Raw genomic sequence first — 57,671 nt, forward strand, 5'->3', positions numbered from 1 at the left:
CTGTCGAAGCTCGTGATTATGAAATCGATGGGTCTTCAACCGTTCTGGGAAATGCTAGCCCTAAACAAACAGTCACTAACGACAACGGAGAATACCTTATATACTACTCCGCTAGCCAACTAGTAGGCAATAAAAATCTAGCTGACCTTAAAATACATGCTTACAATATCAACCCGCCTGCTACTCCCCTAGATCCCGTTCCAGATGATACACTAGACTCTAACCTCGGTACTCCAGTCGTTAGCTCAGAATTGATAGTAGATGCTGAAGAACATGAAGTAGTTAACCTAATAATATCCACTGGATCTTATATTGGTGAAACAGACTATACATCAACAGAAAAACGGATTCGTGCATTTTTAGATCTTGATGATATTTCGAAAATTCTAACAGCAACTGGTAATAGCGATAGTTTAAAAGCTATTTCTCAGAAATCAGGTTTAGAAGCTTTTAAAATTAGGAGCTTTTTGAACTCACGTGTCTTTCACCATTTCTTGACAAGAGCTGATCGTCCCAACTCGAAACCTCCTCTTGTATCACCTAGTGGAAGCTATGACTTGAAAAAAGTTCTTTATGGAATTATTCAAGGTAGTGATCCGAAAGATGTAAAGAGTATCCTTGGCATGAAAAAAGGGCAACGAGCTGTATTGTTAAGGGAGGCTATAGAATCTAATTTGATTGATATAGACGATTCAGAGGACACTGACACCATTATTGAAGCTATTAATTCGGATTTTGATAATGCTGTGCCCAAAATGGGTTTAGTAGACATTTTCACTGATGAAAACGGCAACATAATTGAAGAGAAGACGCCTATTGCAGAACTCATTTCCCAAACAGGAATAGATGATGATACTCAAGAGAATTTCTATACTTTCTATTCAGCTAACATTGAAAATATCACTGAGAGTTTTTGGGATAAGGCTGAAACGGATGGAGTAATCGACGCGGCCCAAAAAGAAGACCTTAAAAGGATATTTCTATATTATACCATCTCTAGAAATCACGTGCCAATGGCTCGTATTCTATACTTGCATCCCGATAATCCAGATTTGGACGATATAGGAGATCTCGCAGACCTGACAGAAACGGATATCATAAGCTTAATTGATTCTGATCAAAACTCGTACCTTGGAGGTGAAACGACTGGTCGAATGGTTGGGGTACCGGGGGTAAATGATCCTACTGAAGTAGATAAACTCAAATACGCTCAATCCATTGAAAGCACGATAGACAACCTACTTTCCAGCCGTCGAATTAAAGCACAATTGGAAGCTCAATCAACTCCTACACAAATGGAGGAGTTAATCAATAGGTTTTTGGATGCCAATACAGGAGGAGACCCCTCTGATGATTTCAGTTTTGAATTAAGCGTCAGAACCTATCTCAAAAACACTCCATCTGCACTTGATAGCTTTACAGCTGTAGAAAAACAATCAGTTCTAGAAGCGTTATACATCTACAAGAGTTTATTTGGACTTCTTGATCACAGAGAAAAAACTTCTCAGATCAAATTCTTACTTGACAATAACTTTAGGTCTGCCACAGATATTAAAGAGATAGGAGAAGAAGCGTTTGTAGCAAGAATAAACTCAGAACTCAAACAGTATATTCCTATGCCGGAATATGCTAAGAAATTCGGTGAAGGGTTAATAAAACTGAGTTCATCAGAAAAATATGATTCTGATTTGATTAGTAGAGTCAATGAGGCACTAAAGGAAAAAACCTTCCAGCAGCTATATGCTGAATTTCAGTCAGATGGAACCCATTTAGCTATATTGGATGAACTAGAATACAAAGTAGTAAGCTCATATTCAAAAGCAATCTATAGACGTGCAAAAGCTATCTCTGGAAAAGCACTGGCTATTCAGCCCCTACTTTCACCACAACTTAACTCTGATAGTCTTGGCATCATCTCCAATGGTGCTCCAACTTCTAAAAATGATCAGGAAATCCAAGACAATCCTGAATTAGAAGTTTTGTTTGGTTCACAAGATTTTTGTGAATGTAAGCACTGTCAATCATCGACAAGTCCCTTTGCCTACTTAGTAGATATATTCAAATTCATCAAAAATGCACAAGACGATGAATCCTTAAATCTTTGGGACACTCTTAATCAAAGAAGGCCTGATCTAATAAAACTATCCTCTTCATGTGAGAATACGAATACTGTATTCCCATATATTGATTTAGTCAATGAAGTTCTAGAAGCCGCTATTACAAAAACTGGGTTTGAAAGACAGACCACTTTGTCTTCAGATGCTTTGAGGGTTTATCCTGAACATATTCAGGAGCCTGTTTATGACACTACTTTAAACTCTACAACGTATCCGTGGTCATTACCTTATAACCTAGCCAATCGTGAGGCAGATGTATACCTAAACGAAGTCAAGGTCGATCGACAAAAAATCTTACGCGTCATAAGCGGCAAAGAAGATCAATTTTTAGGCTTCGATATAGAAACAGCCAAGGCAGAACTTGGAATGTCCTCATTGCTTCATAGTGTTTTTTCAGATACAGCTTATACAAAGTTTTACGGAGGTATCAGTTCTTACTTGGACCTACAGTCCGTTCAAGAGTTACTAGACAAATCTGGAATTACTTATGAGCATCTTTCAAAGCTCATTAAATCCAAATACATTAATCCACTTAACAAGACTATAGAATTTGCAATAGTTGATGGTGTTGAATCTTGTAAGGTCGCAGATGCGTCTTTGCTTTTTGATGTAGAAGAATACAGAAAGCTTCATTGGTTTGAAAGACTAAGAAACCATCTAGGTTGGACTGTAGAAGAACTAGACATAGTCATCTCAGCCTTAGGGTCGAATTCTATAAATGACTTATTCTTTGAAAGACTAGCTGGAGTTAAATCTATTCTCAGTCGTTTTCCTAAACTTGGGCTTAAAGAGCTACTTACATGGTATGGGTTCATGAGTGATGATACTTATGAAAATAGTAAATCCTATTTTGAAGAGGTATTTCTCAACCCTAAGTCTATTCAAAGACAGACTGTTCTAGACGCAATATCCAATGCTGATACAACACCAATTCAACTAGTTAATAGTGGCGACCTAAATGACAACCTAGACTCAGTATCAGCAATACTGGCCGTATTACGAATAAATGCTAAAGAACTCACTGAGCTAGCCTTGGAAGAAGGAATCACAGGAGATGTTTGGAAGAGCCAACTAATACATCTGTACGGTGTAGTTTCATATTGTAATCATCTGGATATTTCAATATCAGAATATCTAGATTGGAAAAGGTTATTACCCAATACAGGAGGACCTGTAGGATCTAAACCTAATGACACAATAGAGTTTCTTGAAAAAATTAAGGAGATTCAAAGTGCGTCTATCTCTCTCCAAGATCTTAAGTATTGGTTGGAAAACGAATATTCTGGAGAATATGGAGGATACGGTTCCAAGCCAAATGAAATTCTAACCTCTGTACGTATAATGCTTCAGGAAATATTAGTTGGTAAAGGGCTATCAACTGATAAAACCGCCGAAGGGCTAGAAGCATTGTTTGGATTATTTTTCCCACAAGATTTAGCATCTTCTTTTATCGAATTGGTAAAAACTGGTGAAGCGTCCATTCCTACTCGCGACCCAAATAAATACGATAGTTCTGCTTATCCTGACTCAAAGGATGCTAAAATTGTTGATACTGACTTAATAGGGCGGTATTGGAAAGAATTCATTGGCGCTACCGCAACTTCTCAGTTAGAGAGTGACTTAAATAAAGACACGGGGCTGGCTAAATCAACGAATGAGGAATTACAAATCAGATACAACAAGGTTTTCAAAGCTTTTTACCCCGCTGTAGCCTCTATTTTAGATTTTAAAGGCAAGTGCTCTGCACTAATTGCTGACCTTCTAGATACAAGTCAGGATGTTACTGATATTCTGGCAGGAGAATACCTAGTAAGAAGTGACAAAAATCTATTACTGAGATTGACCAGTGATGCGCTTGTCTATTCTGGAGATGATGAAAATAGTCTTTTTCCTAACGAATTAGAAGACCTCGATTTTTTACTCAAGCAAGTATCTTTTATAACCAAACTTGGTATTCAAACCGATGAATTTGAACTCTTATTCACTAGGTCAGCTATTACTCACTTATTTGATTTAAAAAATTCATTCCCAGTTCGAAGTATATCTGTTCCTGTATCTGATGACTTTCTAAGTCTTATTCAAATACTTAGATACAACAAAATCTACAGCAATGGCGATTTTTCACTTTTAAATCTAGTTAAAAGGGCATCGGATAGCTCTCCGATTTCTTTAAGTGAATTTCATACCGACCTTGTTACAAACTTAAATTGGTCTCAGCAAGACATAGATTATCTCATAGCGAGTACAAGATTCGGTTTGACCGAGATATCGGATTATCAAGGTGTTCGATGGTTGAGTTTATTAGCTCCAGTATTTGAATTAATCCAGAAAACAGGTGTTACTGCCGCAAAGCTAGAAAGCTGGTCTGCTCAAGACTTAATTCTTGATACTTCTAAGGAGATAATGGGATCAGTCAAATCCAAATTCAGCAATAAAGTATGGGATGACAAAGGCGCTGAGATTAGAGATATCCTGAGAAGAGAACAACGAGATGCATTATCAGATTACTTAATTAGTACAAATCCGAAATTTAAAAACACCAATGACCTCTATGCCAACTACTTGTTGGATACAGAAATGGAGCCTTGTTTTATGATTTCAAGGTCAAAATTGGCGATTTCCACCATACAACTTTGGGTACAACGTATAAGGATGAACCTGGAGCCTGGTTTATCCTTTTCAGCAAAAGATATTCCTGAATGGGAATGGCGAAAAAACTACAGAGTATGGGAAGCTGCCAGAAAAGTATTCTATTACCCTGAAAACTTCCTTGAGCCAGAACTAAGGGATAACAGATCCAACTTCTTCAATGAAATGCTCGATGAGCTACTTCAAAACGAAGTAACTAAGGAGGCAGTTGAAAGTGCCTATAAGACGTATCTTGAAAAATTACACAAAGTATCTCATCTAGAGATAATGGCGACTTATGTAGATGAGGATACAAAAACTCAACACTTCTTCGGCAGGACAAAAAATTTACCTCATAAATACTATCATCAGCAGTGGGTAAAGCAAATCGACTGGACGTCTTGGGAGCCTATAGATGTGGAAATCGAAGGAAATCATATCATACCTGTCTTGAAGAATGGAAGACTACTTTTATTCTGGGCTATTCTGGAAACCAAGGCTGACCCAAGTCAATCTGTAAACTCTGTTTCCAGAACTGGATCTGAAGGTATAAAAGGTCAAACACCAGAATGGATTACAGAAGTAAGCCTTGGGTATACAGAAAAACTGGATGGGAAGTGGTCTGCCAAATCAATAGTAAGAGAAGCAAGTGGAGAAAAGATGTTCTATAAGTCAGGTGGACATAGTAATCACAGCCGCTATTTCTTAAACTACGATGATTCCAGAGGAGGTATTGAAATCAAAGTTCAATATTTACACGATGATCATTCTACAGAAATAGGATCAATTTATGCAAATCATGGCCTTACCGAATTTGATTTTCGCCCCGTAGGAAAACAAGAAAGAAAGGATATTACTAGTGTGGATGACGTCTATATGTCAAATCAAAGATTGGCGTCAGGGCCAATCTCTATTCTAGAAGAAGATGGAACTAAAACATCCCAACTTCTTAACGCCGATGGCACATACTCAATTACTCATAACATTATTGATTCATCTGAATTAACCAACTCAAATCAGCCTTTTGTAGTAGCAGACTCTGATAGAACCTTTCTTGTACAGAAAGCCAAAAAGCCTGTCAAGATTAGAAATGTTGTAGGACAAGTAAAATTTACTTCCTTCACTTTTGATAGTCATGATATCAGTGCAAAGCCTGCACGTGATAAAATTGATGAAATCATGGAGGAGCTCATTATGAAGAATATCAAGGAAGATTTAAGGGTCAACGCCATGTTTAATGACTATACATTAAACCCTACAGACTTCCTCGATAGAAGACTGTTTGTTAGAGCTATGATCGCGCGTAACATAGAATCTATTAACTCTGAATCATCAAAACTATCAAGACAGGAACAAAATAGTATTCTAAGCTACAGGAATACTACAAATAACACGAAAACTGTAACCCACACTACCACTAAACGTGTTCCTAAATTCAAACCGATCTGGGGATGGAGAAATAAGATTACAATTAAAACTCTTAGTATCGATGCTGTTGAGCTACCAAGTAACAGAGGTGAAAGAGAACGGGTAGTATTAAGATATGAACCAGACGGCTATACAATCACAACAAAAACCTCTACAAAAACGGTAGAGACAGAGGAATACGAAGACAAAGAACGCGAAAAGCTACAGGAGTTAATCAATAGTAAGAATAGTATTCTATCTAAATTAAATTCACTCCCTCTGGATAGCAGTCAATTAGACTTTAAACAATTGGTGAAAGCTGCTTTTTATGATTCTTTTAGAATAGAAAGTTCTCAAACTGGTGGAGAAAAAAACACATATGATGTATATGGTTCTATTGAATACAGCCAGTACAGAATTTTACCTTATTATCATTTTTACACAGGAGAGATGATCTCTCAGATTAACCAAAATGGGCTTGATGGTATATTAAAACCTGAGAAATTCGACTCGAGCAAATTTCTTGTAAAGCAACAAGGAAGAGATGTAAGCTATAATTTTAAGTCTCTATATGAGCCAAATGATCAGCTGGTATATTCTAGAAACAATGTACCTGTCTATCCTGACGAAGGGTTTGACTTTGCCAGTCAGGCTCCTTACAATATATATAACTGGGAGCTATTTTATCATGGACCTATGCTGCTCGCAGAAAAGTTGTCCCAAGATCAGAAATTTGAAGAAGCTCAAAAATGGTATCATGTCATCTTCGACCCTACCGAGGTAGAAGGGAATGCACCTAAGCGCTACTGGAAGTTCAAACCATTTCATGAATACATGAGGGAATTTGACATTGCAGGGATCATTAGAAAAATGGGAGAGGATGATGAATTTGAAAACCAAATAGAACAGTGGACAGACAATCCATTCATGCCTCATAGAATTGCCAGACTCCGTACGGCAGCGTATATGAAAAGTACAGTGATGAAGTATCTGGATAACTTGATCGCTTGGGGTGACTATTTATTTACAAGAGATACTATAGAGTCTTTGAATGAAGCTACCCAGATATACATTCTTGCCTCAGATATCTTAGGAGAAAAACCAATAAGAGTTACGAAGAAGGACACATCATCACCTCAGTTATTGGAAGATTTTCTAACCGACAATGTGACCTATGGAAGTAACCCTCTAGTCCGAATCGAAGCGGAAATAGAACTATTGGAAACTAGAAGTGAAGACAAGCTGAAAGAATCAAAAGACAACTTCAATGCATTGAACTCGTCATTGGCCTTTTGTATAGCCCCTAATGATAAGTTACTGGGTTATTGGGATATTTTGGCAGACCGTCTTTTCAAAATCAGAAATTGTCTAAATATAGAAGGAGTGTTTAGAACATTACCGTTGTTCCAGCCTCCAATTGATCCTGCACTACTAGTAAAGGCTGATGCAGCTGGTATCAGCATAGGAGCTGTATTGGATGGACTTTCGGGAGTGGCTTCTCCACACTATCGATTCAGAGTTCTCATACAAAAAGCCATAGAACTGTGTAACGATGTGAAAGGTCTAGGTCAGGGTCTGCTATCTGTACTAGAGAAAAAAGATTCAGAAGAAATGTCTCTGCTAAGAGCTTCGCAGGAAGTCAATTTGCTCAATGCCACTAAGGAAATCAAGAAGCAGGCGATCAAAGAAAGTGAAGAAAGTCTAGCCTCTCTTAAGGATTCTAAATCACTAGCAGAAAAACGAAAAGAATACTATTCTTCTAGAGAATACATGAACCATCAAGAAAAGCAACAGCTGAAAAAGATGGATAATGCAATGAAGTTACAATTGGCTAGTCAAGTAACCAGTTTAATTGGGGCAGCATTGGCTTCCATTCCTGATTTTGAAGCGGGAATTGCGGGCGCATTTGGATCTCCGTTCGTCACCGTTAAGGCAGGAGGTAGTAGTGCATTTAATTCGATGACTGCTGCTAGTCAAGTTTTACAAGCATTAAGTAGTATTCAATCTCACAAAGCTTCAGTAGCGGGAATAAAGGGGGGTTATGACCGCCGAAGGGATGACTGGGAATTTCAAGCAGAGCAAGCTTCTATGGAGATTCCACAGATCGAAAAGCAAATCACTGCTGCTGAGATCAGGTTGGCTATGACCGAGCGAGAACTGGAAAATCATGATATTCAGATCAAGCAATCTGAAGAAGCGGAGTCTTTTATGAAGTCTAAGTTTACTAATCGGGAATTGTATAACTGGATGATCACACAGACATCGAAGTTATATTTCCAGAGTTATCAGTTAGCTGTAGACGTAGCTCGTATGGCAGAGCGAGCGTATGCTAGAGAGCTTGGCGTCAATAACCCTGCGTTTGTTCAATATGGACACTGGGATAGTATGAGAAAAGGCTTACTAGCAGGCGAAAGATTACAAGCCGATCTCCGTAGAATGGAGATTGCCTACCTAGAGCAAAATAAGAGAGAGTATGAAATCACTAAGAACATACCACTCAGTATGCTATCACCTATTCAGTTAGAACAACTAAGAACAACAGGTACAGCTGATTTCCACATTCCTGAGGTAATGTTTGACCTTGACTTTCCTGGACAGTATAAGCGTCGTATCAAGTCCGTAAGGGTAACAATTCCTGGAGTGACTGGAAACTACACTAATGTATCTGCGAAGCTTACACTATTGTCAAGTGGAATTAGAATTAACACTGATTTGGAAGACAGTGCTTATGCCACCGATAACCTGTATAATGACGATAGATTCCGAATGGACGTCGGCGGTATTCAATCCATCGCAACGAGTACCGGGCAAAATGACTCTGGTTTATTCGAGCTCAATTTTAATGATGAACGCTATTTACCGTTTGAAGGCTCTGGTGCTATCAGTAACTGGCGTCTTGAATTGCCTAATAAATACAAAGCATTTGATTATAATAGCATAGCTGATGTTATTATTCAAGTGAGCTATACTGCCAAGGATGGTGGGCAAACATTCAAAAATACGGTCGAACAAGAAATAGCGGATACACTTAATAAATATGCAGATTGGTTGTCAGCAAATGATGAGAATCTGTCACAGGGGTATAGCCTGAAAACGCATTTCCCAAATGCTCTACACGATTTATTAAATCAAGAAATAGGTACAGACAGATCAACTCAGGTAATTCTGTCGGATGAACATATACCATACTTTCTTGTAGATAAAGATCTGGAGCTTACGTATGCGGTAGCGATGATAAAAACCAAAGGAGATGCCGTCTATACAGATATGAAACTTGATATTCTTAATGAGAGCAGTAATTCCATTACCTCAGCCACAAATGATAATAGTATTCAATCTGCCGTCTCTTCACCATATCCACTTGATTATATGGAAGGTGATTTTCCAAATGGTTCAGATTTGAAGCAGACATGGACTCTATCATTACAGGATCCTCAAGGCTTGTTTACTTCTGATAAAATAGAAGATGTAATACTATTAACTACGTTCAGTGTGTCCTAAGTGCGCTGATAAGACTGTAAATAGTTCATATGAACTCATATAGATGTGATAAAGTATGTTTTCAACTGCTTTTAGCTATAAATTCTGACCCAATCAAAATAGATACTTCTAAGTCAGTACACCATGAGTTATATTAAAAAAGGGATTGGTTTAAAACCAATCCCTTTTTTATCTCAGATGGTTGCTTTTTGAATAAATTTTTCAACCCTTAGGATAAAGATTAATTGAATTTATCATCCACCAATAATGTAATAAACTACTCTTAGGTTCATGTAATTGATATCATTCAAAACTTGATAACCTAGGTTGACATCTATTTTTCCTAAACTAGCACCAACTTCTGGAAGTAAAATCAACTCACTGTCAGATTGATCGTCATCAGTAAATAAATAGCCCAATCTAGCACCTACATAAACTGGTCCTGGAAGACCAAACCTAGCACCGGCTGTCATACTCCATAACGATGTTGATTTAGATTTAAATCCAGAAGCAATTTCCTTTCCACTAAATCGAGTGTACGCAAGTTCTCCGGTGACTGAAAGCATTGCTAATTTTATAACTCCATTTGCTCCTATAGCAAAGCCAGGGTCATATACATCACCAAGGTCTCCAGTTGGTTGAATATATGCAGCCGAAGGACCTAGTTTAATTTGGCTAAACCCAACAGTTGATAGCGCCATTAATACAGCAACAGGTAATAATTTTTTCATTTTTGTAAAAGTTTCGTTTGATCGAAGCTCTTAAGAAATATCGACATTATCAAGAATCCGATTTTTAAATAAGATTTGACAATAGAATAAGAAGTAAATTTTGAATAAGATATGTGGTTATTGTCTTCGCTTCGTTTTCTAAATAAAGCAATAGAACAAATATCTAATAGGTTGTTTTTGAAACACTTGATGCACATAAATTGAGCTTGTAAGTTCAGGGTTTGAGTTGTCATTCTCAATATTCTGATTCGTAATTTGAAAGATAAAAGTAAATCTCTCATCTTTTTATGGTCTATTAGGGTTATTGAATCAACCTTTTATTTTCGAATAATACCATAATTGATAATTTCAAAGTTTGATAGTCATTCACCAAGAATAGAATTTGTGAATAAAGTTCTACAGTTATTTCTTTTACTACTTACATTTTTAGGATGGCAGAAGGTTTGTGCTCAAAAGCAAACCTCTACACCAGAAGCAAAAATCAATAAGGTTTCTGTAAAGGGAGATAGATTCTTGTTGTTAGATGATGATGTCTATTACATACCTCATGATACGATTATTTATGTGGCGGACACTGTAGATGTATTAATCCGAAAAAACAGTTTGCAGAAGACTCAAGCGTTTTATGATAGCGTTGAGCATAAAATGTCTAAATCTAAGATTTCAAGTATGGTTTATGACGCTCTTTTTGTTCATTCGGATAAGAAACCTCACAATGAAAAAGCAAGTGAGCAGCGTTTTTCACATTTCGAAAATGAAAAAATTCAATCAATCAAATATAAACATCTACCAATTTTTGGGTCTAGAATAAGTGATACGACTCATTATAAGCCTAATAAATATACCAAACCACTAAATGATATTCATGTACATACTCGAAATTGGATTATAAGAAAGAATATTCTTTTTGAAGAAGGAAGTAATATATCGTCAGAAGATATGGTCGAATCAGAGCGTCTATTGCGTCGTCTGGACTTTGTAAGAGATGCTAGAATTATGATAAATGAGATTGATGGGAAAGCAGAGGTAGCAGTAGTTACTAGAGATGTATTTCCATATAATGTAGAGGTAAATCCTTCCAATGATAATGGAGCACTTTTGGGAATATCTCATATCAATATTGGAGGTATGGGGCATCAGCTCGAATTTGACTACGTAGATTGGACAGAATATGAGCTCTTTTATACAGTTCCTAATATTTTAGGTACATTCATTGATGGACAAGTAGATTTTTCGCAGCATTTCAACAAGAGAGGCTTGGGTGTGAATTTTGATAAAGACTTCGTCACGCGAAAAACAGAATATGGAGGAGGGATAGAATTCAGTCAGTTTAAGTTTGGGGAATTTAATTATGACCCAATTTTAGATGAGTCAGAAGAATTTTATTACAAACGAAGAAGACAGGATCTTTGGATAGGTCGATCTTTTTTGACCAATATCAGGATGCCATATTTAGGTTTTGAAGATAAAACGTATGCGGTAGTATCGGCTAGGAGAGACAACCAGGATTTCTTTGACAAACCGGAAGTTAGAATTGACACCAATTATTTCTATCATGATAGAATTATATCCTTGATAGGGATTGGTCTGACCTCAAGAGAGTATTACAAAGATAAATTCATTTTGAACTTTGGTAGAACAGAGGATATTCCTACTGGAGCTGCACTTAGTTTAACTATGGGCATAGAACGAAGAGAGTTTGAAGACAGATTATATTTAGGAGCAGTCTATGCTAGAGGTGGATATATAAGTGGTTTTGGGTATTTGAATTCTATTTATTCTTTAGGTGGCTATCGCGGAGAGTCTGGTTTCTCAGATGGGATTTTGTCTATGCAGTTTGATTATTTCAGTAGATTAAGTCAATTAGGTCAATATAAATTCAGACAATTCGCTAGTTTATCCTTCGCGCAAGCCATTAAGCCTACAGAAGATATCTTTATATCAGGTCAGAGTGATATTGGAATTAGAGGGTTAAACGGATTTTATTTAAAATCTACTAGTAAGCTGAATCTAAAAGTAGAGTCTTTGGTTTTTACTCCTATTAACTTTTTAAGTTTTCGAGTAGCAACATTTGCATTTTTTGATGTGACAGGAGTTAGCAATTATATCAATCCTTTTTTTAGTCCAGATGTATTTTATGCAACAGGTTTAGGTTTGAGGTTTAGAAATGATAATATAGCAATTTCAACCATTCAAATAAGGTTTGGAATATACCCTAGGCAGCCTCTTAATGGAAATCCCAGTTTTTTTGAATTTTCTACTTCACCACGATTAGGTATTAGAGATTTTGATTTCAAAGCACCTGAGATAATTCCTTTCAATTAATATTTCTCTGATTAGTGTCTGATCATTAAACCTTTCAGTCGTTTTATTTAATACCATATTCGAATTACTGTATTTTAGAGTTACTTGATTGATAATTCTAAAAACCAATTTGATATGCTGACCAAAATTGAAAATCTAAGTGAATACTTTCTGTCATACGAAAAGAGTATTGCTAATCCAGAGACTTTCTGGGAGCGTATAGCAAATCAGTTCTTCTGGAGAAAAAAATGGACAAAAGTAGTTGACTTTGACTTTTCTAGAGCTCATGTAAGATGGTTTGAAGGTGCCCAACTAAATATAACAGAAAATGCTCTTGATAGGCACTTGTATACACTTGGAGACAAACCCGCGATCATTTGGGAACCCAATGACCCTAATGAATTAGGCATTACCTTAACGTATAAACAGCTGCACGAAAAAGTTTGTGAGTTTGCTAATGTTCTAATAAACAATGGTATCGAAAAAGGCGATAGAGTTATTATTTATATGCCTATGATTCCAGAAGCTGCTATAGCGATGCTTGGTTGTGCAAGAGTAGGGGCAGTTCACTCTGTAGTATTTGCAGGTTTTTCTTCTTCAGCACTAGCAGATAGGATCAATGATTGTGAGGCTAAGATGGTATTAACTTCTGATGGAAATTTTAGAGGGGCAAAAGTTATTCCAGTTAAGGAAGTGGTAGATGAAGCTTTGGAAAGCTGTAAATCTGTAGATACAGTATTAGTCGTTGAAAGGACTAAAACGGAGGTAATCATGGAAAAAGGTAGGGATCTGTGGTGGCACGAAGAAGTTGGCAAAGTTGATTTTGTCAACAAAGCTGAAGTGATGGAATCGGAAGATATGCTTTTCATTCTCTACACTTCTGGTTCTACCGGAAAGCCTAAAGGAGTAGTTCATACTACTGCGGGCTATATGATTTATACACAGTATTCATTTCAGAATGTGTTTCAGTACAATAGCGATGATATCTATTGGTGTACTGCTGACGTGGGATGGATTACTGGACACTCATATATTGTTTATGGACCATTATTGGCAGGAGCAACTACGATGATGTTTGAGGGAGTTCCTACTTATCCACATGCAGGGCGCTTTTGGGAAATAGTGGATAAATATCAGGTCAATCAATTTTACACAGCTCCAACGGCGATTAGAGCTTTAGAAGCTTTTGGTCAAGAGCCAATCGAACCATATAAATTGGATTCGCTCAAAGTATTAGGTTCGGTAGGAGAACCAATAAATGAAGAAGCTTGGCACTGGTATCATACACATATAGGTAAAGGGAAATGCCCTATTGTAGATACTTGGTGGCAAACTGAAACTGGAGGAATCATGATTTCTCCACTTGCAGGTCTTACTCCAACTAAGCCAGCACATGCTACACTTCCACTACCGGGTATTCGACCTATCATAGTAGATGGAGAAGGTAATGAACTTAAGGGAAAGGGGGTCGAAGGTAATCTTTGCATCAATTTTCCTTGGCCATCCATGATTAGAACGACTTATGGTGATCACGATCGGTGCATTAACACCTATTTTTCAACTTATCCTGGAATGTATTTTACTGGTGATGGAGTCAAAAGAGATGAAGATGGTTATTATAGAATTTTAGGAAGAGTAGATGATGTAATCAACGTATCAGGCCATAGAATGGGAACTGCGGAAGTTGAAAATGCTATTAATGAACATCCTAAAGTGATAGAATCTGCAGTAGTGGGTTATCCCCATGAAATCAAAGGTCAGGGAATTTATGCCTATGTAATATGTGACATGGAAGATAGATCCGAAGCAAATTTGAAAAAAGAGATTGTATCAACAGTGAGTAAAATTATTGGACCTATAGCAAAACCCGATAAAGTTCAGATTGTTCCAGGACTTCCGAAAACTCGATCTGGAAAAATCATGAGGAGAATTCTTCGGAAAGTGGCTGAAAAAGACACAAGTAATCTTGGAGATACTTCAACCTTGTTGAATCCTGAAGTAGTTGAAAAAATCATCCAAGGCGCACAGTAAAACCTGCGAAATGTTAGGTTTTTAAAAATTGGCGTATTATCTTTTTGTTAAGATTCTGGCTAGACCAGATGGTGTTTTGAAATATGAATGATAGTGAAGCCGTCGGGGGTAGTGTCCCGGCGGCTTTTTTAATAAGAGCCGTGACCGGAAAAGTAAGATATGTGAAACTATAAATGATGGATATATGCCTAAATACTTACTTGTAGAAGGTGAAGAAAAAGCTAAAAGTATTTTCCCTCTCAATAAACTTACCAAGTTAAAGGCTGACGATTTTATATTTTGCCTAGTCAGGACTAATCGTGGTTATTATGCTTTTGAAAAGTCATGTCCCCACCAAGGTCATACGCTATCCCTAGCTCGAATCAATAATACAAATCAACTGGTCTGTCCACTGCATGGCTATGCATTTGATCTAGACTACGGGGATGAGGATAGTTATAGATGTCGTGAATTGAAACGATACAAGACCTATTGGGAAAAGGATCACCTTTATATTGAGTTTTAAATGAGTGTCTTTTTACGACTTGTAGATCTAAGTTTAAATATGCTCTTTTGCAATCTAAAATCAGTCTAAATAAAATTTTGGCAAAAAAAGACAAATCTAAAAAAAAGAAGAAGTGCTGTAAGAAGTACGAGAAAAGCATGAAAAAACAGTGCAAGAAATGTCCTTTGAAAGACTGTATACATCTATTATCTGCTGCCGCATAATTTACCTTTCTTCCCATATTTTCTATTGACTTTGGGATGACCATCGAGTCATTCTTAATCTTTACTCACCATATTTTTTATCGATTTTAAAAGTTGGCACGCTGATTGCTTAATTCTGTATTGAGTATAGTTTTTAATCACATCATGTATTTCGGCCCAGACGGGGCTTTTAGATTTACAATTGTTTTAGTTAGTAGAAGTCTTGGGAGTGGTTCCCCAAGACTTTTTTTATATTGCGCCCGTTTTTGGCACCTCCCTAGCACTATTAAATTGTAAAGTCATGGGCAAAGCAACCAGTTCAGTATTTTCTAGATATTCCAACTTCGAATTATTAGTTAAGCTATTGTTTTTACTAAGCACTCGAAGTAAGTTTTTTATACGAATCATAGAAAAGGCTTTAACGCCTAAATTCCTTGACAGGAGATGGGTCAGCAAACTGATTCAAAACACGGTCTACAGGATATTTTTAGTAGGGGAAACAATTCCTGAGGTAAGAGACTATACCAATGCTAGAAACGCTCCTAATAAAAAGTTTATGGTGGACTATTGCGTGGAAGGAGCCCAAACAGAATCCGATATACGGGCTAACTTCGATACTTACTCTGACCTAATCAATCAGCAATGGAGTGATAATGTAGCTGTGGTAATAAAGCCAAGTAGTCTAAGTTTTGATGAGGAGCTCTTATCTGGAGAAGTAAGTACTCAGCATATGGACCTTATGGATAAGCTTTGTGCTTTGGCTGCATCTAAAGGTATTTTATTGTTCATTGATGCAGAGCAATCTTGGTATCAAGGAACCATTCATAAAATTGAAATGGAGATGATTAGGAAATATAACCGTCAATCCGCAATCATCTTTGCTACTTATCAAATGTATTTGAAGGACACGCTTAATATTTTGAAGCGAGATTTAGAAGAAAGCAAGAAAGAAGGTTTTCATCTAGGGGTTAAGATGGTCAGAGGAGCCTATTTAGAATCCGAAAATGACCGTGCTCTTCAAAATGGATATGAATCTCCTGTATGTGAGTCTAAGGAACATACTGATACAAGTTTCAATGAAGGCGCGCAGTTGGCTTTGGATGACTCAATTTCTGTTTGCTTTGCCACACACAACCAGTATAGCTGTTCTTTGGTATCTGATCATTTACTTAAATCGGCTTCCCAAGACTATAAAGTTTCATTTGCGCATCTACATGGAATGGCAGAAGACCTATATTCTACACTGTCTCAGGAGGACTTTGTTATTTACACTTATGTTCCCTTTGGACCGATTCGTCAAAGTATTCCTTATCTACTTCGTCGAATTCAAGAAAATAGCGGAGTTCAAAATCAAGGTAAACAAGAAACTAGGTTAATATTGAAAGAGCTAAAGCAAAGACTTTTTTAACCTCTTATCGATTGATTAATTCATAACTAATTTGAGGGTTATCAATACTTCTAAACGGATCTGTAAATAGAGCGTACCTAATTGACCGAATAGTATTTTGGGTTTGTTGGAATCATAGGCTTTAGATTAGAGTTTTTTGATTTAGGTTATTCCTCTCTTCTGTATTTTCACTTTTCTTGTATTTCGTTGGTAGTTAGTACATTTGATGATACAATATCCATCGAATCAACTACCATGAGGTCTATTCCTGTATTCATCATCACTGTCATATTTTGTATTTCAGCATTAGCTCAAGAAAAGAGGTTGGCTCTAGTGATAGGTAATTCTGATTATGAATTCGGTGGTAAACTCAAAAATCCCGTCAATGATGCTACACTGATGAAAACCACACTTGAAAAGCTTGATTTTAAGGTGATATCAGAGATTAATGCCGATAAGAATAAAATCGAACGTGCTATCTACGAGTTTAGCAAAGAACTTGCCAATACAGATATTGCGTTGTTCTATTTTGCTGGACACGGCATCCAAGTGGATGGCAACAATTATCTATTACCAGTAGATGCAGAGCTAGAGGATAAACTTTCTGCTAAGTTTGAAGCAATAGACTTATCCGAAGTTATTGAGCAATTTGAAGAATATCCAGACAATATCAATTTGGTTATTTTGGATGCCTGTAGAAATGACCCTTTCAAGACTTGGTCAAGAGGAAGTAGTCGTGGTTTCAAAGCTATACCAGCACCAAGTGGTACTCTTATAGCCTATGCCACTGCTCCGGGTTCTACGGCAGCAGATGGTGATGGTACCAACGGACTATATACCAGTATTCTCGCAAAACAAATGATGGTTCCTCAAAGAGTTGAGGATGTTTTCATCCAAACCAGAAACCTTGTTCGCCAACAAAGCAATAATGAGCAAAATCCTCAGGAATGGTCACAGTTGACAGGTAAGTTTTTCTTTGCAGGAGGGGCTACTGTGATGCCTACTTCAAGCAATTCAACTTCTCGAGCATATAGCGGTGGAGGTTCTAGTTCTACAGTATCCAAGTATAAAGGCGGTCAAACGCTCGAGGAAAACTTAATGAATGGCGTCACTATAGAAGAAGTTCTTAAAGCAGGTCATACACCTTTACAAATTATTCAAGTAGGCTTACCAGCCAGTGATTTATATGGTACACCCTACAAAGGAGGGCTTATATTCCATGTAGATGAAGAAACGGGCAAGTGTCTCATAGTGGCAGAAGAAGACTTAAATAGAGGCAATACCTACACATGGGAATCTGCAAAAAAGGTTTGCAAGTTTGCCAATATCAATGGGCATAGAGATTGGAAACTGCCAAGTCGAAATCAGCTCTTCATGATATATTCAAATATTAAGAAAATGGGGCTGGGAGGTTTTGGTTCTGACTCCTATTGGACTAGTACAGAAAGTAGCGTAAGCAATGCTTGGGGGATTAGTTTTGGTAGTGGCAAAAAGTATGACTTTAATAAGACTTCAAAGAAGAAGATTAGACTAGTTAGGTCCTTTTGATAATGACTGAAACTCTTTCAGGGTATTCATTTCATCCGCAAAATCAATATATACTTCCTATTCAGTTATACGCAGTCAAAAATGAATTATTCGGCACAAAATTCAGTTCTACCAGTTTAGGAATGGATTCTACCGCTTGACTAATGATCTATTCCAAGTTATGAATAATTTATTCCACTCCATGTACGAGCTATTCCATGAAAACATGAATTCTACCGCTAAAGGAATGAGTTCTTCCACAATATGAACGGTTTATTCTAGGAATATATGATGTGCGATTTTTCTAGATTAGAACTTTGATGAGTGTCTCTTAACTTATACACCTTAGAAAAAGAAAACCCCCAACTAACAGTTTAATCGGGGGTATAATTATTTTATTGCTAAGATTTATCTTAATATAACTGCATCATCTTCATCCAATTCCTCAAGGAAATTATCAATGATGTTATTTGGAAGAGCCAATATAGTATAGTGTCTATCTCCACTATTAGTTTGCCATCTTTCGATGTATTCTACCTCTCCATTATCAAAATCTAACTCTACGAAGAATGTATCATATGTACCGTTATTGTCATATATAATACCATAAGCTTTACCTTCATGATACATTAAGCTAGTTAGCTGTTTTCTCGAGCCATTAATAGTATGGTCAAAATTGTTAAACGTATCGAATGTAATGTAATCTGTTAAAGCACCTGTTGTAGTATTTATTTTACGTAATATGATATCAGAGCTTTCTGCTTTAGTTACGATCGTTTCTCCCTTATCATTGTAAAACATAGCTACACCAGAAGAAAAATCATCTATTACAACTCTTTGAGTTGTTAGTTCATTTCCATTAGTATCAAAGCCAGTAAGTCGTCGTTTTTCATCACCAAAACCAACTAAAGCCAGTAACTCTTTTCCGGAGACTAATAGACTATTTATGGAGTTCCAACCACCATCTTCATTTTCATTTAAAGTAGTTGCTAACACAGCATCTATATTTAAATCAATAGAGAACAGATGTCCCGATTCGTCGTTTGATTCAGATACAAAGAACTTATTTTCCCCTGGGTGATAGACGAACGCTCTTATATCGTTTAGATCATCATCATCGTCAGTTTCAACAGTGAAATAGTCAGTATCTAGTCCATCTTCCAGATCAAATTCAAAGAATCTTCCTCTTCTATTGACAGTCAAAAATCGCATTCTATTTTCGTTGTCAATGGACACTTTAATTTCTATATCTCCCTCGACCTTGAAAACAGCTTGATTTCCAGAAGAACTTATAGGTTCTGGAGAACTTTTACTCCAATCTGCCGTCAATCCTTCAATTCCTGATTCTGCTCCATCTACCTTTACAGTCAGTTCTAGTCCGTCTTCTAGAAGAGGTAGATAATCAACAAAGTTGTCTCCGCCATCTTTAGAATAGAACAATTGATAACCTTGATCCAGAGGATAAGTAGAATCATCTATGCTAGTAGACCCAATCTTAAATGGAAGTTGAGATCTATTAGTACTTCCGCCATTGTCTGCGAACTGCTCACTGTCCCCACATGAGACAAGAGCTAATCCGAAACACATCAATATTAATAATTGGCTTAGTTTCATAAGATTTTTATTTGTTAATCAGAACAATATATTAATGTACAATAGTCTTATTTATCGGGACTCGTAATTTGTTTGACATTGAAAACATAGCTATCATTTAGATTGCCTTCGCCATCATTGATCCCCACAAATTGAATTACACCTAGAGCATCTTCCTCGTTTCTACCAAAGAGATAAATATCATTGGGTTGTATATCAACCATTTTGACACTTTTCTCACCACTACTATAAGCTTGAGTAATTGAAGAAGAAGTTGCCTTACTGAAATTGAAGCCAGGGAAATGAACAAACTCCAGATCTGAAAGAGAAATCAAAGTTCGTGAGAGTTCATTGACATCTACATCTACTGTCACGGTATCATCTGCGATATCTATAGACACATCCTTTGCAGAGTCTAAGATGCTCACGATTTCACTTTTCTCCAGATTGAAAGCTGATTCTTTGTCCGAATGATGAGAATACATAGTCAGACCAGAATAAGTTTCCAAAATAGTTCCTCCATTGACTCTCACCCTTTTGGCGATATCATAGACCTCGCCAGTGGTATGAATCACTTCAAAAATCAATATTATATCCGTAGAATCTTCAATAGTCTTAGGTACAGTATAGTTATGTATATATCTGATACTGTTTCTAGCTATCGTTGAATCCAACAGAATTTTCAACGCTCCATAGTTGACTTGCTCGTATACGGCTAGCTTGGTCAAAGACCCTTCGCTAGCAGTGGCATTGAACGTCAAAGGCACAACTGATCCTGCCTCTGTCTCTACCAATATTTGACTATTGGGACTAGGGTGCGTCAAAGACAATAGAACCGGTGTCGATTCGTCCTCTGTACATTGATAAAAGAGAAGAGATAAAATACCACTCAAGAATAATAATAAACCTTTGTTTTTCATGTTCTTCATAACACTCTATCGCTTCTCTTATTGTTCCTATTATTTGTTAAAATCAATCCTTGTATTTCCAAGCTTGGATATCTACATATCTCCAAACTTTTTTACCCAAGAATAGACGTTGTTCTTTTCTATAATCACGACTTACTACATAGTAATCGGCATCAGGATATTCATCTACGACTTTATAAGCCGCTTTCTGAACACCCTGCTTCAGTTTCAAATCCGAAAACCCTGTCAACTCTACGATCTTCACATCTCTGCGATTGAAGAATTGATTATTTACAGAGTCAATACGTTTGATACCAAAGTAGCTACGAGAAATGACCGAGACTTCTGTACTACCAAGGTTTTCGAAATTGTCAATATCTAAATCCAAACGTACGATATCTGGACTCATCTTTACTGTTCTACGTTCAGACTTCGTATAGAAGCCCGAAGTAGCGCATGACGATGCCATCACCGCCATAACTACAAAGGCAATTAAACTCTTCAAATTCATATCCTTATGGTTTATCGTCTGAAGAAGTATGTAAGTCCAAATCTAAGGTTGGCACCAATTTCCCATTCACTTTGTTCCAATTCGGAGAAAACACCTTCTGAATCGGCTTCTCTGGTGTAAAACTCCTGAGAAGTAACTACCCCTCCGATTGAAGATTCTGTTTTATACTCGTATTGGGTATTAGAATCTTTTTCTCCTAGGATACCTGCTTCTACAGAAATAGCTAATGGAAGGTCCGCAATGAATTTTCTGATACCGAAGTGTAAGTCAAATCCCCAAACGAAGCTTGACATCTTCATGGATTCAGCTGAATAGTCACCAGATTCGTTCAAACGATCTCTGATTTCATGCTTTTCAGACTTGTTACCCAGAATAATGTTAGCTCCACCATAGGTGTCCCAAAAATTAGACTGATCTAGGTGATAGTTAGCCCCAGGCATGAATCTCAAAAAGTTTTCTGATTCATTGTAAACCTCGTTACCAGTTCCTTCTAACAATTTACCTTCAGACTTCTTTTTAAGATTGTAAATCTGCGTACCTAAAGTGAATTCGATATTGTCAGTGAAGTAGTAGTTGAAGTTCATCAATGGAAGACCTCTAAGGTCAACATCGTCATCGATCATTTCTTGAATTTCTATTAGACCAGCTCCTACTGTAAAACCAAAGTTTCCAGCTACAGGTCTAGTTCCTTGAATCAATCTAGCATCTACATTTTCTCTTGTCAAAAGCTGAGCATATGTAGAGGTAGAAGCGAATAATCCTAAAATCGCTACTACGAATATTTTTATTTTATTCATTATTTCTAACTATTAAGTTTTGGTTAGTATGATTTATGGTGCAGGGTCTGGAGCTGCGGTTAATACGGTATTTACTTTATCTACGCTAGACAGTCCTTCAGAATCAGTTGCTTTTGCTGTGATTTCTACCACATCGTCTGCATTACCAGATGGAGTCCAGAATATAGCATAGTAATCATTTAATCCACTTCCGATATCTTGATTAGTAGGGTTAGAATCTGAACCTATTGATGAACCATCGATTAAGAATTCGACAGATGAGATTTCATTGGTTCCTTCTGCTACTGTTACATAAATAGAATCTCCAACTGTAATTTGAGATGGGTAAGACTCAATACTAGGAATAGGTGCTGAATCAATTTCATCTGAATCTTTATCAATAGTACCATGAAGGTCTTTACCTCTATATCCAACAGTGTTGAATGCAAAAGCTTCAAGCAAATATCTACCAGCATCAGCATCTTTCAATTGAATAAAGGCAGTATATGGCTTAGTTGTGAATGTTTCAACGGTATCTCCGTCTAACACAAGTACTACCCTTTCTATTGTTTCTACATTATCCATTGCGTTGCTAGCCGTTACCGTAACTTCATGCAGATCATTGCCTTTTGAGTTCACAGTAATACCAACATCAACAGATCTTTCTATATCTCCATAATCATCTAAATCATTGATAAGATCAGTAGCAGAAGATGTCTCCATGTCTTCAACATAAAAGTCGATGTCCCTATATTCTTCATCCATTATAGCAGCGTATTTACCATCAGCCAATCCATCTGTAGCCAGATCCCATTCAGGATCATCTGGAACAAAAGAGAGGATGTGGTATGGTTTGGTACCGGCTGGAGGAATGATATCTACTACAGTCGTGTCGGTCAAAGTAGATTCTACATAAGAGAACATGATATCAGATTCTGCTAAAGTTCTAGTAGTAGAAGAACCAGTACTTTCGCCTAATTCGGAATAAGTAGCTACGATTACTCTTTTTCCTTCATCATCTGGTAAATAACTATCTGAAGTGAACCGCACCTTAATGGTGTTGGCTTTCTCGTCCTCGCTGAAGCTAGGACCATCTCCGAGTGACTCATCGCCACTACAGCTTGAAAAATAGATTAGAGTCACAAATAGTGACCATAGTGTTAGCTTTCTCATTGTTTAGTTATGGTTTTGTTAAAGTAATGAGTTTAACCAACCTAACTATATCTATGTCATAAGAGGACATAAAAACCCTAGGCTGGTTGCCGCAAATATAGAAATTTTAACCACTCCCAAAAGAAAATTTAAGCTAATTCTAGAGCCAACATGTTACTAATCAGTATGATAAAAAACTAAGATGATTTTGTATTATTTATACAAAAAACGCATTTAGATGCCCATGAGCGTCAATATCAGCTTTCGATGGCCTCCATAATTCCTGTGTTCGCAGAGATAAATTCCTTGCCATGTTCCTACATTAGGCTGCCCGTTTGTGATTGGAATAGTAATTGAACTACCGAGCAATGAAGCTTTGATGTGGGCAGGCATATCATCAGATCCCTCGTAAGTATGTCTATAGTATGGGGCGTTTTCAGGAACGTATTTATTGAAGTGACTTTCGAAGTCGGTACGTACTGTTGGATCGGCATTTTCATTGATGGTTAGACTCGCTGAAGTATGTTTGATAAAAACATTAAGCGTTCCGATTTTGACTTGTCTAAGTTCTGGGATTTCGGAAAACACTTCCTCTTCTATTAAATGAAAACCTCTAGAATAAGCTGGAAGGGTGATTTCTCGTTGTACTGCGATCATGTACTTTTCTCTAGCAAATAATGAATATCATCAATTAATCGACTAATATCCAATGGAATAGTTCCATTGTATACTCCACGTATATGTCGATTTTGATCAATCAAAATTATGCTTTCCGTATGTAAAAAGTCTTCATTGGAAGTGATGCTTTTGCCAAAGCCTTCATCAGCAAAATAAGAGGTTCTAGCGATACTATATATGTCTTCTTTTTTTCCTGTCAAGAGATGCCATCTTGAAGAATTGATATCGTTGAGTTTTGCATATTCATTTAAACGTCCGACAGAGTCTACCCAAGGCATTACCGTATGAGATAATATCATTACTCGATCATTTGTGATAAACTCATTTTGAACCCTATGTAGGTTTTTAGTCATTTTAGGGCAGACATTAGGACAGATTGAAAAGAAGAAATTGGTAACGTAAATTTTTCCTTCTACCGTTTCGTTAGTTACTATTTTCCCGTCTTGGTTATAGAAAGAAAAATCAGTGATCCGGTGAAGTTTATCTAATAGAGGGTCATTGTCATCATACCATACGGCATTGAGTTGAGCATCCGAATAATAGGGTAGATCTATTACAGTAGTGATGGTTTCTCTTTTTTCTTGCTTAGTACAAGACCATAAAAAAACGAGGATAGAAAAAAATAATAATTGTTTCATTTCTCCTTCGCCGTATAGGGATCAATGTTTCCTGATTGACCGTCAATCTTGGTGCAGCGCTTGATTCCAAGCATTCCATATTGACGACCATTTTCTCTAGTAATGTAATTAGACCTTAATTTTCCATCAGGTCTCCATACTCTTTGCCGACCACGTTCTCTTCCATCTATATAGTTCATTTCTGCTTTAGGGTTACCATCTTTATACCATTCATAGTGCGTTCCTTGACTAAGCCCATCCTCAAAATAATATTTGAATTTCAACTTACCGTTTGGGTAATATCCTAGATGTTCACCATCTTTTTCCCCGTTAGCATATGGACGTACCTGCATCAATTTTCCATCTGAATAATATTTTGCCGTAGTTCCATGTAGTCTACCGTCATAATAACCCTCTTTGGAATATAATTTTTCATTCCTGTAGGAAAGCAAGTACCCTGAATATGGTATACTATCAAGGTAAACAACTCCATTATCTAAATAGAAGTTCTCATTCCATGTTAGTTCAATTTCTGGTACTGAAATATCTTGAGAAGTATTAGGGCGACATGAAAACAAAAGACCTATTGTCAAGAGACAAATAGGTCTTATATACACTATTACTAATTTCATTATTGCGTTTTCGTACCAGGAGTACCAAAGTATCCATCGCCATTGATCCAAGGAAGATCATCTGTGATATGATAATGATATATTCCATCAGGAAACTCATCAGTTGCATGACTATGGCCGTGATAATCATCCAAATCGTCATTTTCTAATCTCGTTCCATCTTCGACAGGACCATAAACAGGGAAGCCATCCATCAAGAGGCCTAAGAATCTTTCATCATCAGCATCTTCATTTCCTGAAGCTTCAGTCAACCAAACAGGTTCTGTATGATAGTGGTAAGTATCGCCAGCAGGGTGACCTTCATATTGATCGAAAGTATTTAGTTCATCCAAGATGTCGTCTCCTGGAGCGGCTGATTGATTAAAAAATGCCACACTATTGATAGCTACACCCATAGGGCCCATTCCTGTTGCTTCTTTATTAGTTGCCTCCTCAGGAAATCTAGGGATAGTAAAAACTATATTTTGTGCTGCAATCTCACCAGGGTTCTTTTTAAAATCCTTATTGTCTGGTTCATCATAGGTGGCGTACAATGGATCGTCAGAGGGGTAGTACATACTCTTATGATCAGGAAGGTCTTTGGTAGTAATCTTGATGGTATTTTCTGAGATTTCAAACGTCACATTATCAGAGTAAAAAAGATCTTTTAATACACTGATATCTGGGGCATTAGTATCGTTGCTTGAGTTTCCGGAATCATCTTCTTGTTCTTGGTTATCATCAGAATTATCAACTTCTTCGGTTGCTTCGTCACATCCATAAACTATTACAGCAATGCAAAATATCGTTGACATGAAATATTGGAACCATTTGCTATTATTCTTTTTCATACTTGTTCTTCATTCGTTGTGTGCCTTTTGACGGGAATTCAAAGACAATCCCTCGTTGAGCGGAAATTTTTCATGATTTGAGTTATAAATGCCTATGCATGAACTATTTAGTTTATTGAATATAATAAAATATCGTGTGATGGGCACATATAGATCGGTGTAAGGAACTTTTTTGTCGTAACAAAAGTTGAGTTTAGCAGTCTTTTTCAGTACTTATTTTATTTTTGATACTTAACTCTCTACTACACCTTATGAGCCTTGTTGTTACATCACAAAATATCTTCAATCAACTGTCTGAATTATTAACCAGACTATCTGATACAGATTATAGTAGGACTTTACCGATACTCAATGGTTCGTCGATTGGTCAACATGTAAGACATACTCTTGAATTTTATACTTGCTTGTTTGAAGGGATCCCAAATGGAACAGTAGACTACGATAGTAGAAGACGAGATATTTTTTTAGAAAGTAATACTTCTCAAGCTCAAAATTGTCTTGATAGAATATCAAATTTCTTAAAAAATGTAGAGGACAACATTGATTTGGAACTTATCCAGTCATACGGTGAAGGTGAAGATACTAGAGTTCCAACCAATTTGAATAGAGAGCTCATTTATAATATTGAGCATGCAGTTCATCACATGGCTCTCATTAGAGTTGGGCTAATGGAAATCGATTCTGAGATGGAATTAGACAAGGGGTTTGGCGTTGCAAGCTCCACTCTTAAATACAGGAAAGAACTCCAATTGAGTAAGTAATGTTGTCAGCTCTGAGTTTCCTTCATTTGAAGCACAGCAAAGAAAATTCAGTAAAACCAGACAATCAAAAGTCTATTTTTAGGATAAAGCTGTCTAGATGGGAATATTGGCCTTTTTGGGCTGTTTATTGGCCTTTTGTCCCTTATTGGGTCTGGCTGTCTCTTAGATCGAAGTCATTTTTCTTCTTTACAGCGGCAAACCCAGAGATTGAGTTTGGAGGAATGTTAGGTGAGGCAAAAGATAAAATCTATGATCTTATTCCAGATGAGTTTTTGCCTAAAACTATACGTTTTGAACCAAATATCTCCTCTAGCGAATTGTTAGAGACTTTAAACTCAAACGGAATAATATTTCCGTTTATTCTAAAACCAAACATTGGTAATAGAGGGTGGATGGTTGAAAAAATTTCTAGCAAAATCGAGCTTGAATATTATTTGACTGAAATAAAGGTTCCTTTCCTTGCACAAGAGTTCATAGATTATTCATTGGAGCTTGGTGTTTTTTATCATCGGTTACCAAATGAGAAAAAAGGTGTGGTAAGCTCTGTGGTGATGAAGGAACTTCTTCATGTCGTGGGAGATGGAAAGTCTACAGTTGCACAGTTAATGACTGATTCTTCAAGAGCAAAAATGCACCTAGAGACGATAAGTGAAAAAGATCCGATATTAGTTAATTACATTCCTGAAAAAGGAGAAAAAAAGCTAATTGTACCAATAGGTAACCATTGTCGAGGGACTAAATTTCTCAATGCAAACCATTTAATCACAGATCAGCTGACACAAACATTTGATCATATTAGCAAACAGATTGACGGTTTTTATTTTGGGAGGTTTGATCTAAGATGTAGCTCCATTGAAGATTTGTATCAAGGTAAGAATATCAAAATCATGGAATTAAATGGTTCAGGTGCTGAACCTGCTCACATATACCATCCTGGCCGTTCCCTCTGGAAAGGTTATAGGGATATAAAATACCACTTAGACAGACTTTGTGATATTTCTATTGCTAATAAAAAGGAAGGAGTTTCTTATTATTCTACTTGGCAAGGATTGAAAGCATTGTTGGAAGTGAGGTCTTATAATCGATCTTTTAGAAAGAACTAAATCAACTTATTTCTATTTATATAGCCAATTTATAAAGTAGTAGAAATAAAAAAGCCGCTTCATTTTTGGAGCGGCTTTCGTAAAATTCGTTTTTGACAGATCAACCTCCGAAATCATCAAATGATACATTTTCTGGAGGAACCCCCCAGTCATCACACATTTTCAAAACTGCTTGGTTCATCATTGGAGGCCCACAGAAATAGAACTCAATATCCTCTGGTGCATCGTGTTTCTTAAGTTGCTGATCAATCACTGCATTGTGAACGAAACCTAAGAAGCCATCACCCTCTTTATCATCCATATCTTTCTTCTCTACCCAGTTATCTTCTGGCAATGGATCTGAAAGTACGATTTCAAATTGGAAGTTAGGAAACTCTCTTTCGATTTGTCTAAAATCTTCTTCGTAGAATAGTTCTCTTTTAGATCTACCACCGTACCAGTAAGTTACTTTTCTACCAGTTTTTAAAGTATGGAATAAGTGGAAGAGATGAGATCTCATTGGAGCCATACCAGCACCACCACCTACATAAATCATTTCAGATTCAGTCTCTTTGATGAAGAATTCGCCATAAGGTCCAGAAATGGTTACTTTGTCACCTACTTTTCTAGAGAAAATATAAGAAGAACAAATACCTGGATTTACATCCATCCATGCGTTTTTGTTTCTATCCCAAGGCGGAGTTGCGATACGAATAGTCAGCATCACAATGTTTCCTTCTGCTGGGTGGTTAGCCATAGAGTATGCTCTGAAGATTTCTTCATCATTTTTCATCTTCAGATCCCACAGACCGAATTTATCCCAGTCCTCTTTGAACTTATCTGGACCAGCTGGATCGCTAGGGTCCGGAGAAATATCAATGTCTTTGTAATCAACTTCAATTTTAGGAACATCTATTTGGATGTATCCACCAGCTTCAAAGTTCAGAGTTTCGCCTTCTGGAAGCTTTACAGTAAATGCCTTGATAAAAGTGGCCACATTGTAGTTAGAGATAACTTCACACTCCCACTTCTTAATTCCAAAAATCTCTTCTGGAATCTCGATTTGCATGTCGTTCTTCACTTTTACCTGACATGCAAGTCTCACGTTTTCTTTTTGTTCGGTTCTGCTCAAGTGACCTACCTCAGTAGGAAGAACATCTCCTCCTCCTTCGATCACTTTACACTTACACATGGCACATGTACCACCTCCACCACATGCAGATGGAAGAAATACTTTTTCAGCACTAAGTGTACTTAATAGAGTAGAACCAGCACCGGTCACGATAGGTTTAGATGAGTCTCCGTTTACCACGATATTCACATCACCAGACTGAACCAATTTGGATTGCGCAAAGAGTAGGATTAGTACTAGCGCAATGATCACTACTAAAAAAGCAGCAATCGAGGTCATAATTATAAAGGACATTGCTTAACTGTTAAAATTTCTGTCTCGAATATACCGCGCAAATATAGAAGAATAAAAAGGTAATAGCTCAAGCAAAAAAGCTAAATCTAAGTAGCCAAATGACTCTAATCAGCTTTTTTAAGACATAGGAAGTAGATTTTTCCAAGTTCCTTTGATTCGATTGTATTTGAAAGTACTGGGAATTGCTTTCCAAAAATACTTATTGACATGAGTAGAGAAGGTGGGCTGCATGTAACAATTGATCGTACAGCCTTGACATTCTGGAAGTTTTCCTTCGAGTGAAATCAGTCGTTGAGCTTCTTTCGAGTGATATACTTTTTCTAACTCGCCTCCAATAGGAAATGATTTTTCACCCAGATGATAACAAGGCAAAATCAATTCGTTCTCCGGACTAATAACGATGGTGGTAGAGGCTGCTTTACAAACGGGGCTTTTTACTTGATTACCACCGTCTTTCCTTAGTTCCAAAAATGCATTATTGATATATACATTTTTTTCCCTACCCCATTCTTTTAATATTGATAAAGAATGTTGGCTTAAACCTTCTCCAGTTTTTACTTGGTTGTATTCGAATGACGGGTTAAGAATTAAAATAAGGTCATTTGGGATACAAATTTCTTTATATACTGCTTTAATATCCTCTATATTCTCTTCAAATACGGTAAAAAGAATATCAGGTCGCTCATTTAGGCTTTTTGCTATTTCAATTGACTTCATCACATGATTAAAACAAGATACGCCTCGCATTTTGTCATGCTTAGCTGCATCTGCTGTATCCAAACTAAAATGCAGCATATCTACATTTCCTTTTAAACGTTCTGCAAACTTTGGATAGAGTAGACCATTTGTGGTGATGGTAGTAATGAACCCCATTCTCTTGGCAAGGGAAGCAAATTCGTCTATTTGTTTGTGTAGCAGGGGCTCTCCACCTGTGAAATCTATTACTTTAACTCCGAGTTGTTTTAGAGACTTTAAGTTTTCTGTTACTTGGTCGAGCGTCACATAGGGAGAAGGTTTTTCCCATATATCACAAAAACTACATTTGGCATTGCAGCGGTAGGTAACATAGTAGTTGCAAAGGATAGGATGCTTGATTAGACGCACAGCTTAAGATTTCTTTTTTCTGGAAGCTTGCTTTTTCTCTTCGTTAAGCAGCTTTTCCTTAGACTTTTTTTGTTTTCTAGACTCTAGAATGTCTATTGGAAATATGCCAGTAACGGTTACTTGATCCTGACGGATTTTATAGTAAATCTTATAATCTCCGCAGATTGTTTCTCTCATACCAGGGAAGCTAGAATCAACACCTGCGAAATTATATTTTGAAATATACTTCATATGAACTCGGATCAGCAGAGCAACCTTTCTTGCTTCAATGCGATCCTGGTTTTTTGCTAGCCCCTCGAGAATTTCCTGACGAGCTTCTCGTGCAGTCAATGTCCAATTTATAGGCTGCTGATCCATTCGTCCTCTTCGTGTTGAATTTTACGTTCAGTAATGATGAGCCTTTCTTTAATGTCTTGTTCACTTCTCGTCAACATTAATTGTTCATGCATAGATAAGTCTGTACGCTCCATGTCTTTTCGCATAATACCTGCAGTGTTGATGGTTTTATTCTTGATCATCATGGCCATTTCAAACTCCTCCGTGGCATCTTCCGGAACTAAATTGTACAAACTACCAATGTTTTCCATGAGCTCAATTAGATAGGCGAGCTCTTTTTTATCTCTTGGTTTGATCAGAAGTGATTCCATTAATCGCAAAAATACTTATTTCTATTAAACGAAAAATTCTGCTCATCATGCAGAGTATTTAACGGATTTGAATGTTATGCATATTTAGTGACAAGAGAGTGAGTAGTGAGGCAAATTAGATGAAAAGACTTGCTTAGCTTCTCAATAGAAATAATTGAAGCTATTAGTTTTGCAGCCATGAACAAAGCACAACTTTTTAACCAAATAAAAGAAAAGAAGTCCTTTCTATGCGTAGGGTTGGATTCAGATCTCAAAAAAATCCCTCAACACTTATTGGATTTTGAAGATCCTATTTTCGAATTCAACAAACAAATCATTGATTCAACTAAGGATGTCACAGTTGCTTATAAACCAAACATCGCTTTTTACGAGGCGATGGGATCTAAAGGCTGGGACTCTCTAGAAAAAACTATAAACTATATTCCTAAAGAAATTTTCACAATCGCAGATGCGAAAAGAGGAGATATAGGTAATACATCATCGCTTTACGCAAGAGCATTTTTCGAAAACTTAAATTTTGATTCAGTAACTGTTGCACCATACATGGGATCTGATTCGGTCAAGCCGTTCTTGGAGTTTGAGAATAAATGGGTGATTCTACTCGGTGTAACTTCAAATGAAGGGGGTAAGGATTTCCAGTTTCTTGAGTCCAACGGCAAACCATTGTATCAACATGTTTTAGGCAAATCATCTGAATGGGGTAATACTGATAACATGATGTATGTCGTCGGAGCTACTCGACCAGAATATTTGGAAGATATACGGAAAACAATTCCAGACCATTTTTTATTAGTTCCTGGTGTAGGTGCACAAGGCGGAGACTTAGAGGAGGTTTGTAAATATGGTCTTAATAGTACTTGTGGCCTTTTGATTAACTCAGCAAGAGGGATCATTTATGCTTCTAATAAAGAAGATTTTGCAGAAAAAGCTGGAGAAGAAGCTATAAAACTTCAACAGCAGATGGCGCCATTTGTAGAATCTCTTATATAGTCATAGATCTATTTTTCTCAGGTACGGATTCAGAGATAATTGATTCGATATACTCCAAAAGGTCTTGTTCTACGTCGAGACCTATTTTTTTCCTCATTCGACGTTTACTCTGTTCCACTGCTTTTTTGGTTACATTGAGTATTCGAGCGATTTCTTTATTTGATAGTTTCATCTTCATAAAGGCACAAATTTTGAGATCGTTTTGTGAAAGCATAGGAAGACTTTTCTCGATTCTTTCGAAGAAGTCTTTATGGACATTTTCGAAATGAATTTTGAACGAATTCCAGTGATCTTCGAATGAATCAATTTCGTCAATTTGCTTAATGATATCTTTATATAATCTAACTTCATTATTCTGAAGTCCTATTTCTGCTACAGCTCTCAATTCAGAAAGCTGTTCTTTTAGGTTGATTTGTTGTATCGAAGATGTGCTTAGTGCCCTAGATTTTTTTTCTACTTCCATCTCCAATATCTCTTTTTGAAGTACCTCTTGAGAAAGTTGTGCCTCCTTAAGCTCATTTTGGTATTTCATTTCTATGAGTTCTCTCCTTGACACCCTGAATTTGATAGCGACCGCAAATGAAAAACAAATGATTTCAAGCATCAGAGCAAACATTGATAGATATGAACCTGATGATATACTAATTAAACCAAATAAGGAAGCTATTTGTACGAATCCTACAGATAACAAAAACAAATTGCCTAATAAGAAATATCGTGCATAGGTATATTCAATTGATCTCAAAAACGCGCCTATCAAAGTCGATGTGAAAAGTAGAACGGATGATATGGTAAATACAAAAAATACTTCTTGATACCACGACATCATCATCATGAATATCAGTATTGGATATATCCAAAGTGAGAATTTAAAGACATTATAAAGCTTTAAGTTCAATTCCTTGATATTCAAAAATTGCATGGAGAATATCATATAAATAGGGATACCAATAAGGGCTGGGAAAAATCTTAGATTACGTTCAAAATCAAAAGTTTCCATCCAACCATATTGTATGTGTATGTTAGAAACATTGATTGCTAGCCAGACAAAGCAAAAGTTGTAAATAGCCAACAGGATGTATTCTAGATAAGAGGAGCATATAGCTATTCCGACGTTATAACAAGCCATCATCAGGATTCCTCCTAAAAAGAAGAAAAGCAGACTATCTGAGAGCTTATAGTCTTTTTCATATGATTCATTCAAATATACTTTTTGGCAATTACTAGTGAAATAAGATGCCAATTCTCGGGAATTTCGGGTAATCGATTTAAGCTGTAGAAGATATGTTTTATTGGATTTTCTTGGTTGCACAAATTGAAGTCCTGAATTGAAAGTATTTCGATTGGCTAAATAGCCTGAAGAGCTAATGAGCTTCTCTTTACCATTACTAACTTCATACAAGTGACATTCGTCAAAAAACTTGGTATTGATAAATAGACTTTCATCGTAAGAGAGGTCGCTAACAAGCTCAAATTTGATCCAGATGGATTCAATATCGTCATTGAGTACAAGTTTATTGAACTCAAGAAATTCTGCTTCTAGGACTTGATCAACGTATGTATCGTTGTTTGTTATCTGATAGCAGGAATATTTCTCTAGACAGACCCAGTCTTTAACATCGCTTATTTGAATTGGTTTTGCTAAGCATGGTACACTTAGAATTGAACATACTAATCCACGGTAAAATGAACTTACAATTTTTCTCCTAGCTGTCACAATTTCTCCCTTCAAATTCAGAAAGATCTAATCGTGCGAAAGTATTGGTCTAGTAATAACTAATTATTGATCCAGTGTTATCAAGCCATTACATCATATGATCTTTTTTATAAAACTTCTTCTGTAGGGTATTTGACGCCACCAAACCGTGCTCTGTAGGGTCTTTGTAGTCCAGTGTTATACCAGGTCGTTGTACGTCAATTTTAGCTTCGCCGATCTGAAACAAAACACAATAACTATGAAATCACTACTACTAAAATCTATACTTTTTGCATCATTAATCCTCATTTCAGGTCAACTACTTGGAAAGGGTGTATCCAATTTTAATTATAACAAATGTGAAAACAGGGTTACTTTTAGGGTTAAGCTTGAGAAAATTTATGATGCAGCTGGTGTTTGTAATGGTTATAAAGACCGAACTAGTGCAGCGCATATTAATATAAAGGTAAATGGTAAGAACCATGGAATTTACGATATATATAGGTCAGGAAGTAATTATTCTTTGACTAAAAGAAGTGGGTTTTCTGCTTTTTACAAATATCATAGAACCGAGAGGCGCAAAAAATGTGCAGTACAGTATGGAAAAATAAAAGAACTTTTTGCCGACTTCACTATTGACGTTCCAGCTAGCATGTCTGGAGAGGGACAAAATTTTACTATAGAATATTTTGGTACATATGATGATAAGCCTTTTTATTACAGTTCTGCTAATCAAATAGCACCAAATATTCCTCGTGTTGCCAACCCAGTAAGTTTGGAACCTTTGTGTGACGGTGTCAAACTATCTTGGGGTAAACCGAGCTTCACCTGTACAAATGCTTCTTACATTATTAAAAGAGATGGGGTAACTATAAAAACCGTTTCAAATTTTAACACACTTGAATATGTAGATAATGAAGTAAAATATGATGATATCAAGGAGCATAAGTATGAGATACTGGTAAGACATAATTCACATGTCTACGACCATGGGCTCCCGACTAGCGTAAGTGGAAATCCCATTAAAAACTTTGATTCGTCAGATTATTTTGAGTCTGTATCTTTAAGCACTACCAATTTTTGTGATCAATCAGTACGACTACAATGGGAGATTGATGACAAAGTAGACATAGATTACTTTGAGGTAGAACGTGATGTAAGTCCACATTTCGATGTAGATCCAATTAAGGAAACAGTTACACAAAAGCTGGGAACTATTTCTTTTGCAGCAAACCAGCTACCTGTTAACCAGCACCATTATTTTAGAGTTAGGGCTTATGATCAGTGTGGTAACAGGACATATACAAAAGCAGGTCAGACACAGCATGTATTTTTCGAGGGTCCTCCTTCCAAACCATCTGTGAAACAAGTGGTACCTGCTACCGATGGCTCTGATAAAGCTACAATTACATGGTCTTATCCAGCTGATGGTACTTCGGTTGATTATTTTCAAGTATATCGTAGGGATCAAGGAGGATCAGGATCCGCAAGGTCGGATAAGCTGGATCCAGATACGTTCTCATTTGAAGACAATGGCTTGAATAATTGTTTTGAATATGAATACTGGGTAGTAGCTGGGAAAAATTGCTTTGATGAAGCAAACTCAATGAAAGTTCAGCAAGTCATTTCTTTCAATACAGATCTAAATGGCTTCGATGAGATTGGAGCTTCTAAGTATTATTTTAATGATCGAATTAGTGTCGAATGGAAGGTAAGTAATGAGAATTCGGCTAACGAAATCGTAGTTTATCGAAAAAGAGAAGGCTCAGAGGATAATCCTGAGATCATCAAGAGGCTTGATATTAAATCTTCAACATTTGATGATTATGATACTGATCCTGGAGTATTGTACCGTTATGGAGTATTGGCTATTTCTTGTCCAGAATATAAGCCTACCAAAGATGAAATTGATAATATGATGACCGATATCGGGGTCTATTCAGAGACGGGTATTATCAATGGAAAACTAACTTACGAAGGTGGTAATGCTGTTAGAGGAGCAAGAGTTTTGGCCACCCCATCTGATGGAGAAAACCGTGGTGTGAGTATGAGTATGGTTAATAACCAGCTTACTATTCCTTTGGAAAACCAAAACACTAATTGGTTTCCAGATGATTGGACCTTGTCTTTCTGGTTTAGACTTCATGATAAATCAAGTGGTCAGAAAATTCTGAATGTTACTAATGGCACAGAATATCTTTCTATTGGGTCTATGGGAGGAGGAACTGAATCGTTCAATGAATATGAATACGAAGAAGTAACCAATATTGTAGGAGTTTCTGATGAATTGATTGGTTTCTTGGATTCTAATGGAGAAGTCAAATCATATTCTGATGAAAGTATCTTAGGTCAGCTCACTGGATCAGAATACAAAGAGTTTCAAAAAGAAAGTTTATCAGGCCTTGTTTCAAACGATACGATTTATGATTTCAAGCATAGAAAGCCTTGGTTGCTGAAACAAGGTAATCAATGGTTTTCGCTGAACTCTAAAACTACTAAACTACCTATCGCAGATTCGCTTATTGGTTACTTTAAAGGAGACTCTGTCTACGAGTCTTTTGATAGTGACTTTGTACTTGCTTTTGTAGATGATAATAAGTTATATCAAGCCGAACACTTTAATATCAAATATGAGTTGGGAGATACTTATGCTTATATCTCAAATAATCAAATAGTATTTGCAAGTAATCCAGAAATCAAAGCAGACATAACTGATGATATCGTTTATGCTGCTGACGGAACTCCGATTCATATGATCAAAGGAAACAATGTATACTACTTACACTTTGATGATGTTAGTCAGAAGTTAGTAAGGGGAAAGAGGTTTGCTCGAAAAGTACCTAATACTACAGATCCATTGGTTGCTTTTGATATCAAACTATTAGAAAAAACTGTTACAGAAGAAATAAGAAAAGGTGCTGAATTAGGTTTAGTAAGTTCAGACAGAGACAAAATCTTTGATAGCTCAGAGTCAGGACTTATCAAGAACTTAATAGACCCAACAGGGGTACTGAGGACCACTGAATATGTAGATACCTTAATCTATGAACCAGTAAGTGCTGAATACGGTATGTCAGGTCATGCATTGGTCAATATAAATTCAGGAGTTTCTGAGTATCTTTTCAATAATTCTGAGGACTCTCTTTATAGTATTACTGTGAACTCGGGTATATTAGGTAATGATGATTATATCACTGATGCATCAACAGGAGATTATATCTTTTTCTTGGGGGAGATAATCAATGGAGATAGACAGTTTTATAAAGCAGTCAATGATACTGAGACCAACATCATTACAAATGTCATCAATACTTATACAAAAGAGGTTTACCAAGCCCAGCTTGATGTCAAAGCAGGTAATCTATCTAGTTCAGAATCTATTCTGACAAAAGATTTGTACTTAGGAGAATACAATAACCTAATGCTAACTTATGACGGAGATGAACTAGTTGCTTTTTTAAATGGGAACAGCTTCGATACTCTTCAAGTTAAAAACTTAAGTAAATTATTTAAGTCTACTTCTCAAGAAATAACATTCGGGCCATTTGACGGCCTATTGGATGAGACGCTATTGTGGTCTACAGCTAAGGATTCAGCTCAGGTAAAAAAAGACTATAATCGATACTTAGGAGGAGGGGAAGAATATTTGGTCGGATACTGGAGACTAGATGAAAAGGTTTCTACAAGTTCTTTTGACGCCTCATATTCTATAGATGCGACTGGTGACCGAAAGTTTAATAAACATAATGCCACGCTTGATTTGGCACAGTGGAGCAATATTGTGCCAGAGCAAGAAGATTTGTCCTTCACTTCATTTACAGATAAGGATGGAAACTATTCGATTCAATCTATCATATATGCAGGTAGAGGGAATAATTTTAAAGTAGTTCCTATGCTTGGCACTCATAGATTTGAACCTTCTAATAAAGTTCTATTCATAGGACCAGCTCAGCAAATCCAAAATGAGCAGAACTTTCGTGATAAATCTGCCTTTAGAGTTACAGGTACTGTCAAGTATGACCCTACTATCTTAGGTTTTAGTTCATCTGATGATCCAAGTGCCCCCAATTGTTATGTAGAAGGCGTTAAATTTTTTATTGATGATCAGCCTGTACTAAAAGACAATAATTTTTATCTAACGGATAAAGAAGGCCGTTTTGACTTTGATGTACCTATAGGTAAGCATACCATTCGAGTAGAAAAAGACAAGCATAGCTTCACTTTCGATACATGGCCACCTACAGGAGAGTTCAACTTTCAGGATGAAGTTCATGACCTAATTTTTTACGACAATACTACCAGAACTGTAATAGGTAAAGTGGTAGGAGGAGCTTCTCAAGGAGAAAAAACTAGCGGTGAAGGATTTTCTATCAATAATATTGGTACTGCTCAAATCAAACTTAAGTCCATAGGTAAGTCATGCTATGAAACTATCATTGAGACAAATCCTATTACTGGTGAATACCGAGCCGAGTTACCTCCATTCAGGTATAATATTGTAGACATTAATATTCCTACACAGAATGTAGCCTTTAACCGTGAGCTGAAGAAGTTGGCTGAATTACCAATTGATCTTGCCAATGATCAACTGGTTACTGAATCGGTTGTATGCTTAAGAAATTGTCAATCTTTTAATGAAGAGATAGAATACCATGTTGTCAGAGACTTTGTCTATCGAACACCTTCTAAATTCAATGTGCTTTCTAACAACCCTGATCCAAATTACTTGGGAGATGTTAAGTATGATGATGTTTACAGAGGTAAATCGATAGACGTAGAAAAATTACCTTTCGATCTATTCACAACTAATTCTGTTTCTATCTGGAAAATTTCAATTACTGAAGATTATTATAATCATGATGATCCCAACAATATTGTTCATTATCCAGATACACTAAGAAATGAGAAAATTATTATTGATAATGAAATAGCCTCCGAGATAGTCACTTTGGATCTTAGTCAGGGATTTGTAGAATATGCATTCCGACCGGCAGAATCATCTTTATTATACGATAGAATCAATCCGTTAGAGAGTTTTACCAAATCCGTACAAATAAGAACGGAAAGAGGTCAAACGTGGAGAGAGCAGGGTGATATTTATAGAGGTTACGTCCTAGGAGGGGTGAATGCAGATAATGAACAGTCTTTCTATACCGTAGCCAACGAAGGACAGGATTATCAAGTGGTCGATTTCATTTTAAGAGATCCTCCGGGTAGTCAGAGTTATTCCTCTTTAGTGGACAAAACCAAGGTTACTAAAGTTAGAAAAACGAAATTTGGTAAAGGTCTACTTCATGAATCTAGCATAGTCAAAGGAACAAAATTCAAGTTCAATAAAGAAACCCCTGTGATTAGTTGGACGGATCTAGAGTCAAAAACATACGGAGGTGCAAAATTCAAAACCAATGCAACCAAGGAGGGTGAGGAGACATCGGTATTTACTTTTGATAATTATTTGGAGTTTTCAACTTCTAAGATCAATAAAAACACGGGTGCGGGAAGTGACCTTTTTATAGGCAACGCAATGAACGTGTTTGTTAATCCGATCTACACTACTAAGCTACTTCCTGTTGATACTTGTACATCAAGAAATATGGACTGTTTCAGTGATATTAAATTTGATATAGATGGAGTCGATTACACTATTGGGAGAGAGAGAGCTATCGGTGCATCGATTGAAGAGAAAGAGACCTTTTTTTATTACACACAAAGACAACTGGAGGAGTTCATCAAAGTTTTAGATAGAGATTATAAAGCCGTAGACCAAACTACCAATAAAGGGAAGGTTTTGGCCTCCAGACTAAGAAACCAAAGTAGAATTTGGAAATCCGCTATTGCCCAAAACGAGTATGAAAAACTGGTAGCAAAGTACAACCTTGAAAATCAAGTTTCTGATTCAGGAATTGAGACTGAAAATATCTCTTTCGCATATGGCTCGAATGTAGAACGAGACTATAAGGTAGGGGTTGAAAATTCTTTTAGTTCCAATAAAAATTTCAGTTTTTACGGAGGATTTACTACTCAAATAGAGTTTGCACTTTTTGGGGCATATATGAAATTTAATCTTGACTTAGGTTATACATCTTTTGCTTCTGAATCAGAGGTGGCCCAAGAACTGAGACAGCAGCAAGTTCATTTTTCGCTGAAAGATGATGATCCAGGAGATCAATACAGTGTAGACGTAGTATTAAACAATTATCCATCTGAATTTGAGCTTGGAGCGGAGCTAGCGCGAGTTTATGATTCATATAGTGCCTTTGGTATCCCAGCAGGATTAGGTGGGTTTGACGAAATTGATAACGAATACAAGTATTCTCCTCGAGATAAATCGAGCTTTATCAACCCGATCTTTATAACTAGAGGAGGAAGAACTTCATGTCCTTATGAACCTGAAGAAAAAGCGAAGTATCTAAATTATTTAGATTCTACACGGTTGGATGATTTGAAATCAAAAAGTATAATTAAGGACTTCATGCCTGGTAACGAAGTTTTAACCTATGAAATCGTAGAAGATTCTGAAGAAGACTATGTTTTGAACTATGGTACCTTCCAAAGAGATCAACCTGGATTCAGAATAGAACCGCGAGTATTAAGTGGTATTCCTTGGGATGGTTTGAGAAGAGCTACGTTTGACGTGTTTTTCGACAATTTGAATATAGAAGATACAGTCAGAACATATAAGCTACTCGTAGATCAAAGAACAACAGGAGCTGGTCCCACGATTAGGCTTGATGGAGAAAGATTTATCAAGGGTACCGAAATTCCACTTTATGGAGGTGAAACATTAAAAAAATCAATAACTGTTCGTCCTGTAAAAGATGTCTATGACTACGAAAATATAGTTGTTTACCTAGTAGCAGGATGTCAGTTTGATTTCGGTCAAGATTTAGATTTTCAGGAAGACATTTTTGCGAGAGATACGTTGTCTGTCTATTTCGACCCGGTTTGTCCTTTAGCATCTGTTATTGCTCCTACTCAAGACTGGATCATCAATAATAGTTCTGGTTCGGTATTACCATTCGAAATTCAGGAACAGCAATTTTACTTCGAAAATCATGAGAAAATAAAACTTCAGTTTAAAGCATCTTATCAATCAGATGAAGATTGGGTAGATATAGCCATATGGAGTAATGATTCTAGTGAGGTAAAAGAACAGCGTGCCCTTGGGTTCAGGTATGAATATATGCCTCGAGAGTCAGTCTTTATTGCTGATGAATGGGATACTGAGGAACTAAATCTACCAGATGGAGCTTATCAAATCAGGTGGCATTACAAGTGTTCCAATGGGTTGGAATCATATTCCGAGCCAATTAATGGAGTAATAGATACTACTAGTCCACACGTCTTCGGCAGACCGTCACCAGCTGATGGAGTATTATCTCCTGATGACGAAATTCTCTTGACTTTAAATGAACCAATTGAAGGAGGGTTAGTCGATCGTGATTTTATTCAAGTTAAAGGAAAAATTAACGGAACACCCCTATCGCACCCTGTTGGTGTGAGGTTTTCTGATAGTCAAAGTGATCAGGTGACAATTCCTCATCTTCAGTTGAGAAATATGCCATTGACTATAGAAATGTGGATTAGAAGAGACGAAAAATATGCTTCAACTAAGCAACAAATTTTGAGTCATTCTCAGCTTGGTGGAACAGACTTGTCTCTTTCTTTGATCCAAGGTGGATATCTTGAATTGAAGCTCAATAATCAGACACTAAGATCAGATTCAAGAATTGAACTTGATACTTGGTCTCATATCGCTCTTTCTTTAGACACTGAAGAAAATAAAGCAGCATTGTATCACAATTCTTCTTTAATTGGATTTAGTGAAAACTTTATTGCGTCTCATTTTGCTACTGCTCCAATGATTCTTGGAGGGTCTGGTTCAGAAAGTTTAATTGCTAATATTCATGAGCTTAGGCTATGGTCAAAATATATGACAGCTGCTGATCTTGCTCAGAACTATTATAAAGATCTAACGGGAAGAGAAATTGGATTACTAGGTTATTGGCCACTCAATGAAGGAAAAGGCGATTTGTCAATTGATAAAGTGCAGTCTAAAAATGCTCAAATACAAGCCGATTGGTTTTCAGAGCCGGCTTCATTGTCTTTTGATTTCAATGGAAACAATCCAATCCAATTGCCTTCATTGGCATTTACAGATGAAGAGGATTTTACTATAGAGTTTTGGTTCAAGTCTGCACTAACCTCAATAGCCGATACAATGACCCTTGTGAGTAATGGTGATTCAGATCATATGGATTGGGAAATTGGGATTAATAAACTAGGTCAGATCATATTGAATCATGATGGTCAATCTGTGGTATTAGTAGGTACCAGTGTACTTGATGAAGATTGGCATCATTTGGCATTAGCAGTTAATAGAGTTGGACATACACGTGCCATATTCGATGGAGAAGTGTCTTCGGTACATGCTGCTATACTCTTTGAAGAATACGGTGGACCAGCTACAGTACTAGGTTCTAGATTGTCATTTAGTATAAACGGAGTTAAACAATTCACAAAAAGATTTACTGGACAAATTGATGAATTTAGAATCTGGCGGATGGCTAAGTCACAAGAGCAGATTCAAAGAATGTCTCATTATAAACTAGAAGGAAATGAATTTGGTTTAGCATGCCATATGCCTTTCGAAGATTATGATGATTTTCTCAGAATAAGTCATGGATCTTTGATTTGTAATGATGAGTTTGATTCAAATCTCGTAGGGGTAAGTAGCTCTGAACAATATTCAAAAGAGAATCCAGGGATAGCTCTTAAACCTTATGAAACCCCTGTATACTTTAATTATTCAGTCAATGGGGATAAAATAATTATCACTCTAGATGAGGAAAATCCTGAGACGATTGAGAATTGTGTATTGGATATCTCTGTGAGAAATTTGATAGACCAACATGGTAATGTCATGAAATCTCCAGTCACTTGGTCTGTTTTTGTAGATAGAAATCAAGTAACATGGAAAGACAGAACATTATCATTCGAAAAGGATCTCGACGTACCTCTTCAGTTCAAAGCTTCTATTCAAAATACGGGAGGTGAGCAGCAAGAATTTGTGATAGATAATCTCCCCACTTGGATTTCAGCTACACCCGCTTCGGGATTGATAGAGCCAGATTCAGAACAGGAACTTAATTTCACTATCAATCGAGGGTTGAATATAGGAGAGTATCAGCATCCGATTCATCTAAGAACAGATTTTGGCTTTAATGAAAGTTTGCTATTGAATATTAAGGTAGCCGAAAAGCTTCCTGAGGATTGGAATTTCAATCCTGATGACTATCAATACACGATGAATTTCATCGGTCAAATAATGATTCACGGTAAATATTCCATTGATGATGAAGACATCATTGGTGTATTTGTGAATGGTGAGATGAGAGGTAAGGCAGCGCTACAGTATCAAGAAGTCTATGATAATTATCAGGCATTCTTATCAGTCTATAGTAATGAACCTGCATCAGGAGAAAAGTTGGAATTCAGAATTTGGGATGCTAGTGAAGGAAAGGTTTTAAGTTCTATAAACATTCCTGAAATCAAGAATGACCCTATACTTTTTGGAGTTAATGAGCTCTATGGCCGTCCATCTAGTCCTGTAACTTTCACATCTGTCAATGAAGTTCTATTTAGCTATGAAGTACCTAAAGGGTGGAAGTGGGTTTCATTCAATTTGACTTCCGACGATTTGATTAGAACCAGAAACCTTTTTGAGGGGCAAAAAGTGAATGATGGAGATAGATTGCTATCAATCGATGCAGTAGATGTATATGATGAGAAAAATGATCTATGGATAGGAACTCTAGGCGGAGACAATTTACCCGAGAGAAAAGGGGGAATAGATGTCCGAGAAGCCTATAGAGTTTATAGTCAAGAACCATTGGTGATAACTTATTCAGGTGTACCTGCTGACCCTTTGGCTCACGAGATCGATTTATATTCTCCAAACAGTACGATTAAGCCTCGAATGTGGAACTGGGTTGGCTATTTAGGCCAAGAAAATATTTCAGTTAATGAAGCTTTATCCTCACTTCAACCTAACGATGGAGATATTATCAAAAGTCAATATGCTTTTGCTATATATGATCCTGTGTTGAAATGGGTAGGTAATTTGGAATATTTATCACCCGGAGAGGGTTATTTAATGCAAGTTTCCAAGGATCAGACTTTAGTATTTCCAAGCAGTAGTTTGATAAATTCTTCCTCGCAAAGGAATACGACTGTGAAGTCTTTGATTCAAAACAATTTCGATCCACATCAATATAGCCAAAGCATGACTGTGACGGCTCGAATTGTCGGTTTGGATACCTATTCGGAATTTCCGATGCTTAAGGCGTACAGTGGAAAGGAGTTAAGAGGTGTTGCGTCTGTAGATGAATTAAACGGGCAGCCAGTCTATTATCTTACGGTTTTTGGTGAGGCTAATGAAGATTTGAGATTTGAGGTAGAATTCTCCGATTATACACATTCTCTACAAGAGGAATATGTTTTCCAAGCAAATCACTCTGTTGGACTTCCGGCTTCACCAGTTACCTTGACATATATTGATAATGAAAATATAAATCTAGGTTTACAGGTATTCCCTAATCCTTTCGATAATCAGGTCAAATTTGTCTTTCAATTGGACGAAGATGGGTTCAATCAACTAAGAGTATTCACCATGGATGGTAAACTCATATTGGATAGAGAATTTATGGGAGGCTCGCAGGAAGTTGTAGAATTTCATTGGAATGGAATAGATGATACTGGAAGGCAATTAGGTGCTGGTATTTATCTGGTCAAGTTTCAGTCGGCCAATCTTGAAAAAGGACAACTCTTAATCAAAGAATAGGTGACAAAATTATTTGAAGTAAAACTGAGGGCATTGATACTATTGCTCTCAGTTTTTTCATTTATCGATATCAAGGCTCAAGACCCTGGCTGGTCTGTTGATTACAGTCAATTTACTTTTAGAATGACTGTGAGCGCGATAGTTGAAAAAGATGGAACCTTGTTAGGCCAAGGAGCTAATCAGGTTGCTGTTTTTTTTGGTGATGAGATTCGAGGGTTAGGTAAACTGGATTTGTATCATGAACCTTCAGATCGATACTTAGCAGTATTTCAAGTAGGTAGTAATTCTTCAGTATCAGAAGAATTGACTGTGAAAATATACGACGAGACTAAAAACGAAGTAGTAGAATCAAGAGTTGGAGTGACATTCACTCCGGATCAACTTGTCGGTAGTGTTACTGACCCTGTTATTTTTTCTGATAATAGATATCCTACTGATATTTTGATAGAGACTCTTGAGTTTAAAGAGAATAGTAGAGAAGGTACACTCATCTCCTTGATATCTACTTCAGATGAAGATGATAGTGATTACAATTATTCTTTACAGAATTTTTCACCAGAGGTAGCGGCTACATCTATTAAGATAAATCATGATTCACTTTTAGTATCTGAACCAATTGATTTTGAAACGACAGATCAGTTTTTATTCTCTATTACTGCCACAGACGCATCTGGTGTTAATTTCTCAAAACAATTTACTATGATCATATTGGATGAATTTGAAGATCCAGATGCACCACCAACTTCTGTAGAAGAAGCAGTGTTTGAAGGACTACCAATCAGCAATTATATTTCTCCAAACGGTGATGGTATCAATGATTATTTGACAATTGGAAACCACCATATCTATGATGACTTTCTATTGAAAATAGTTAATCCAAAAGGAAAAACTATTTATTCCAAATTGAATTATGACAATAGCTGGAATGGTAAGTATGAAGGTAAAAGTTTACCGACTGGAGTCTATTTCTATTTCTTCGAAAATAAGAATAAGGGAGTTCGATTTGATGGTAGGATTTATATAAAGGAGAGATAGTATGAAAGTCCAAATTTTATTCTTGACAATTATGCTGGCTTCGATAAATTTAGCAGCTCAGCAGTATCCAAATACGCAGTTATATTATGCTAACCCTTATCTCATCAATCCAGGATTCACTGGGTATCTCACAGATATGTCAGCTTATGTAAATGCGATGTCACCTATGACAACTGAGAAAAGTGCGATTAGAAACTATAGAGCAGGTATTAATCAAGCCCTTGAAAAAAAGTACCTCGGTGTAGGAGGCAAGTTTACCTATGATCAGAGAGACTTTTTCGAGTCGTTATACTTGGATTTAAGTCTTGCCTACAAATTAGTTTTGAAACGGAAGCATGTAATAGGTTTAGGAACTGATATCGGTATTGTTAATAGGAGTTACAATATTACAGGACTTACTAAGTATGTAGATCAAAATGACCCTACATTGACTTCTGATTACTTCTATAGAACAAATCTTAAAATTGGCGTCGGAATGGCCTACTATTCTACTAGTATGGAGTTAGGCATTGCTTTTCCACATATGGTAGAAAGTTCAGAGAATTTTGCTCCATATTTCAATACCTATGTAGCATATAAATACTATTTGCCAAGAAGTCTTTGGTTGCTCAAACCGGCTCTTTATTTTGTTAATCTTTCTGATGGGACACAAATTGTTAACGGTAACTTGATGTTTATTAAGAAACAGAAGATTTGGTTGCAGTTAGGTTATGGTAGCTCCAAGGAAGTATCCACGGCTATAGGATTGTTTTTTGATATGTATGAGCTCTCTTATTCTTATGTACATAGCTTGTCAGATGTGTTACCGTATAATAGCCTCAATGAGCTAATGCTCAGAATACATATTGGTAAATCGAATAAGTTACTTTCTCATATAGCAGACAAAAAGAATAGGAAGTAATGGATCACAAATAAAGTTGCCTAGAATATATTGCAAGGGTTATTTTGAGTCTCACTGAATGACCTTTGCAGTATCCAATTCCAATTCAACAGGATAAATTATATTCCAATCCTTAGCTATATCAGCTAAAATCCACCCTTTGTCAAGCACTCTACTAAAACCTTGTTTTAGCCTTCCAACATGTGATACACTGTCATATGCCCATTCTCTTACCGAGTCTGTATGATGAACAAATAATTGAAAGTTCAGACCTTCCTGTTCATCTGAATAAAGCATCACATCCAAATCATCATCGGAGTTACCGAACACTGCTACAGGCTTTTTGCCTATGTGTTCTTGGATGTATGAAACTTTTTCATGCTGACTATTTTGAATTGATAGTTCATCCGAATCATTTGCATTCAATACTTGCTTTATAGAACTACCTATTACTTGTTCTGGAGGAATATTATAAACCATTGAAGCAAGTGGTCTCACGAATTCTATTCCACCTTCTGAGACAATATAAGTTTTGAAACCATTCTGTTTTAATAAGTCTAAAACTTCAAGCATCGGTTGATAAACCATTTCTGTAAATTTCTTTCCAGTTTGTGGATGCTTAGATTTATTGACCCAATCCTTAACCATGGATTGAAATTCCTCAGAAGTATAATTTTCATGTGACGCTGCCAATAACTTCAGCAATCCTTCTTTTCCATAAGACGCTATTCTTGGAAAGTTTTCCTCCAATACAGATTTGAACGGTTCTATTTCTTGCCATTCTGGATGTTCAGGTGCCAGCTTCTGGATATGGTCTATCATAAAGTAAAGTTGAAAATAGATTGGTTTCTCTGACCAAAGCGTACCGTCATTGTCAAATACAGCAATCCTATCTTCTTCTTTGATGAAAACTGGACTACCATCAGTTACTGCACCTTTCACAAAGCTCTTGATAGCGTTTTTAGAAATACCTTCATTCCAAGAAGGAAGAGAATCTGCTTCAGTTTGTATTTCAGATCCTTTTTGGGAACAGCCTAGAGTAATGGTTAAAAGTAGAGCTGGTAAAATGCGTATCACAGTCAATAAGTTTATTTGAGAAAACGAAACTACAGAATCAAGCTGATTCTGTAGTCGTTATATACCGATTAAATAAACAACCATTCTTACTAGACAAGAGTATATAAATTGTTTGATAGTATTATTTACTTAGGTATTCTCGTTGTTTTTAAGACATTTCTTCCCACATTTTGATCATATGATATGTATCCACTTGGGCGTTGTAAAGTTTCTCTCCTTTTCCAGGTTTGATCCAATTGTTATTTAACTCTTCGTCAAGTTCAACCGCCTTGGTATTATCTATTAGTTGGAGATTTAAAATTTCTTTGATTTGATTTTTTAAAGTGAAATTCTTGATAGGAATGTTTACTTCAATTCGTCTTTTCAAATTTCTTTTCATCCAGTCTGCCGAACCCATGAAGAGTTTGTCTTCCCCATCGTTGTGAAACCAAAATACCCTAGCATGTTCTAAGAACCTTCCTACCACTCTACGAACTCTAATATTCTCACTTAAACCAGGGACACCTGGAACGATACAACAAATACTACGCACAATCATGTCAATTTTGACACCTGCTTGGCTAGCTTCATAGAGTTTATCAATCATACCACGCTCTTCAAGGTTGTTTAGCTTGATAATAATGTAACCTTGTTTGCCCTGTTTTGTCAGTTCGATTTCCCGATCAATCAAGCCAAAGAAACCATCTATGATGTTGAACTGTGAAACAAGTAAGTTCTTGAATTCTTTAGGCTGCTTGCGTTTAGTAAGATATTTGAACAGATCATCCAATTCTTCCCCCATTCCTTGATCACTAGTCAATAGACCATGGTCACAGTATATAGATGCTGTTTGCTCATTGAGATTACCAGTTCCAAAGAAACTATAGTTTTTTATCTCTCCTGATTCAGTCTTTCTTTTGACCAATGCAACTTTTGCATGTACTTTCAGCCCTGGTATACTGTAAATTATTTTTACTCCAGCAGACTGAAGTTTCTCTGCCCATCGAAGGTTGTTTGCTTCATCAAATCGAGCCTTTAGTTCGATAAACGCTGTTACATTCTTGCCATTCTTCGCAGCACTCATGAGTGCGTTTCCAATCAGAGATTTAGAAGCAATTCGATAGAAAGCCACTTTAATTTCTTGAACATGTGGGTCGCTTGCAGCTTGATTGAAATACTGAAGAATATAATTATAACTGTGGTAGGGGAAGTGTAACATACGATCCTCCTCATCAATAGCATTGAATATTGATCTATGTTTATCTATTCCTTGGTTTTGAAGCGGAGGGAACGGTTCATATTCTAGCTGTGAACCAATAGGGTTTGGAAGCTGGAAAAAATCAAATAAACTGTGATATACACCTCCAGGTACTAAATCTTCATCATGAAGCTCAAGAGCATCTTGAAGGAAACTCAGAAGCTCTTTTGACATTCCTTCTCCGTATAAAAACCTGCTTGGTACTCCCAGATTTCGTTTCTTAATCTGCTTTTGAATTTTCTCCACAAGGTCTCCACTGAACTCATCTTCTATATTGAGGTCTGCGTCCTTATTCATCTTGATGCTTTTGCATTCAATAACCTCAAAATCTGGGAAAACAAAGTCTAGATGCATTTTTACAATATCATCCAAAAACATGTAATGAAACTGAACATTTGGACTTGGAAGCTGATAGAATCTAGGCAATACATCTGATGGAATGTTTAAATATGCATATTCTATACTTCCAGAAAACTTATTCTGAAGTCTCATAGCAAAATAAAGAGCTCTATTATTTAAGAAGGGAGCTCTATTAGTTACTCCAAAAATATGTGGCTGTAGAAATGCCAATACTTGAGTCTTGAAATAATATAAGGAATTAGCCCTTTGAGCTTCATTTAGTTCGTTTGGAGTCAACAGAAATAACCCGGTCTTTTGTAGATCAACTACAATTTCATCTCTAAGTATTCTACCGTATTCAACTAGTTGTCTCGTCACACGACGGTGAATCTCAACAAGGATCTCTCCAGGATCAGTATCTAGAGCGGCATTGATTTTTTTACCATCCAAATCAAGTAGTCTTCTCAGGTAAGCTACTCTTACTCTGAAGAACTCGTCTTGGTTAGAAGAGTAAATAGCTAAAAATCTGAGTCTTTCTAAGAGAGGAACGTCTTTTTGTTTTGCCTCTTGTAGCACTCGATAATTGAAAGTCAGCCAGCTGAGATCACGATTGAAGTATCGTTTTTCGGTAGTTGTAGATTCTTTCTCCAAAATGAAGCGTTTAGTAGATGATAGTGAACGCTGTGAATTTACGTGATTGGAGTATGATTTTGAAAGTTTAAGTATAGGTAAAAACGAAAAATCCCTGATTTCTTAATAGAGATCAGGGATTTGATATTTTTTCAGCCGAAGTGACTATTCTTGATCGTCCTTTTTAGCTGCTGTAGATTTGAAGTCAATCAAAGAAACAGCTGCCCCAAAGGCTGCTAAACACACTACTATGTTTACAAAAAGATTCACTCCTGAAGTAACCGCTGGGTTCAAAAAATCAAACATGTTTCTATTATTTAATTAGTAATGCGAAGATATAGAAATTCTGAAAAGTCATGATGACTAACTGATGTCAGTTAAGAACTTTAGTTGAATATTCCGAGAATAAGGATTGGGTATTGATCAAAATATCTAATTTTCGGATTCGTTGAATTCATTTACATGCTACGAATAATTATACACGGTACATTCTTTGGGTTATTGGTTCTCAGCTTTTCGACCAATGCACAGATGGTAGGAGCGGAGGCTATGCGTTTCAAAAACTTTACATTGCATAACGCTCCACCAAAGTACCTCCTTTCGAAAAAATCTGCTGTTTTTATATCTACTCCACCAGATTCGAAAGACCATCGTCTTCGAGAAGACTGGAAAGAATTCGCGAAAGAAATTCACGGAAGTTTCAAAAAAATGGGAATCGACGCGGTAGCGTACTATTATATCGATGATTTGTTTTCTAATTCTGATGTAAATGAGTCTTTAGCTAAAGATTTAATCAAACGTCAATTCAAATATGTCATTTTGGTAGAGCATACACGCAGTTCTATAAATCCCGATCTCGAAAACTATTATGTGATTACCGTAACTCCTTTCAATAAAGAGTTAACATTTGTTGATGAAGGGGCTAATGCATGGAGAATTGAAGGCCCTAGCCTGAATACTCTTTTAGTTAAAATGTCTAAGGATATCCAACGGAAAGAAATGAAATTCAGCAATTACCTTATTCCAGATGAACCTGAATTTTTCACCGATGCCGCTATTATTAAAGGTAGAAGAATTCCTACTTATGCAATGGATTTGAAAGTTGAGCCATTGATTGTACCAAAATTTCAAAAGTATATCCCAAAGGATTCCAGCCAAATCAATGTAACTACGAGGGCTAAAATCAAGAAGTTTAATGATGAGATCGATCGAAAAAACCAGCGACTAGAGCAAATCATGTCTACATATCCTTTGAAGTATGAAATTTCGGATAATTTCTCAGATAGTGAGGTTTATAATAGAGGAGGACAGTTTGTACTACTTCACTTTAATACAACAGGAGATCACATCAAAGCCTTTATGGACTATGAGATTGACGGTGACGAAATACTCGAATCTAAGACAGCTATGGGTAAAGTTAGTTTACCAGCAGAGGCTGAAGTCACCAAGTTTTACGTTAAGCATGTTTTCACTAAAGATGTTTATACAGGGTTGAATTGGGATGCCGCATTGACATGGGAAGAAGCACTCGAGAACTTTGTATTCAATATGAAGGATATTTTGGATATCAATTGATTCATTTGACATAAAGACACGCTTTTTTATTTCATATCCGACAGATTGACGCACTTTTGCGCTTGGCAAAGTACTTGCTAATAAGGGAACGTATTGAATTGTAGATCATAATGGCAAAATCTAAGAAATCAGCTGACATAAAGTCAACAGAAGAACAAGTAGCAGAAGAGCTAAACAATGACACGCAAGTGAAAACTGAGGAAGTAGAAGAACAAGAGGAGCAGAAGACAGAAGAAACTCCTGCCGAGGAAGAGGTAGATGAATTGACAAAGCTAAAAGCCGAGGTTGCAGAGTCTAAAGACAAGTATTTAAGACTTTACTCAGAGTTTGAAAATTTCAGAAGAAGAACTGCAAAGGAAAAGCTGGATATGGTAAGCTCAGCAAATGAAGGTTTGATTCAGTCTTTATTGCCAGTATTGGACGATTTTGAAAGAGCAGATAAGTCAATGACCGAGGATGCAGACATTAAATCTGTAAAAGAAGGTGTGGATCTTATTTTCAATAAATTCAAAGGTGCTTTGGAACAGAAAGGCCTAAAAATAATTGAAGTAGGAGCTGGTGATGATTTTGATGTAGAACATCACGAAGCAATAACTCAGATTCCTGCACCGACAGAAGAGCTTAAAGGCAAAATTGTAGATGTCGTAGAGAAAGGGTATCAATTAGGCGAGAAGGTCATTAGATTTTCAAAAGTTGTAACAGGAGCATAAGATGTCAAAAAGAGATTATTACGAGGTACTTGGTGTTAGCAAAGGTGCTGATGCTTCTGAAATAAAGAAGGCTTATAGGAAGCTAGCGATTAAGTATCACCCTGATAAAAACCCAGATGATAAAGACGCTGAGGAGAAGTTTAAGGAAGCCGCTGAGGCTTATGAAGTTCTCAGTGACGACCAAAAGAAAGCTCGCTATGATCAATTCGGTCATGCAGGTATGGGTGGAGCTGCTGGTGGCGGAGGCTTCGGAGGTGGCGGAATGTCAATGGATGACATTTTTTCACAGTTTGGAGATATCTTCGGCGGAGGTGGGGGAAGCCCATTCGATAGTTTCTTTGGCGGCGGTGGCGGCGGCGGTCGTAGACGTCGAAAAGGCACCAATCTTCGTATCAAATTAAAGTTGTCCTTAGATGACATTGCAAATGGTGTTGAAAAGAAGATCAAAGTCAACAGGCTTGTAGTTGCTGATGGTGTAACTTATAGAACATGTCCACAGTGTCAAGGAACAGGCCAAGTGCAGAAAGTGGTACAGACCATGTTAGGTCAAATGGTTTCTGCCTCGACATGTCCATCATGTAATGGGTCTGGACAAATTATCGATAAAAAACCTAATGGTGTTGATAGTTCTGGATTGACTTACAAGGACGAAGTTATTTCTGTAAAAATCCCTGCTGGTGTTACAGATGGTATGCAGTTAAGCATGTCAGGTAAGGGAAATGAAGCGCCGGGCGGAGGTGTTCCTGGAGATCTTTTGATCGTGATAGAGGAACAAGAAGGAGAGACATTGAAGAGAGAAGGTAACAATATAGTGTATGACCTTTATCTCAACTTTGTTGATGCTGCTTTAGGAACTTCTGTAGAAGTACCGACTATATCTGGAAAAGTAAAAATCAAGATTGATTCCGGTACTCAAAGTGGGAAAATATTAAGGTTGAGAGGAAAAGGAATTAAAGATATCAATGGATATGGAACCGGCGATCAATTGATTCATGTAAATGTATGGACGCCAAAAACTTTGACGAAAGAAGAAAAGAAAACACTAGAAGGACTTAGAGACTCTGAAAATTTCTCACCTAGTCCTGATAAGAGTGAAAAAGGATTCTTTGAAAAGATCAAGGAGTTCTTTTAGGACATAAGTTGATTTATTGATTTAAAGGCCTGATTTCTTAGTAGATATCAGGCCTATTTGTTTGAATAAAAACTAGTATAGAATTATCCACAGTTAATTTCTTTTGTAATTCTAGAATATGGTTTAGGAACTGATTCAAATAAAAGTTCGTTTGATAGTTATTAACAGAAATAATTTTAAGCTTATGAGATTACTTAGTACACTAGCTTTTATCATAGCTGTTTCATTTACAGGCTATGCGCAAAGTCCAGAAATTGGCTCTGAGAGCTTTAAGAAAATAGAAAAGACTGAAGCGGAATGGAAGGAACAGCTTACCAATATGCAGTATTATGTCCTTCGTAAAAAAGGAACTGAGAGAGCCTGGACTGGAGAGCTTAATAGTAACAAGAAAAAGGGAATATATAAGTGTGCCGGTTGTGGGAATGAATTATTCCATTCTTCAACAAAGTTCGAATCAGGTTCAGGGTGGCCTAGTTTTTATGATTACGTGAATAAATACAGTTTAATGGATGAGGCAGATTATAAATACGGTATGGTACGAACAGAAGTACTTTGTAAGAGATGTGAAGGACACCTAGGACATGTTTTTGAGGATGGGCCTAAGCCAACTGGGCTTAGATATTGTATTAATTCCGCTGCTCTTATATTTGAAGAAGAGAAATAATATTTTCCTACCTGAGAGCCTTTTTGATTATTTAGCTACACATTCATTTTTATACTCTTTGTTTTACATTTGGCGAATGTTAAAACTAGGAGATACTTATCAAACAGAGTTTTCAATCTCTCAAGAAGAGGTTACCAAGTTCGCTGAAGTATGCGGCGACAAAAACCCAGTTCATTTGGATGCCGACTATGCAGCTCAGACACCATTTAAAGTACCAATTGTACATGGGATGTTTAGTGCCTCAATAATTTCTAAAGTTATGGGCATGGAGTTTCCAGGAGAAGGCACAATCTATTTGGGACAAAGTTTGGACTTTAAAAGACCTGTTTATGTAGATAAGACGTACGAAGTAAAATGTGAAATCATTGAAATTACAGAAGGTAAAAGTATCGCAAAAATCTCTACAAAAATCCATGAGACTGAAAGAGGAAAAATTGTAGTAGATGGAGTTGCTACTGTAAAAAATGTTGAAAAATTGCCCTAAAATTTACTGTGGCTCACAAGACATAAAAATGGCCTCTCGATTTTGAGAAGCCATTTCTGTAATAGTCTTTTTGAATTTAGCGTCAGTCAGCTTCAACTTTATCAACCACAATATCTTTAATATCCATCATGATCTTGTTAGCCACAGCATCTGCTGTATTTTGTGAATCTGATTCTGCATATATACGGATGATTGGCTCCGTATTAGACTTTCTTAGGTGAACCCACTCAGATTCAAAATCTATCTTTACACCATCTTCAGTATTGATAGGATGCTTTTGATATTTTTCTTTAACTCCTTCTAATACCTTATCTACGTCAATATCAGGAGTCAATTCAATTTTGTTTTTAGAAATATGGTAGTTAGGGTACATTGCTCTCAATAGAGCTGATGGCTTTCCAAACTTTGCCAAGTGACTCAAAAATAGAGCAACACCCACTAAGGCATCTCTACCATAGTGAAGCTCTGGATAAATGATACCTCCGTTGCCCTCACCCCCGATGACGGCATGGGTAGCTTTCATTTTATTAACGACATTGACTTCACCTACTGCTGAAGCATTATAATCTCCACCGTTTTTCAATGTCACATCTTTCAAAGCTCTCGTCGATGACATGTTAGAAACTGTATTTCCAGATTTATTTTTCAAAACAAAGTCAGCAACAGTCACTAAAGTGTACTCTTCACCAAAAGGTTCACCATTATTTCCGACAAATGCGAGTCTGTCTACATCAGGATCCACTACTATTCCCAAATCAAACCTGCCTTTCTCTACCTCACCACAGATGTGAGTAATGTTTTCAGGAAGAGGCTCCGGATTATGCGGGAATAGTCCGTTAGGCTCATCAAAGAAGATTTCATAGTCTGTAACACCGAGCTTATCCAAAAGCTTTGGGAGTGCAATAGCTCCACTAGAGTTTACAGCATCCACTGCTATTTTGAAATTCTTTTCCTTAATAGCGTCCACATCTACTAGGTCAAGCTCAACAATTTTGTCTACGTGATAATCAATGTAGGTGTCATTTTGAATACGTTTACCTAAATCTTTAGAAAGGGCGAACTCTATTTTACCTTCATCAGCTATTTCAAGAACTCTTGCACCATCATCAGATGAGATAAACTCTCCCTTTTTATTAAGAAGTTTTAATGCATTCCAGCCATTGGGGTTATGACTAGCCGTAATGATGATTCCTCCTGCAGCTTTTTCTGCTGGTACAGCCATTTCTACTGTTGGGGTGGTAGATAGTCCTAGATCCACTACATCAATACCCATGCCTTGGAGTACACCACTAGCAATATTGGTGATTAGTTCGCCTGATGGCCTCGCATCACGGCCTATTACTATTTTTTTTTCTTCCGAGTTTTCAATAGCCCACTGCCCAAAAGCAGCAGCATATTTCATAACGTCATAGGGAGTCAGGGCCTCGCCTTCTTTCCCTCCGATCGTACCACGGATGCCCGAGATAGATTTAATTAAGGTCATATGTATTTTTAAAAGGTGCGCAAAGGTATTTATTCAATGCAATTTGAAAAGTTCGTTGACTTTTAAAATTAGAATATTTGGATGCGCGGTTTTAGTTGGTTTTGAGATGGATTTAATCGAATTTCTTCAATACTTTATCTACTTCATTGTCAGGATTGCCACATGACTCACCTACAGTAATCACTTTACCACAGTATCCACATGGTTCTCCAGTTTTATTTAAAAAAGGATTTTGAGAAGCACAAGTTCCTTTGAACTCTCCGTTTTTCAAGAATATGAGTCTTACACTCATGAAAATGAAAAAAATCCCTACAAATCCGATTCCTAATAATACTGTTGTCATATCTGTAAAACTTAACTGCAAAGGTAAAACAATTAACTTCAATACGAGGAGAAACTTCCTGAGTTGTATCAGTGATTAAATTTAAGAAAGTCCTATTATATCAATTCATGCCAATAGCTTTGTGAATATCATTTAAATATTTTGAATAACATGGCTGAACCAAAATGTGCTCCTGATCCAAAAAGAGATTTTAAATTAAAAGCTTTTGATCGTCTACTTACTGTAATGGATGAGTTGCGAGAAAATTGCCCTTGGGACAAGAAACAGACCGTAGAATCACTTCGCTACCTAACTATTGAAGAAACTTATGAGCTATCAGATGCTATTTTGGAAAATGATTTAATGGAAATCAAAAAAGAGTTGGGAGATCTTATTCTACATATGGTCTTTTATAGTCGAATAGCTCAAGAGCAGAAAGCTTTTGATATATCCGATGTACTCAATGGAATATGTGAAAAGCTAATACATAGACACCCACATATATATGGAGATGTCCAAGCAGATAGCGAAGAACAGGTAAAGGCCAATTGGGAGAAGATTAAACTAAAGGAAAAAGGTAATAAATCGGTCTTAGGAGGTGTGCCGAAGTCTCTTCCTGCAATGGTTAAAGCTATGAGAATTCAAGAAAAAGCGAGAGGCGTAGGTTTTGACTGGGATAATAGAGATCAAGTTTGGGATAAGGTTCAAGAAGAACTATCGGAGTTTCGTGAGGAAATAAATCAGAATGAAAAGGAGAAGGCAATGTCTGAGTTTGGAGATATCCTTTTTTCATTAGTTAACTATGCTCGATTCGTAGATATTGATCCGGAAGAGGCTTTAGAAAGAACCAACAAAAAATTCATTAAACGTTTTCAATATTTGGAAACTGAGAGCAAAAAGGATGGTAAATCATTTGATGATATGACCCTAGATGAGATGGATATATATTGGGAGCAAGCTAAAAATATTTAATCGGCTAACTTTATTGAACTAACAGAAATGGATTGATGTTTGAATTGGCCAATGGATCAAAACCCTTGGTTACTTATTGAATAATAATCTAATTTTGGCCATCATCGAAAACAAAAAAGGAAAAAGGAATGACTTTCCCAGAAGAATTAAAATACACTAAAGACCACGAGTGGGTAAAAATAGAAGGAGACGTAGCTACTGTAGGTATTACCGACTTTGCACAAGGAGAGCTGGGTGATATTGTATATGTTGAAATTGAAACGGAAGGAGAAACAATTGATCAAACAGAGCTTTTTGGTACTATTGAAGCTGTTAAAACTGTTTCTGACCTTTTTATGCCACTTTCAGGTGAAGTTTCAGAATTTAATGCTGAACTAGAAGATTCCCCCGAGCTGGTGAACAGTGATCCGTATGGTAAGGGTTGGATGATTAAGATAGCAGTTTCTAATCTTGATGAAATGTCAGAGCTTTTATCAGTTGAAGAATACAAAGAACTCATCGGTCAATAGGTCTTAAAATGAGTGAAAAGAAATGGATAGGGTCTGCAGTAATGTGGACCCTTCTTATTTTATACCTCCTATTGATG

40 protein-coding genes (1 of these 40 running past the window's edge) are annotated in these 57,671 nt (G+C 36.7%); 20 read left to right on the plus strand and 20 right to left on the minus strand.

Features of this window, described 5'->3' with window-relative positions; genetic code table 11:
• On the plus strand, positions 1 to 9,653 hold a 9,653-nt coding region (locus DKG80_RS18550; protein WP_221409160.1), incomplete at its 5' end, for a Tc toxin subunit A-related protein.
• A gap of 233 nt (positions 9,654 to 9,886) precedes the next feature.
• Here DKG80_RS18550 and DKG80_RS18555 read toward each other — a convergent pair.
• Positions 9,887 to 10,363: a hypothetical protein gene (locus DKG80_RS18555; protein WP_109832880.1), complete on the minus strand. Its 477-nt coding sequence runs from the start codon at positions 10,361 to 10,363 to the stop codon at positions 9,887 to 9,889.
• 384 nt (positions 10,364 to 10,747) lie between these two features.
• Here DKG80_RS18555 and DKG80_RS18560 point away from each other — a divergent pair, with 384 nt between their 5' ends.
• The 5 genes from DKG80_RS18560 (at position 10,748) to DKG80_RS18580 (ending at position 18,320) form a co-directional block, all read left to right on the plus strand.
• Positions 10,748 to 12,688 (plus strand): BamA/TamA family outer membrane protein, encoded by a 1,941-nt coding sequence (locus tag DKG80_RS18560; RefSeq protein WP_162555980.1) that lies wholly within the window; start codon positions 10,748 to 10,750, stop codon positions 12,686 to 12,688.
• Between the two features lie 114 nt (positions 12,689 to 12,802).
• Positions 12,803 to 14,698 (plus strand): acetate--CoA ligase, encoded by a 1,896-nt coding sequence (gene acs, locus DKG80_RS18565; protein ID WP_109832882.1) that lies wholly within the window; start codon positions 12,803 to 12,805, stop codon positions 14,696 to 14,698.
• Between the two features lie 184 nt (positions 14,699 to 14,882).
• Positions 14,883 to 15,203, plus strand: coding sequence for a Rieske (2Fe-2S) protein (locus DKG80_RS18570; protein ID WP_109832883.1), 321 nt, complete (start codon positions 14,883 to 14,885; stop codon positions 15,201 to 15,203).
• 483 nt (positions 15,204 to 15,686) lie between these two features.
• On the plus strand, positions 15,687 to 16,793 hold the full coding sequence (locus DKG80_RS18575; RefSeq protein ID WP_109832884.1) for a proline dehydrogenase family protein: 1,107 nt from the start codon (positions 15,687 to 15,689) through the stop codon (positions 16,791 to 16,793).
• A gap of 234 nt (positions 16,794 to 17,027) precedes the next feature.
• Complete coding sequence (locus tag DKG80_RS18580) at positions 17,028 to 18,320, plus strand: caspase family protein (RefSeq protein ID WP_109832885.1); 1,293 nt, start codon at positions 17,028 to 17,030, stop codon at positions 18,318 to 18,320.
• Positions 18,321 to 18,707: 387 nt separating this feature from the next.
• Here DKG80_RS18580 and DKG80_RS18585 read toward each other — a convergent pair whose 3' ends face one another.
• The 9 genes from DKG80_RS18585 to DKG80_RS18625 form a co-directional block, all read right to left on the minus strand.
• Complete coding sequence (locus tag DKG80_RS18585; protein WP_162555981.1) at positions 18,708 to 19,913, minus strand: hypothetical protein; 1,206 nt, start codon at positions 19,911 to 19,913, stop codon at positions 18,708 to 18,710.
• Positions 19,914 to 19,960: 47 nt separating this feature from the next.
• The gene (locus DKG80_RS18590; protein WP_109832887.1) at positions 19,961 to 20,821 is read right to left on the minus strand and encodes a hypothetical protein; all 861 of its coding nucleotides are present in this window, start codon (positions 20,819 to 20,821) and stop codon (positions 19,961 to 19,963) included.
• A 43-nt stretch (positions 20,822 to 20,864) separates the two neighbouring features.
• A complete protein-coding gene (locus tag DKG80_RS18595) occupies positions 20,865 to 21,311 on the minus strand; it encodes a hypothetical protein (RefSeq protein WP_162555983.1) in 447 nt (148 codons plus the stop codon).
• Positions 21,312 to 21,322: 11 nt separating this feature from the next.
• Positions 21,323 to 22,108 (minus strand): hypothetical protein, encoded by a 786-nt coding sequence (locus tag DKG80_RS18600; RefSeq protein WP_109832889.1) that lies wholly within the window; start codon positions 22,106 to 22,108, stop codon positions 21,323 to 21,325.
• Between the two features lie 33 nt (positions 22,109 to 22,141).
• Positions 22,142 to 23,260 carry a hypothetical protein gene (locus DKG80_RS18605; RefSeq protein WP_109832890.1) on the minus strand — a complete coding sequence of 373 codons (1,119 nt, stop codon included), beginning with the start codon at positions 23,258 to 23,260 and terminating at the stop codon, positions 22,142 to 22,144.
• Between the two features lie 213 nt (positions 23,261 to 23,473).
• Positions 23,474 to 23,896 (minus strand): secondary thiamine-phosphate synthase enzyme YjbQ, encoded by a 423-nt coding sequence (locus DKG80_RS18610; RefSeq protein WP_185140182.1) that lies wholly within the window; start codon positions 23,894 to 23,896, stop codon positions 23,474 to 23,476.
• On the minus strand, positions 23,893 to 24,555 hold the full coding sequence (locus tag DKG80_RS18615) for an SCO family protein (RefSeq protein ID WP_109832891.1): 663 nt from the start codon (positions 24,553 to 24,555) through the stop codon (positions 23,893 to 23,895). The genes DKG80_RS18610 and DKG80_RS18615 overlap by 4 nt, the downstream gene beginning before the upstream one ends.
• Positions 24,552 to 25,166 carry a toxin-antitoxin system YwqK family antitoxin gene (locus DKG80_RS18620; RefSeq protein WP_109832892.1) on the minus strand — a complete coding sequence of 205 codons (615 nt, stop codon included), beginning with the start codon at positions 25,164 to 25,166 and terminating at the stop codon, positions 24,552 to 24,554. The genes DKG80_RS18615 and DKG80_RS18620 overlap by 4 nt, the downstream gene beginning before the upstream one ends.
• Positions 25,166 to 25,996, minus strand: a complete 831-nt coding sequence (locus DKG80_RS18625; RefSeq protein WP_109832893.1) for a YHYH protein — start codon at positions 25,994 to 25,996, stop codon at positions 25,166 to 25,168. The genes DKG80_RS18620 and DKG80_RS18625 overlap by 1 nt, the downstream gene beginning before the upstream one ends.
• Before the next feature lie 251 nt (positions 25,997 to 26,247).
• On the opposite strand from DKG80_RS18625, the gene DKG80_RS18630 reads away from it, so the two are divergent.
• Together DKG80_RS18630 and DKG80_RS18635 are read left to right on the plus strand one after the other, a co-directional pair.
• Positions 26,248 to 26,757: a DinB family protein gene (locus DKG80_RS18630; RefSeq protein WP_109832894.1), complete on the plus strand. Its 510-nt coding sequence runs from the start codon at positions 26,248 to 26,250 to the stop codon at positions 26,755 to 26,757.
• Between the two features lie 26 nt (positions 26,758 to 26,783).
• On the plus strand, positions 26,784 to 27,860 hold the full coding sequence (locus DKG80_RS18635) for an ATP-grasp domain-containing protein (protein ID WP_162555984.1): 1,077 nt from the start codon (positions 26,784 to 26,786) through the stop codon (positions 27,858 to 27,860).
• A 100-nt stretch (positions 27,861 to 27,960) separates the two neighbouring features.
• Here the strand turns inward: DKG80_RS18635 and nqrF are convergent, their stop codons facing one another.
• From nqrF to DKG80_RS18655, 4 genes are all read right to left on the minus strand, one after another.
• The gene (nqrF, locus tag DKG80_RS18640) at positions 27,961 to 29,265 is read right to left on the minus strand and encodes an NADH:ubiquinone reductase (Na(+)-transporting) subunit F (RefSeq protein WP_109832896.1); all 1,305 of its coding nucleotides are present in this window, start codon (positions 29,263 to 29,265) and stop codon (positions 27,961 to 27,963) included.
• 117 nt (positions 29,266 to 29,382) lie between these two features.
• Positions 29,383 to 30,369, minus strand: a complete 987-nt coding sequence (locus DKG80_RS18645; protein ID WP_109832897.1) for a radical SAM protein — start codon at positions 30,367 to 30,369, stop codon at positions 29,383 to 29,385.
• Between the two features lie 3 nt (positions 30,370 to 30,372).
• Positions 30,373 to 30,726 (minus strand): type II toxin-antitoxin system RelE/ParE family toxin, encoded by a 354-nt coding sequence (locus DKG80_RS18650; RefSeq protein WP_109832898.1) that lies wholly within the window; start codon positions 30,724 to 30,726, stop codon positions 30,373 to 30,375.
• Positions 30,708 to 31,016, minus strand: coding sequence for a hypothetical protein (locus DKG80_RS18655; protein ID WP_109832899.1), 309 nt, complete (start codon positions 31,014 to 31,016; stop codon positions 30,708 to 30,710). The genes DKG80_RS18650 and DKG80_RS18655 overlap by 19 nt, the downstream gene beginning before the upstream one ends.
• Before the next feature lie 177 nt (positions 31,017 to 31,193).
• On the opposite strand from DKG80_RS18655, the gene pyrF reads away from it, so the two are divergent.
• A complete protein-coding gene (gene pyrF / locus DKG80_RS18660) occupies positions 31,194 to 32,006 on the plus strand; it encodes an orotidine-5'-phosphate decarboxylase (protein WP_109832900.1) in 813 nt (270 codons plus the stop codon).
• On the opposite strand, the gene DKG80_RS18665 is transcribed toward pyrF, so the two are convergent.
• Complete coding sequence (locus DKG80_RS18665; RefSeq protein WP_109832901.1) at positions 31,999 to 33,738, minus strand: 7TM diverse intracellular signaling domain-containing protein; 1,740 nt, start codon at positions 33,736 to 33,738, stop codon at positions 31,999 to 32,001. The genes pyrF and DKG80_RS18665 overlap by 8 nt on opposite strands.
• A 223-nt stretch (positions 33,739 to 33,961) precedes the next feature.
• On the opposite strand from DKG80_RS18665, the gene DKG80_RS18670 reads away from it, so the two are divergent.
• The 3 genes from DKG80_RS18670 to DKG80_RS18680 are packed head-to-tail and all read left to right on the plus strand — an operon-like array spanning position 33,962 to position 46,481.
• Positions 33,962 to 44,545 (plus strand): LamG-like jellyroll fold domain-containing protein, encoded by a 10,584-nt coding sequence (locus DKG80_RS18670; RefSeq protein ID WP_109832902.1) that lies wholly within the window; start codon positions 33,962 to 33,964, stop codon positions 44,543 to 44,545.
• On the plus strand, positions 44,546 to 45,580 hold the full coding sequence (locus DKG80_RS18675) for a T9SS type B sorting domain-containing protein (protein WP_109832903.1): 1,035 nt from the start codon (positions 44,546 to 44,548) through the stop codon (positions 45,578 to 45,580).
• Between the two features lies 1 nt (position 45,581).
• A complete protein-coding gene (locus DKG80_RS18680) occupies positions 45,582 to 46,481 on the plus strand; it encodes a PorP/SprF family type IX secretion system membrane protein (protein ID WP_109832904.1) in 900 nt (299 codons plus the stop codon).
• A 51-nt stretch (positions 46,482 to 46,532) separates the two neighbouring features.
• Here DKG80_RS18680 and DKG80_RS18685 read toward each other — a convergent pair whose 3' ends face one another.
• The 3 genes from DKG80_RS18685 to DKG80_RS21215 all read right to left on the minus strand — a co-directional run bounded on the left by DKG80_RS18685 (position 46,533) and on the right by DKG80_RS21215 (position 50,049).
• Positions 46,533 to 47,537, minus strand: coding sequence for an HAD family hydrolase (locus DKG80_RS18685; protein WP_162555985.1), 1,005 nt, complete (start codon positions 47,535 to 47,537; stop codon positions 46,533 to 46,535).
• 148 nt (positions 47,538 to 47,685) lie between these two features.
• Positions 47,686 to 49,764, minus strand: coding sequence for a polyphosphate kinase 1 (gene ppk1, locus DKG80_RS18690; RefSeq protein WP_162555986.1), 2,079 nt, complete (start codon positions 49,762 to 49,764; stop codon positions 47,686 to 47,688).
• A 144-nt stretch (positions 49,765 to 49,908) separates the two neighbouring features.
• Positions 49,909 to 50,049, minus strand: a complete 141-nt coding sequence (locus DKG80_RS21215; RefSeq protein ID WP_162555987.1) for a hypothetical protein — start codon at positions 50,047 to 50,049, stop codon at positions 49,909 to 49,911.
• 156 nt (positions 50,050 to 50,205) lie between these two features.
• On the opposite strand from DKG80_RS21215, the gene DKG80_RS18695 reads away from it, so the two are divergent.
• The 5 genes from DKG80_RS18695 (at position 50,206) to DKG80_RS18715 (ending at position 54,308) form a co-directional block, all read left to right on the plus strand.
• Positions 50,206 to 51,318 (plus strand): hypothetical protein, encoded by a 1,113-nt coding sequence (locus tag DKG80_RS18695; RefSeq protein ID WP_162555988.1) that lies wholly within the window; start codon positions 50,206 to 50,208, stop codon positions 51,316 to 51,318.
• 110 nt (positions 51,319 to 51,428) lie between these two features.
• Positions 51,429 to 52,028 carry a nucleotide exchange factor GrpE gene (locus DKG80_RS18700; RefSeq protein WP_109832908.1) on the plus strand — a complete coding sequence of 200 codons (600 nt, stop codon included), beginning with the start codon at positions 51,429 to 51,431 and terminating at the stop codon, positions 52,026 to 52,028.
• Between the two features lies 1 nt (position 52,029).
• Positions 52,030 to 53,160, plus strand: coding sequence for a molecular chaperone DnaJ (dnaJ, locus tag DKG80_RS18705; protein WP_109832909.1), 1,131 nt, complete (start codon positions 52,030 to 52,032; stop codon positions 53,158 to 53,160).
• A 184-nt stretch (positions 53,161 to 53,344) separates the two neighbouring features.
• Positions 53,345 to 53,824, plus strand: a complete 480-nt coding sequence (msrB, locus tag DKG80_RS18710; RefSeq protein WP_109832910.1) for a peptide-methionine (R)-S-oxide reductase MsrB — start codon at positions 53,345 to 53,347, stop codon at positions 53,822 to 53,824.
• Between the two features lie 76 nt (positions 53,825 to 53,900).
• The gene (locus DKG80_RS18715; RefSeq protein ID WP_109833021.1) at positions 53,901 to 54,308 is read left to right on the plus strand and encodes a MaoC family dehydratase; all 408 of its coding nucleotides are present in this window, start codon (positions 53,901 to 53,903) and stop codon (positions 54,306 to 54,308) included.
• A gap of 82 nt (positions 54,309 to 54,390) precedes the next feature.
• Here the strand turns inward: DKG80_RS18715 and glmM are convergent, their stop codons facing one another.
• Both glmM and DKG80_RS18725 read right to left on the minus strand, forming a co-directional pair.
• Complete coding sequence (gene glmM / locus DKG80_RS18720; RefSeq protein WP_109832911.1) at positions 54,391 to 55,791, minus strand: phosphoglucosamine mutase; 1,401 nt, start codon at positions 55,789 to 55,791, stop codon at positions 54,391 to 54,393.
• A gap of 112 nt (positions 55,792 to 55,903) precedes the next feature.
• Positions 55,904 to 56,134, minus strand: coding sequence for a hypothetical protein (locus tag DKG80_RS18725; RefSeq protein ID WP_109832912.1), 231 nt, complete (start codon positions 56,132 to 56,134; stop codon positions 55,904 to 55,906).
• Between the two features lie 150 nt (positions 56,135 to 56,284).
• On the opposite strand from DKG80_RS18725, the gene mazG reads away from it, so the two are divergent.
• The 3 genes from mazG to DKG80_RS18740 form a co-directional block, all read left to right on the plus strand.
• Entirely contained in the window at positions 56,285 to 57,085 is an 801-nt protein-coding gene (gene mazG / locus DKG80_RS18730; RefSeq protein WP_109832913.1) for a nucleoside triphosphate pyrophosphohydrolase, read from the plus strand.
• A 128-nt stretch (positions 57,086 to 57,213) separates the two neighbouring features.
• On the plus strand, positions 57,214 to 57,594 hold the full coding sequence (gcvH, locus tag DKG80_RS18735; protein WP_109832914.1) for a glycine cleavage system protein GcvH: 381 nt from the start codon (positions 57,214 to 57,216) through the stop codon (positions 57,592 to 57,594).
• An 8-nt stretch (positions 57,595 to 57,602) separates the two neighbouring features.
• A protein-coding gene (locus DKG80_RS18740) for a VanZ family protein (protein WP_109832915.1) crosses the window boundary here: on the plus strand, positions 57,603 to 57,671 show its 5' end (the start). 303 nt of this gene lie beyond the right edge of the window; 69 of the gene's 372 nt are visible here — the first part of the coding sequence; the start codon lies at positions 57,603 to 57,605; its stop codon lies beyond the right edge, outside the window.

This window comes from Reichenbachiella versicolor (assembly GCF_003171675.1).
Classification (GTDB): domain Bacteria; phylum Bacteroidota; class Bacteroidia; order Cytophagales; family Cyclobacteriaceae; genus Reichenbachiella; species Reichenbachiella versicolor.

Coding starts and splice junctions, on each gene's coding strand:
- msrB (WP_109832910.1), top strand. CDS start 53,345: ATGAGATTACTTAGTACACTAGCTTTTATCATAGCTGTTTCATTTACA.
- DKG80_RS18590 (WP_109832887.1), bottom strand. CDS start 20,821: ATGAAGAACATGAAAAACAAAGGTTTATTATTATTCTTGAGTGGTATT.
- DKG80_RS18570 (WP_109832883.1), top strand. CDS start 14,883: ATGCCTAAATACTTACTTGTAGAAGGTGAAGAAAAAGCTAAAAGTATT.
- DKG80_RS18670 (WP_109832902.1), top strand. CDS start 33,962: ATGAAATCACTACTACTAAAATCTATACTTTTTGCATCATTAATCCTC.
- DKG80_RS21215 (WP_162555987.1), bottom strand. CDS start 50,049: ATGTTTGATTTTTTGAACCCAGCGGTTACTTCAGGAGTGAATCTTTTT.
- dnaJ (WP_109832909.1), top strand. CDS start 52,030: ATGTCAAAAAGAGATTATTACGAGGTACTTGGTGTTAGCAAAGGTGCT.
- DKG80_RS18615 (WP_109832891.1), bottom strand. CDS start 24,555: ATGAAACAATTATTATTTTTTTCTATCCTCGTTTTTTTATGGTCTTGT.
- DKG80_RS18600 (WP_109832889.1), bottom strand. CDS start 22,108: ATGAATAAAATAAAAATATTCGTAGTAGCGATTTTAGGATTATTCGCT.
- DKG80_RS18700 (WP_109832908.1), top strand. CDS start 51,429: ATGGCAAAATCTAAGAAATCAGCTGACATAAAGTCAACAGAAGAACAA.
- DKG80_RS18555 (WP_109832880.1), bottom strand. CDS start 10,363: ATGAAAAAATTATTACCTGTTGCTGTATTAATGGCGCTATCAACTGTT.
- DKG80_RS18655 (WP_109832899.1), bottom strand. CDS start 31,016: ATGGAATCACTTCTGATCAAACCAAGAGATAAAAAAGAGCTCGCCTAT.
- acs (WP_109832882.1), top strand. CDS start 12,803: ATGCTGACCAAAATTGAAAATCTAAGTGAATACTTTCTGTCATACGAA.
- DKG80_RS18580 (WP_109832885.1), top strand. CDS start 17,028: ATGAGGTCTATTCCTGTATTCATCATCACTGTCATATTTTGTATTTCA.
- DKG80_RS18630 (WP_109832894.1), top strand. CDS start 26,248: ATGAGCCTTGTTGTTACATCACAAAATATCTTCAATCAACTGTCTGAA.
- DKG80_RS18625 (WP_109832893.1), bottom strand. CDS start 25,996: ATGAAAAAGAATAATAGCAAATGGTTCCAATATTTCATGTCAACGATA.
- DKG80_RS18680 (WP_109832904.1), top strand. CDS start 45,582: ATGAAAGTCCAAATTTTATTCTTGACAATTATGCTGGCTTCGATAAAT.
- DKG80_RS18575 (WP_109832884.1), top strand. CDS start 15,687: ATGGGCAAAGCAACCAGTTCAGTATTTTCTAGATATTCCAACTTCGAA.
- DKG80_RS18715 (WP_109833021.1), top strand. CDS start 53,901: ATGTTAAAACTAGGAGATACTTATCAAACAGAGTTTTCAATCTCTCAA.
- DKG80_RS18605 (WP_109832890.1), bottom strand. CDS start 23,260: ATGAGAAAGCTAACACTATGGTCACTATTTGTGACTCTAATCTATTTT.
- gcvH (WP_109832914.1), top strand. CDS start 57,214: ATGACTTTCCCAGAAGAATTAAAATACACTAAAGACCACGAGTGGGTA.
- DKG80_RS18725 (WP_109832912.1), bottom strand. CDS start 56,134: ATGACAACAGTATTATTAGGAATCGGATTTGTAGGGATTTTTTTCATT.
- glmM (WP_109832911.1), bottom strand. CDS start 55,791: ATGACCTTAATTAAATCTATCTCGGGCATCCGTGGTACGATCGGAGGG.
- mazG (WP_109832913.1), top strand. CDS start 56,285: ATGGCTGAACCAAAATGTGCTCCTGATCCAAAAAGAGATTTTAAATTA.
- DKG80_RS18650 (WP_109832898.1), bottom strand. CDS start 30,726: ATGGATCAGCAGCCTATAAATTGGACATTGACTGCACGAGAAGCTCGT.
- DKG80_RS18585 (WP_162555981.1), bottom strand. CDS start 19,913: ATGAAACTAAGCCAATTATTAATATTGATGTGTTTCGGATTAGCTCTT.
- DKG80_RS18695 (WP_162555988.1), top strand. CDS start 50,206: ATGCTACGAATAATTATACACGGTACATTCTTTGGGTTATTGGTTCTC.
- DKG80_RS18610 (WP_185140182.1), bottom strand. CDS start 23,896: ATGATCGCAGTACAACGAGAAATCACCCTTCCAGCTTATTCTAGAGGT.
- nqrF (WP_109832896.1), bottom strand. CDS start 29,265: ATGTCCTTTATAATTATGACCTCGATTGCTGCTTTTTTAGTAGTGATC.
- DKG80_RS18620 (WP_109832892.1), bottom strand. CDS start 25,166: ATGAAATTAGTAATAGTGTATATAAGACCTATTTGTCTCTTGACAATA.
- pyrF (WP_109832900.1), top strand. CDS start 31,194: ATGAACAAAGCACAACTTTTTAACCAAATAAAAGAAAAGAAGTCCTTT.
- DKG80_RS18595 (WP_162555983.1), bottom strand. CDS start 21,311: ATGAATTTGAAGAGTTTAATTGCCTTTGTAGTTATGGCGGTGATGGCA.